Here is a 57,188-nt window from a genome sequence, read left to right as displayed (position 1 = left end):
CCTCCTGGTCGATGACCGGCCGGAGAATCTGTTGGCGCTGGAGGCCATCCTCTCTGCGCTCGATCAGACACTGGTGAGGGCATCGTCAGGGGAGGAAGCGCTCAAAGCACTGCTTACTGATGACTTCGCGGTCATCCTGCTGGATGTTCAGATGCCGGGAATGGATGGCTTCGAAACCGCCGCGCACATCAAGCGGCGGGAGCGGACCCGGGACATCCCGATCATCTTCCTCACCGCGATCAACCACGGGCCGCATCACACCTTCCGGGGGTATGCGGCGGGTGCGGTGGACTACATCTCGAAGCCGTTCGACCCCTGGGTGCTCCGCGCCAAGGTCTCGGTCTTCGTCGAGCTGTACATGAAGAACTGTCAGCTGCGGGAGCAAGCAGCGCTGCTGCGCCTCCAGTTGGAGGGTACGAACCGGGCGGACGCGGGAGCGGTCAAGGAACCCGCGGGTCTCCTTGCCGAGCTGTCCGCCCGGCTCGCGGCGGTCGAGGAGCAGGCGGAGGCGCTGTCCAAGCAGCTCGACGACGACTCGGCGGACGCCGCGGCGGTTGCCACCGCCGCACATCTGGAGCGCAAGCTCACGGGCCTGCGCCGGGCGCTCGACGCGCTCGAACCGGGCACCGGCGGTGGTACGGGAACGCTTCCCTCACAGAACTGACGGCGCGGCAGCCCCGTTCCTGGCGAGGTGTCAGGGGCGGGGCTTCCGCATGCCGACGAGCCGTCAATCCGTGTCCGGCAAAGGACGACACGGACGGGTGAAGCAGTGGCACACGTGTCGAGAGGTGCCCTCCCGGGTAACCTCTTGCCCCATGGCCTCACGTACGTCCGGCAAGGGTTCTCAGGGCACAACGGGCACCGCGAAGCCGCGCGCCGGCCGTACGCCGGGCGCCGCGAAGAAAGCGGCGCCCGCCAAGTCCGCGGCGAAACCCACGGCGAAACCCCCGGTGAAGAAGACCGCCGCCAAGAAGGCGCCGGCGAAGAAGGCTCCCGCCAAGAAGGCGGCGGCCCGGCCCGCGCCCAAGCCTGCGCCGTCCCCGACCGGGGGCATCTACCGGCTGGTGCGCGGTGCCTACCTCGGGCTGGCGCACGGGGTCGGCGCGATGTTCCGCGGCATAGGGCGGGGCGCGAAGGGGCTCGACCCGGCGCACCGCAAGGACGGGCTCGCGCTCCTGCTGCTCGGCCTCGCACTGATCGTCGCCGCCGGGACCTGGGCACAGCTGCGCGGTCCGGTCGGCGACCTGGTGGAACTGCTGGTCACCGGTGCCTTCGGGCGGCTCGACCTGCTGGTGCCGATCCTGCTCGGCGCCATCGGCGTACGGCTGATCCTGCATCCGGAGCGGCCCGAGGCCAACGGGCGGATCGTCATCGGGCTCTCCGCGCTGGTGATCGGCGTGCTGGGGCAGGTGCACATCGCATGCGGTTCGCCCGGGCGGGGCGACGGCAGCGAGGCGATGCAGGACGCGGGCGGGCTGATCGGCTGGGCCGCCTCCGTACCGCTGACCTTCACCATGGGCGCGGTACTGGCCGTACCGCTGCTGCTGCTGCTCACCGTCTTCGGGCTCCTGGTGGTCACGGCGACCCCGGTCAACGCGATTCCGCAGCGGCTGCGGCAGCTCGGTGTGCGGCTGGGCATCCTGGAGCCGAGGCCGGGGGAGCGGACCGGGCGCGGCGAGGGGGCCGACGGCTCCGACGGGTTCGTGGGCGAGGACGACGAGCGGTACGAGGAGCAGTGGCGCGAGGCGCTTCCCGCCGGCGCGGAGCGCCCCTCCGCGCGCCGTGGCGGGCCTCAGGAGTACGACCCCCAGGCGGCGGAGGAAGACGCGCTGGGACGCCGCCGCAGGCCCCGCAGGGCGCCTTCCGTGCAGCCCGCCCAGTACGGCAGGAAGCAGGACGCGGTGGACGTGGCCGCCGCCGCTGCCGCCGCCCTCGACGGGGCGGTGATGAACGGACTGCCGCCGTCGTCGCTGGTGGCCGACCTGACCCAGGGCGTCGCCCCGGAACAGGAGCGGACCTCCTCCGTGCCGCCGGCCCGCGAGGAGACGCCGTCCGCCGCCGGCCCCGCAGCGGCACCCGAGGCGCCGGCTTCGCCGCCGCCCGGCCGGTCCCGGCCGATCGGGGCGCGGCAGACGGACACCCCGCCGCCCAGGGCGGCCGACCTCACCAAGGCGCCGCCGGAGGTGCCCGAGTCGCTGCCGCCGCGCGCCGAGCAGCTCCAGCTGCGCGGCGACATCACGTACTCGCTGCCGTCGCTGGACCTGCTGGAACGCGGCGGTCCCGGCAAGACGCGCAGCGCGGCCAACGACGCGGTCGTGGAGTCGCTGTCCAACGTCTTCATGGAGTTCAAGGTCGACGCGGCCGTCACCGGCTTCACCCGCGGCCCGACGGTCACCCGCTACGAGGTCGAGCTCGGTCCCGCCGTGAAGGTCGAGAAGATCACCGCGCTGACCAAGAACATCGCGTACGCGGTGGCCTCCCCGGACGTACGGATCATCTCGCCGATCCCCGGCAAGTCCGCCGTCGGCATCGAGATCCCCAACAGCGACCGCGAGATGGTCAACCTGGGTGACGTACTGCGCCTCGCGGACGCCGCCGAGGACGACCACCCGATGCTGGTGGCGCTCGGCAAGAACGTCGAGGGCGGCTACGAAATGGCCAACCTGGCGAAGATGCCGCACGTCCTGGTCGCCGGAGCCACCGGTTCCGGAAAGTCGTCCTGCATCAACTGCCTGATCACCTCGATCATGGTCCGGGCGACCCCCGAGGACGTCCGGATGGTCCTCGTCGACCCCAAGCGGGTCGAGCTGACCGCCTACGAGGGCATCCCGCACCTGATCACCCCGATCATCACCAACCCCAAGCGGGCCGCCGAGGCGCTCCAGTGGGTCGTACGGGAAATGGACCTGCGCTACGACGACCTGGCGGCCTTCGGCTACCGGCACATCGACGACTTCAACGCGGCCGTGCGCTCCGGCAAGCTCAAGACGCCCGAGGGCAGTGAGCGCGAGCTCCAGGCGTATCCGTACCTGCTGGTGATCGTCGACGAGCTCGCGGACCTGATGATGGTCGCGCCGCGCGACGTGGAGGACTCGATCGTCCGCATCACCCAGTTGGCCCGAGCGGCCGGAATCCATCTGGTGCTCGCCACCCAGCGGCCCTCGGTGGACGTCGTGACCGGTCTGATCAAGGCGAACGTGCCCTCCCGGCTCGCCTTCGCGACCTCCTCGCTCGCCGACAGCCGGGTCATCCTCGACCAGCCGGGCGCCGAGAAGCTGATCGGCAAGGGCGACGGCCTCTTCCTGCCGATGGGGGCCAACAAGCCGACCCGTATGCAGGGCGCCTTCGTCACCGAGGACGAGGTCGCCGCCGTCGTCCAGCACTGCAAGGACCAGATGGCCCCGGTCTTCCGGGACGACGTGGTGGTCGGCACCAAGCAGAAGAAGGAGATCGACGAGGACATCGGCGACGACCTCGACCTGCTGTGCCAGGCCGCCGAGCTGGTCGTTTCCACCCAGTTCGGCTCGACGTCGATGCTCCAGCGCAAACTGCGCGTGGGATTCGCGAAGGCGGGCAGGCTCATGGACCTGATGGAATCCCGCGGCATCGTGGGACCCAGCGAGGGATCCAAGGCGCGTGACGTGATGGTGAAGCCCGATGAATTGGATGGCGTACTCGACGTGATCCGGGGAGAGTCTCCTGTGTAGGGGCTTCTCCGGTCTTCGCGGGTCCCGTTGGGTTCGGTGGCCCTCGCGGGGCCCTCGTACGGCAGAAGGCCCAACGAGACTCACTCGTAAGAGGACAGAGGCAACCGTTTCCCTTGCGCGTACGTCCAGTTGAGGGGAGGGAGGCATTCATGGTCGGGCAGCGGTGTTCCAGGCTGCGGCGCCGTGGTGTCCGCGGGCCGTCGGGCCGTTCCGATGGCGTACAAAGACCGGCCTCCCGATTGCCCCACCCTTTCGTCACCCCCCTAGACTGAACCTCCAGCAGGTGGCTCACGCTCGAAAGGCGCCCCCGTGTCCATCGGCAACTCCCCAGACTCCCCCGGCAACTCCCCTGAAGACGACCGGCCCACCATCGGTCGTGCCCTCCAGCAGGCCCGGATCGCCGCAGGTCTGACGGTCGATGAAGTCAGTACGTCGACCCGGGTGCGCATCCCCATCGTCCACGCCATCGAGTCGGACGACTTCTCCCGCTGCGGCGGCGATGTGTACGCCCGCGGCCACATCCGTACGCTCGCGGCCGCCGTCGGCCTCGACCCGGCCGCACTCGTCGCGCAGTACGACGGCGAGCACGGCGGGCGGCCCGCGCCGACGCCGGCCGCCCCGCTCTTCGAGGCGGAGCGGATCAGGCCCGAGCCCCGCAGGCCCAACTGGACCGCTGCCATGGTCGCCGCGATCGTCGCGGTGGTCGGCTTCGTCGGCTTCACCATGTTCAGCGGCAACGACAAGCAGGCCGGCTCGCGGAGCGTCGCGGAGGGCGCCACCGCCACCGCGCCCGCCCCCAAGCCCACCCCGACCAAGCCCAAGCCCACCGACGTCAAGCCGCCGGCCCCCTCCGACAGCGCCATCGCGGCCGCCCCGGCGGACCGGGTCACGGTCAAGATGGTGGCGACCGGCGAGAAGAGCTGGGTCTCGGCCCGCGCCCACAACGGGCGGCTGCTCTTCGACGGATTCCTCAAGCAGGGCGAGTCCAAGACCTTCACCGACCCCAAGAAGCTGGACGTCGTGCTCGGCGACGCCGGAGCTGTCCAGCTGTTCGTGAACGGCAAGCAGGTCGCCGACGACTTCCGGCCCGGCCAGGTCGAGCGGCTCACCTACACCAAGGGCGACCCCGAAGCGGGCTGATCCGGCCCTCGCGGCACGATCCCTCGCGGACACGATTCGGACAGGCCGGGTGGCATGCACACGCACCCGGCCTTTCGTGTTCCTTGGGAGCGTCTTCGCAGGTCGGAAGGGGTAGCGTCGGGAGCGGGCGGGGGGCGGCCCCTCGCGGGGTGGGTGCGCGCCGGGACAAAGTAGTCTTGAGTCCATGCCCGAACGCCGCACCGTCGCCCTTGTCACTCTTGGATGCGCCCGTAACGAGGTGGACTCGGAGGAGCTGGCAGGCCGCTTGGCAGCGGACGGCTGGGACCTCGTCGAGAACGCCTCGGACGCGGACGTCGCCGTCGTCAACACCTGCGGATTCGTCGAAGCCGCCAAGAAGGACTCCGTCGACGCCCTGCTCGAAGCCAATGACCTGAAGGACCACGGCCGCACCCAGGCCGTGGTCGCCGTGGGCTGCATGGCCGAGCGGTACGGCAAGGACCTCGCAGAGGCCCTTCCGGAGGCCGACGGAGTGCTCGGGTTCGACGACTACTCCGACATCTCCAACCGCCTCCAGACCATCCTCGCGGGCGGTTCCGTCGAGGCGCACACCCCGCGCGACCGGCGCAAGCTGCTCCCGATCAGCCCGGCCGAGCGGCAGGACGCCAGTGTGGCCCTGCCCGGCCACGCGCAGGAGGAGCCCGCCCCGGCCCCCGCCGACCTGCCGGAGGGCGTCGCCCCGGAGTCCGGGCCGCGTGCGCCGCTCCGTCGCCGCCTGGGCTCCAGCCCGGTCGCCTCGGTGAAGCTGGCCTCCGGCTGCGACCGGCGGTGCTCGTTCTGCGCCATCCCGTCCTTCCGCGGCTCCTTCATTTCGCGGCGCCCCAGCGACGTGCTCCAGGAGACGCGCTGGCTGGCCGGGCAGGGCGTGAAGGAGGTCATGCTCGTCTCCGAGAACAACACCTCGTACGGCAAGGACCTGGGCGACATCCGTCTCCTGGAGACCCTGCTGCCCGAGCTGGCGGACGTCGAGGGCATCGAGCGGGTGCGGGTCAGCTACCTCCAGCCGGCCGAGATGCGGCCCGGCCTGATCGACGTACTGACCTCGACGCCGAACGTCGTGCCGTACTTCGACCTGTCCTTCCAGCACTCGGCGCCCGGTGTGCTGCGCGCGATGCGCCGCTTCGGGTCGACCGAGCAGTTCTGGGAGCTGCTGGAGACCATCCGGAGCAAGGCCCCGAACGCCGGTGTGCGGTCGAACTTCATCGTGGGCTTCCCCGGCGAGACCGAGGAGGACTTCGCCGAGCTGGAGCGCTTCCTCACCGGTGCCCGCCTGGATGCCATCGGCGTCTTCGGCTACTCGGACGAGGACGGCACCGAGGCCGTGACGTACGAGAACAAGCTGGACGACGACGTGATCGCCGCGCGGCTCGCGCACCTGTCGCGGCTCGCCGAGGAGCTCACCGCCCAGCGGGCGGAGGAGCGGCTCGGTGAGACCCTGGAAGTGCTGGTCGAGTCGATCGACGACGAGGACGGCGCGATCGGCCGGGCAGCGCACCAGGCGCCCGAGACGGACGGCCAGGTGGTCTTCACGACCAGTCACGGGTTGACGCCCGGTCGTATGGTCTTGGCAAAGGTGGTCGGTACCGAGGGCGTGGACCTCGTTGCCGAGCCGCTGCCTGGTGGGTCCGACGAGGCCAACGGGTCCAACGAGGTTCCTGAGGTTTCTGAGGAGGCGGCCAGATGAGCGGAATCCCGGCGTCCGCGGCGGGCGGCACCGGCAGGGCGCCGGTGACCGGCGGAAAGCTGGGTGCTGCTGCCGTGGTGGTGAGCCAGGCCAGTCTGTGGAACATCGCGAACATCCTCACGATGGTGCGCCTCGTGCTCGTGCCGGGCTTCGTGCTGCTGCTCCTCGCGGAGGGCGGGCACGACCCGATATGGCGGGCCTGGGCGTGGGCCGCGTTCGCGGTCGCGATGATCACGGATGTGTTCGACGGCCATCTGGCCCGTACGTACAACCTGGTCACGGACTTCGGGAAGATCGCCGATCCGATCGCGGACAAGGCGATCATGGCTGCCGGGCTGATCTCGCTTTCGGCGCTCGGCGACCTGCCGTGGTGGGTGACCGGGGTGATTCTCTTCCGTGAGCTCGGGATCACGCTGATGCGGTTCTGGGTGATCCGGCACGGGGTGATTCCGGCCAGTCGCGGCGGCAAGATGAAGACGCTCGCGCAGGGCACGGCGGTCGGCATGTACGTGCTGATGCTGGTCGGGCCGCTGGCTTCCTTCCGGTGGTGGGTGATGGCGGTGGCCGTGGTGCTGACCGTGGTGACCGGCCTGGATTACGTACGGCAGGCGATCGTGCTGCGGCGGGCGGGGCTGGCGGCGGAGCGGGCGGCTCGGTGAGTTCGGGTTCGGGTTCTGGCGCGGGTTCTGGTTCTGGCTCGGGTTTTGCGGGTGCGGGTGCTGAAGCGGTGCTTGCCGTGCTTGGTGCCCGGGGGCAGACGCTGGCCGTCGCCGAGTCGCTGACCGGCGGTCTGGTGGCCGGGGAGCTGACCGGGGTGCCCGGGGCCTCGAAGGTCTTCCGCGGGTCCGTGACGGCGTACGCGACCGAGCTGAAGCGTGATCTCCTGGGGGTCGCGCCCGGTCTGCTGCGGGAGCGCGGGGCCGTGGACGGCGAGGTCGCGCGGCAGATGGCGGCCGGTGTGCGACGGGTGCTCGGGGCCGACTGGGGGATCTCGACGACCGGTGTCGCGGGGCCCGATCCGCAGGACGGGCAGCCCGTCGGCACCGTTTTCATGGCCGTCGTCGGGCCGGGCGGAGTACAGAAAGTGGCCGCACTGCGGTTGAACGGCAGCCGTTCGGACATTCGTAGAGAGAGTGTGCGGGGCGTTTTCGAGCTGCTTGCCGGCGAGCTGGGCGGCGGACCCGTGGGTGGCGAGAGTGAACCCATCGGAAATGCGCGGGCACAGGATACGGAACAGAACGGGGGGACTTGATGTTTGCAGCCCTGAGTGAACACGACATCGCTCCCCGCACGGCCGCAGCGCGAGGCGGTACGGTGGGGCGTGAAGGATGCGGCTACGCGGTCCGAGGAGGGAGCCACCGATGATTCTGCTCCGTCGCCTGCTGGGTGACGTGCTGCGTCGGCAGCGCCAGCGCCAAGGCCGTACTCTGCGCGAAGTCTCCTCGTCCGCCCGGGTATCGCTCGGCTATCTCTCCGAGGTGGAGCGGGGGCAGAAGGAGGCATCCTCCGAGCTGCTTTCCGCGATCTGCGACGCGCTTGATGTACGGATGTCCGAGCTCATGCGGGAAGTGAGCGACGAACTTTCCCTGGCCGAACTGGCGGCGTCGGCTGCGGCCGGTGAGACGCCGGTGCGCCAGCCGATGCGACCGATGCTCAATGCGGTCTCCGTGACGTCGGTGACCGGCGTGCCCGGTGTACCGACCGAGCGAGTGACGATCAAGGCACCTGCGGAAGCGGTGGACGTCGTCGCTGCCTAGCGAATGTCGCTGCCCAGTGAGCAGCGAACAGCGAATGAAGTAGCGCGTGGGCCCGAGCCCCGGGCGGCCTCTTGGAGGTCGGTCGGGGCTCGGGTCTTTTTTGGCTGAGGGCTGGCGGCTAGGGGCTGAGGGCTGGGGTAGGTGCAGGGTGGGGCCGGGGTGGGGCTTTCCTGTGGTGCGGGAGTGGGTTCCTTCGTAGATGACCCTGGATGACCGAATTGGATCGTTTATGGCAGGGTTGGGGGTGCTGAGCCAGATTGCTGGAAATTTCTTCTGAGGAGGATGCGGATGTCTGCCGTGAAGAGCACGCTGCCCGAGGCCGATCTCAAGGTGGTCGGGGAGGCACTCCAGGGGGCGCTCGTCGACCTGCTGGACCTTTCGCTGGTGGCGAAGCAGGTGCACTGGAACGTGGTGGGTCCCCGGTTCCGGTCCGTACACCTTCAGCTCGACGAGGTCGTGGACACCGCGCGGCTGCACTCCGACACGGTGGCCGAGCGGGCCTCCACGGTCGGTGTCAGCCCGGACGGGCGGGCCGCGACGGTCGCGTCGTCGAGTGCCATCGCGGAGGTTCCGACGGGATGGATCAAGGACTCCGACGCGGTACGGATCCTGGTGGACGCACTCGGTGCGGTGATCGTGCGGATGCGCGAGCGCATCGAGGCGACCGGTGACCCGGACCCGGTCAGCCAGGACATCATCATCGCGCTGACCGCGGACCTGGAGAAGCACGCCTGGATGTTCCAGGCCGAGACCGCCTGACCGTCCCGAGAACGTCGGGCGTGGGACCTACGGGGCTGGGTGTGCGCCGGTGGTGCCTGGAGACCTCCGGGTGCTCCAGGTGCTTCCGGTGCGCCCTCCCGTACGGGAATGACCGCATCTAGCGTCGGCCGGAGGAGGCAGCCATGGTGCGGATGGTGCGGCGCGACTGCTCGATACGTGGGCGTGGAGGTGCGCCGGGTGCGCGTGCTGTGGTCGGTGTGGGCCTGGCTCTGGGGCTCGGGGTGCTGTGGTGGTGGGCGGTGCTGCGGATGGTGCTGGTGCCGGGTGGGGCGGGTGTGGTCGAGGGGGCGGTTGTTGCCGGGGGGTGGGGGCTGAGTCTGCTTCCGGTGCATGTGGTGGCTTGGGGGCCGGGGAAGCGGGCGTTGGGGGAGCGGGGGGTTACCAAGGCATCGAGACGCCGCCGTTGGGGCGGAGGATCTGGCCCGTCGTGAAGCTGGCGGCGTCCGAGGCGAGGTAGAGGACCGCGTGGGCGACCTCTTCGGCTTCGCCGACGCGGCCGAGCGGGGTGATGCGGTTCATGGTGGCTTCGGCGCGGTGCTGGAGCACGTCGTCGTGCCGGGCGGTCATCGGGGTGCGGATCCAGCCGGGGGCAACGGAGTTGACGCGGATGCCTTGCGGGCCCAGTTCGGTGGCGAGGGTTTTGGTGAGCTGGACGACCGCTGCCTTGGTGGCGCTGTAGCAGAAGAGGCCGGCGTTGGAGCTGTCCACTGCTCCGGAGGTGAGGGTGATGATGGTGCCGGGGGTGGTTGAGTTCTCTGTGGCTTGGGCTTGGGCTTGGGCGAGCATGTGGCGGGCTGCTTCCTGGCAGGCGTACAGGACGCCCTTGAAGTTGACTGCCAGGAGGCGGTCGAGGTCTTCGTCGGTGGTCTCCAGGACGGTGCTGGAGTGCATGATTCCGGCGGCGGTGACGAGGATGTCGAGGCGGTCGGCCGTTTCCATCGCCGCTCGGATGCCGTCCCGCGATGTCACGTCGAGGACGTGAGTGGCGGCGGTGCCACCGGCTTTGGTGATCCGGAGGGCGGTCTCGGCCAGGTTCGCCTCGTCGCGGTCCGCGCAGTGCACGGTGGCGCCCGCTTCGGCGAGGAGCAGGGCAGTGGCGCGGCCGATGCCGCTGGCCGCGCCGGTGACGAACGCGGTGCGGCCGGTGAGGTCGTATGCCGGGAGCCGTTCGGGGCGTCGTACGGGGAGAGGCATGGGGTGACCGTACGACTGGATCTGACGGAGCGTCAATTGGTGGGGCCCTGTTGGCAGTTCGGGCACCAGTAGGTGGGGCGTTCGCGGGTTCCGTCGCCCTGGTCGGCCTTGCGGACGGGGGTGCCGCAGCGGAGGCAGGGGCGGGACTCACGGCCGTAGACGAAGAGGCGGTCGGGGGTGGGGGCGGAGGTGGAGGTGGAGGTGCGAGGGGTGGTGGTCGTGCGGCGGTCGGGGTGGTCCTTGTTGAGGTCGAGGAGGCGGTGGGCGGTGGTGACCAGGCGCGGTGGGACGTCGGGGGCGAGGGCGGCGACCGGGAGCCACGGGGTGACTCGGGCGAGGAAGCAGAGCTCGGACTTGTAGACGTTGCCGATGCCCGCGAGATTGCGCTGGTCGAGGAGGGCTTCGCCGAGGGGGCGGTCGGGGGAGGCCAGGAGGTTGCGTACCGCCAGGGCGTGGAGGGCGGGGTCCTGCTGCCAGTCCGGGGCGAGGAGGTCCGGGCCGAGGTGGCCGACGACGGTGGGTTCGTCGGAAGTGCGCAGGAGTTCGAGGACCGGGAGGCGGAAGCCGACGGCGGTGGCCCCGGTGTTTCCGAGTACGGCGCGGATCTGGTGGGAGGGGCCGCCGCGCCAGGGCTCGCCGGGGGCGTAGATGCGCCAGGCGCCGTCCATCCGGAGGTGCGAGTGGAGGGTGAGGCCGCCCTCGATGCGGGTGAGGAGGTGTTTGCCGTACGGGGTGACGTCGAGGACCTCGCGGCCGGTCAGGTCGGCGGTGGCGAAGCGGGGGACGCGGAGGTCGGCGTGCGTGAGGGGACGGTGGGCCAGGGCGGCGTGCAGGCGGTGGGCGGCTTGCCAGACGGTGTCTCCTTCGGGCATGGGTCCATGATGGGGGATTTGGCCGGGAGGGGCGGGGTGAGGTGGGCCGCCCAGGTGCCGGGGGGCGGGCGTCTTCAGGGCTTCAGGGGCGGATGCGGAGTCCCTTCGGGGTGGCGTGGAAGCCCGCCGACTCCAGGGCGCGGCCCAGGGGTGAGGTGAGGGCGGGGGAGTTGTTGATGCGCTCGACGGTGATGGTGCCGAGGTCTCCGGCGCGGGCCGAGGCGGTGAGGGCTTCGGATGCCGCGTGGATGCGGGGGTCGGCGTCGTCCGTAAGGGCTGGGGCGGCCGGGGTGGCGGGGGCGTCCGGGGCCGGAATGCCGGACGGGGCCGGGACGCCGGACGGGGTCGGCACACCGGGCGCGGCGGTGGGCCAGGCGAGGAGGGTCTTGCCGCCGCGCTCCATGTAGAGGGTCAGCTCGCCGTCCACCAGGACGACCAGGGCGCCTGCCTTGCGGCCGGGCTTGTGGGTGACGCCGGCCGGTGGTTCGGGCCAGGGGAGGGCCGCGCCGTACGCGTTGGCGGGGTCGGCGGCGGCCAGGACCACGGCCCGGTTCGGGGCGTCGCCCTCGCTGCGGTCGCGGGCCGTGGCCGCAGCGCGGAGCCGGTCGACCGCCCCGTCCATGGCGAACTGGGCGGCACCCAGGCCCTCGACCACGTACCCCCTGCGGGCCTGCCCGCTGTCCTCGAACGCGGCGAGGATGCGGTAGACGGCCGAGAAGCCGCCCTCCACGCCCTCGGCGGCGACCGCGCCCCTCGTCACCACGCCGTGCCGGTCCAGGAACGTACGCGCGAGGGCGTGTGCGCGGTGGGTCGGATCGGGCTCCGGGGCGGGGAGCAGCGACCAGCGGCCCGCGACGGTGGGCGGTCCCGTACGGGAGACGGGGCGGGCCGAGGCGGTGAGCGAGCCGTAACGGCCGCGCGGCACCGAGCGCTTGGCGCGGTGCGCGGTGGCGCCCGCCGTGCGGCCCGAGCCGAGGAGGGCGCGCAGCGGGGCCAGGGTGTCGTTGGTCAGACGGCCCGACCAGGCCAGGTCCCAGAGGGCGTCGGCCAGTTGGGGGTCGGTGGCGTCGGGGTGCGTGGTGGCGCGCACCTGATCGGCGATCTGGCGGAAGAACAGCCCGTACCCGCCGGTGAGCGTGGTGAGGACGGACTCGTGCAGCGCGGAGAGTTCGAGGGGGTGGGGTGGCGGGAGGAGGAGTGGTGCGGTGTCGGCCAGGTAGAGGGAGACCCAGCCGTCCTTGCCGGGGAGTGCGCCGGCACCGGCCCACAGCACCTCGCCGGTGGTGGTGAGTTCGTCGAGCAGTGCCGGGGTGTAGCCGGTGACCCGGGAGGGGAGGACGAGCTTCTCCAGGGCGGAGGCCGGGACGGCGGCGCCCTGCAACTGCTCGATGGCGCGCACCAGTCCGTCGATGCCGCGCAGTCCGCCGCTCCCGTAGTGCTGCCACTGGGGCAGGAACGTGGCGAGCGCGGCGGGGGCGACCGGCTCCAGTTCCTGGCGCAGGGCCGCGAGCGAGCGGCGGCGCAGGCGGCGAAGGACCGTCGCGTCGCACCACTCCTGGCCGATGCCCGCAGGGTGGAACTCGCCCTGGACGACGCGGCCGCCCGCGGCGAGCCGGTGCAGGGTGCCGTCGGTGACCGCTGTGCCGAGGCCGAAGCGGTGTGCCGCGGTGGTGGACGTGAAGGGCCCGTGGGTGCGGGCGAACCGGGCCAGGAGGTCGCCCAGCGGGTCCTTGACCGGTTCGGTGAAGGCCTCGGGGACGCCGACGGGGAGCGCTGTGCCGAGGGCGTCGCGCAGCCGGCCCGCGTCCTCGATCGCCGCCCAGTGGTCCGTGCCCGCGATGCGCACCCGGATGACGCGGCGGGCGTCGGCGAGCTCCGCCGCCCACTGCGGCTCGGCGCCCCTGGCCTCCAGTTCGGCCCCGGTGAGCGGACCCAGGACCCGCAGGAGGTCGGCGACGCCCTCCGCGTCCTTGATGCGGCGGTCCTCGACGAGCCACTGGAGCTCCTGCTCCAGCTGCGAGAGGACCTCCGCGTCGAGCAGTTCGCGCAGCTCCGCCTGGCCGAGCAGCTCGGCCAGCAGCCGGGAGTCCAGCGAGAGCGCCGCCGCGCGCCGCTCCGCGAGCGGCGAGTCGCCCTCGTACAGGAACTGGGCGACGTAACCGAAGAGGAGGGACCGGGCGAACGGGGACGGTTCCGTGGTGGTGACCTCGACGAGGCGGACCCGGCGGGCCTCGATGTCGCCCATCAGCTCGGTCAGCCCGGGTACGTCGAAGACGTCCTGGAGGCACTCGCGGACCGCCTCCAGCACGATCGGGAACGAGCCGAACTCGGAGGCAACCTGGAGGAGCTGGGAGGCGCGCTGGCGCTGCTGCCACAGCGGGGTGCGCTTGCCGGGGCTGCGGCGCGGCAGCAGCAGCGCACGGGCCGCGCATTCGCGGAAGCGGGCGGCGAACAGGGCGGAGCCGCCGACCTGGTCCGTGACGATCTGTGCGACCTCGCCCTTGTCGAAGAGGGTGTCGGCGGCACCGACCGGGGCCTGCTCGCTGTCGTACTCCGTGCCCAGGGGCTTGGCCGGGGCCGGTGCGGCCGGGGAGCCGTCCAGGGGGTCGAGGCCCATGAGGTCCAGCCCCATCAGGTCCGCGTCAGGCAGCCGCAGCACGATGCCGTCGTCGGCGTGCATCACCTGAGCGTCCATGCCGTACTTCTCGGACAGCCTGGCCCCCAGGGCCAGCGCCCACGGGGCGTGCACCTGCGCGCCGAACGGGGAGTGGACCACCACCCGCCAGTCGCCCAGCTCGTCGCGGAACCGCTCCACGACGATCGTCCGGTCGTCCGGGACGTGACCCGCCGCCCTGCGCTGTTCGTCGAGGTACGACAGGACGTTTCCGGCGGCCCAGTCGTCCAGCCCGGCGGCGCCCAGCCTGGCACGGGCGTCCTCCGGGGCCAGGGCGCCGATCTCGCGCAGGAACGCGCCCAGCGCACGGCCGAGTTCGAGCGGGCGGCCCAGCTGGTCGCCCTTCCAGAACGGCAGCCTGCCCGGTACGCCGGGGGCGGGGGAGACCAGTACACGGTCGCGGGTGATGTCCTCGATGCGCCAGGACGTCGTACCGAGGGTGAAGACGTCGCCCGCGCGGGACTCGTAGACCATCTCCTCGTCGAGCTCGCCGACCCGGCCGCCGCCCTTCTTCGGGTCGGATCCGGCGAGGAACACACCGAACAGGCCCCGGTCGGGGATCGTCCCGCCGGAGGTGACGGCGAGCCGCTGCGCCCCCGGGCGGCCCGTGACCGTACCCGCGATGCGGTCCCAGACCACGCGCGGCCTCAGCTCGGCGAACGCGTCGGACGGGTAGCGCCCGGCGAGCATGTCGAGGACGGAGGTGAAGGCCGACTCCGGCAGCGAGGCGAACGGCGCCGCCCGCCGGGCCAGCGCGAGGAGGTCGTCGGCCTGCCAGGAGTCCAGCGCGACCATCGCGACGAGCTGCTGCGCCAGTACGTCCAGGGGGTTGGCCGGGATGCGCAGGGACTCGATGGAGCCACTGCGCATCCGCTCGGTGACCACGGCGGCCTGCACCAGGTCGCCCCGGTACTTGGGGAAGACGACACCCGTGGACACCGCGCCCACCTGGTGTCCGGCCCGGCCCACGCGCTGGAGGCCGGAGGCGACGGAGGGCGGCGACTCCACCTGGATCACCAGGTCGACCGCCCCCATGTCGATGCCCAGCTCCAGGCTGGAGGTGGCGACCACGGCAGGCAGCCGGCCCGCCTTGAGGTCCTCCTCGACCAGGGCGCGCTGCTCCTTGGAGACCGAGCCGTGGTGCGCGCGGGCGAGCAGCGGCGGGGCGCCCTGGGCGGCGCCCGACTGACCCATGAGCTCGGCGGGGGAGCCGCCCTCGGGGAGTGCCTCGCCGGTGGCCCTCTCGTACGCGATCTCGTTGAGCCGGTTGCACAGGCGCTCGGCCAGGCGGCGGGAGTTGACGAAGACGATCGTCGAGCGGTGCGCCTGGACGAGGTCGGCGATCCGCTCCTCCACCTGTGGCCAGATGGACGGTTTGTCGCCCTGGTCGTCGTCCCTGGCGGGGGAACCGCCCAGTTCGCCCATGTCCTCCACGGGGACCACCACCGACAGGTCGAACACCTTGGTCGACGGCGGCTGGACGATCTCGACCTTGCGCTGCGGGGACAGGAAGCGGGCCACCTCGTCGACCGGTCTGACCGTCGCCGAGAGGCCGATCCGGCGGGCGGGCCGGGGCAGCAGCTCGTCGAGTCGCTCCAGGGACACGGCGAGATGGGCGCCGCGCTTGGTGCCCGCGACCGCGTGCACCTCGTCCAGGATCACCGTCTCGACACCTTCCAGGGCGGTGCGGGCCGAGGAGGTGAGCATCAGGAACAGTGACTCGGGCGTGGTGATCAGGATGTCCGGCGGCCTGGTCGCGATCGACCTGCGTTCGGCGGGCGGGGTGTCGCCCGAGCGGATGCCGACCCGGATGTCCGGCTCGGGCAGCCCGAGCCGCACCGACTCCTGGCGGATGCCGGTCAGCGGGCTGCGCAGATTGCGCTCGACGTCCACCGCGAGGGCCTTCAGCGGGGAGATGTAGAGCACCCGGCAGCGCTTCTTGGCGTCGGCCGGCGGAGGCGTGGACGCCAGGCTGTCGAGCGAGGCGAGGAACGCGGCGAGGGTCTTTCCCGACCCGGTCGGGGCGACGACCAGGACGTCCGAGCCCTCGCCGATGGCCCGCCAGGCACCGTCCTGTGCAGCGGTCGGCGTGACGAAGGCCCCCGTGAACCAGCTCCTGGTCGCGGGGGAGAACGAGTCGAGCGCTGTCCTCACCATGCTCACCATCGTGCACCCCACCACTGACAATGCCCCGGAGATCCTCGGTCCACAGCGTGGACGCCCAGGTCAGCGGCGTGGCGAGGGGCGCACAATGGTCGGATGGAGAAGGGCGCGACGGTCACCCGGCGGCACGGCGAGTGGGCCAGGCACTGGCAGTGCCCTGGCGTGCCGGGCCTCGATCTGCTGCGGGCCCGCTACGTCCGGCACTCCTTCCCGCGCCACAGCCACGAAGGGTTCGTGCTCGGCGCGGTCCGCCGGGGCGTCGAGGACGTGTACACGCCGGACGGCACGGTCAGCGCGGCACCGGGCAGCGTGGTCATGATCAACCCGGAGGTGCCGCACGCGGCCAGGGCCGGAGCCCCCGAAGGCTGGTCGTACGCCACCCTCTACCCCTCGCGGGAGCTCGTCGCCGAGGTGGCGGCGGAGGCGACGACGCTGCGCGGCACTCCTGGCTTCGCCGAGACCATCGTCGACGACCCCGACGCGGCCCGGCTCGTCCGCGAGGTGCACCGGGCCGCCGAGGAGAGCAACGCGCTCGCCGCCGACACCCTGTTCCGCGTGGTGATCGCCCGGCTGCTGCGCCGGTACGGGGCGTCCCTGCCGACGACGGCCCGGGGCCCCGCGCCGGCGTCCGCCCGGACCGCGGCGCTCGCCCAGGAAATACTGGTGGACCGGATGGCCGAGCCGCCCTCCCTGGAGGCACTGGCGCAGGAGGTCGGCACCAGCCCCTTCGCGCTGCTGCGCGCCTTCAAGGCGGCGTACGGGATGCCTCCGCACACCTGGCTCACCGACGCGCGCGTGAGCCGGGCGCGGCGCCTGCTGGACGCGGGGACGCCGCCCGCCGACGCGGCACTCGCGGTGGGCTTCACCGATCAGCCCCACCTCAACCGGCACTTCACCCGGATCGTCGGGGTGCCGCCCGGCGCGTACCGGCGCGAGCGCGCCGGAAGGTGACCGGCGGGTGACCGGAGCGCGCGCAAGAACGTACAAGACCGAGGGCGGGCTGCCCTCGTAGCGTCCGGGACGTGGCAGATCAGACAGCATCCCCCTCGGGAACCCCGTTCCCGCCCTTGCACGTGTCCCCGTCCCCGTCCTCCACCGCACCTGCGTCCCCGGCCGAGCCGAAGGCCGACTCCGCGGTGGTGCGGGACGCGCTCGGCGTGGGCGTCGCCGTCGGGCTCTCCGGCTTCGCCTTCGGGGTGACCTCGGCGGGCGCCGGGCTCACCCTCCCGCAGACCTGTGCGCTCAGCCTGCTGGTGTTCACCGGCGCCTCGCAGTTCGCACTCGTCGGGGCGCTCGCCGCCGGGGGCAACCCGCTCACCGCGGCAGCCGGCGCCTTCTTCCTGGGGGTGCGCAACACCTTCTACGGGCTGCGGCTCTCGGAACTGCTCGCCCTGCCCCGGCTCGTACGCCCCCTCGCCGCGCAGGTGGTCATCGACGAGACGGCGGCCGTCGCACTCGCCCAGCCCACCCGGCGCAGCGCCCGCATCGGCTTCACCGTCACCGCACTCACGCTGTACGTGCTGTGGAACCTCACCACCTTCCTCGGCGCGCTGGGCGCCGAAGCCATCGGGGACACCAACGCCTGGGGCCTGGACGCGGCAGGCCCCGCCGTCTTCCTCGCCCTGCTCGCCCCCATGCTGCGGACGGCCTCGGAGCGGGCGGTCGCCGCGCTCGCGGTCCTGCTCGGGCTCGGACTGCTCCCCGTGGTGCCCGAGGGGGTGCCCGTCCTGGTGGCCGCACTGGCCGCGCCGCTGGTGCTCTTCCTCAAGGGGCGGGGCGACAAGGTGCGCGGTGACCGGCGTGCCGGCCACGCGAAGGGAGAGGTCCGTTGAGCGTCTGGATCGCCATCATCGCCACGGCTGTGGGCTGTTACGCCGTCAAACTTCTCGGACTGCTCGTTCCCGCGAGCGCCCTGGAGCGGCCGCTCGTGCGGAAACTGGCCGCACTGCTGCCCGTCGCCCTGCTCGCGGCACTCACCGCACAGCAGACCTTCGCCACGGGGCAGCAACTGGTGCTGGACGCCCGGGGCGCGGGCCTGGTGGCGGCCGCGGTCGCGCTCGTACTGCGGGCACCGTTCCTGGTCGTGGTCGGGGCGGCCGTCGCCGTGACGGCGGGGGTACGCGCGCTGGGCGGCTGAGGCACGCCCACGCCCACGCGCGCGTGCCTCAGCCGATCGTCCTGCCGTACGCCCGCAGCGTCAGCAGCGCGTCGATCGTGACGAGCGGACGCGACTCCAGCTCGGTCCCCGGCGCCCACACCCGCCACCGGACCGGCCAGCCCCCGTCCTCCTGCTGATCGGCCTCCAGGAAGTCCAGGGAACGTTTCATCTCCTCGTCGGTGAACCAGCCGCGGGCCAGCGACCCGGGCACGCGCGCGTAGTCGTGGGCGAAGTGGTGCTCGCCCGGGGCGTACCCGGGCGCGACCGGGACCTGCGCGCGCCGCGCCGGATCGAGGACCACCAGCCGCTGCTCGCGCACCAGCCGTCCGAGCCGGTCCGCGGCGGCCTCGGCACGCGGGCGGTCGGGGGCGCCGTCCAGGAAGGCGACGGCGGCCTGGACCTCGTACGGGTGGGAGGACTCCAGCGCCTCCACGGCCGCCCAGCAGAAGTCGGTCGCCCGGAACAGCCAGGCGTGCCACACCTCGTTGCGGTGCAGCAGACCGACCACCGGTCCCGTCGCCAGCAGCTCGCTCGGCGGATCGTCCACCACGGGGACGAACGGCGCGGCCGGGTAGCCGCGCTGCGAGGGGTGCACGGCGGGCAGTGCGCCGTCCTTCGCCGACACCTCCGTCAGATAGCGGCACACCCGCTCCACGCGCGTGCCGCCGCAGCGGCCGATCTCCTCCAGCACCCGCAGCGCGTGTGCCGTGTGCAGGGGCTGGCTCACCGGCCCCCGGAAATCGGGCTCCAGCGCGTGTCCGAAACCGCCGTCGGCGCCCAGATACGCGTTGAGGGCGGTCTCGACCGGGTCCGCTTCGCCGTCGAGGAAGTGGTACGCGAACCGCCGCTGCTCCAGGACCCGGGCGGTCAGCCACACGAAGTGCTCGGCACGGGCGAGAGGGGATGCTCCATTTCCAGCCATGTGCCGACGGTAGGGCTCCGTGCGTCCATGGCAAGGGGTGCGGACCGCTCTGCACTCTCAGGGGCGGGATACTGGTGTCATGCGGTTGACGATTTTCTGGGAGCGGATGGCGGCGCACTTCGGCGAGGGGTACGCCGATTCCTTCGCCCGCGACCACGTGATGTCCGAACTCGGCGGCCGTACGGTGCACGAGGCGCTCGACGCGGGATGGGACGCGAAGTCCGTCTGGCAGGCCGTGTGCCGCGCCATGGACGTACCGCAGGACAGTCGCTGACGCCGCCACCGCGCCGACCTGCCCCAACGGGGGCATGCGGGTACGCCGTTGTCGTACTCATGAGTGACACTTGGCTCCGTGGCCCCGACTGATGAGACCGCCCAGGAACGGGCAAAAGCCCAGGACACCGCAGCGCAGGCGGCCGGCCCGCCGAGCACCGCGCCCCCCGCGGCGGCGCCTGCGGGCCCGGCCAGGATGCCCCGGTGGCTGCCGCGCGCGATGGTGCTCGCGCTGGCGCTCTACGCCTGCTTCCAGCTCGGCGACTGGGCGTTCCACCAACTCATCACGCTGCTCCTGAACATCCTGATCGCGTTCTTCCTCGCCCTCGCGGTGGAGCCCGCGGTCGGCCGGATGGCGGGCCGTGGCATGCGCCGGGGCCTGGCCACCTTCCTGGTCTTCTTCGGCGTGATGATCGCGGGCATCGGCTTCGTCGTGCTGCTCGGCTCGATGCTGGCCGGCCAGATCGTGGAGATGGTCGACGACTTCCCCAAGTACCTGGACTCGGTGATCCGCTGGATCAACCAGACCTTCAACACCGAACTGTCCAGGGTCGAGGTGCAGAACAACCTGCTGCGCTCCGACTGGCTCCAGAAGTACGTGCAGAACAGTGCGAGTGGCGTCCTGGATGTCTCCACGACGGTCCTCGGTGGCCTGTTCAAGCTGTTGACGATCTTTCTGTTCTCGTTCTACTTCGCCGCCGACGGGCCACGGCTGCGCCGCGCACTGTGCTCCGTACTGCCGCCCGCCCGGCAGATGGAGGTGCTGCGCGCCTGGGAGATCGCCGTCGACAAGACCGGCGGCTACCTCTACTCGCGCGGTCTGATGGCCCTGATCTCAGGCATCGCGCACTACATCCTGCTGGTGATCCTCGACGTCCCCTACGCCCCGGCGCTCGCCGTGTGGGTCGGCCTGATCTCGCAGTTCATCCCGACCATCGGCACCTATCTGGCGGGCGCGCTGCCGATGCTGATCGCCTTCACGGTCAACCCCTGGTACGCGGTGTGGGTGCTCGGCTTCGTGGTGGTCTACCAGCAGTTCGAAAACTACCTCCTGCAGCCCAAGCTGACCGCCAAGACCGTCGACATCCACCCGGCGGTCGCCTTCGGCTCGGTCGTCGCGGGTACGGCGTTGATGGGCGCGGTCGGCGCACTCATCGCGATCCCCGCAGTGGCCACCCTGCAAGCATTCCTGGGGGCGTACGTGAAGCGCTACGACGTCACCGACGACCCGCGCGTACAGGGCCACCGCAGCAGGCGCGCCTCCGCACTGGCCCGGATGAGGACCGCGCTGCGCCGGGACCGCGACGCAGAGCCGCCGTCCCCTCCGGCACCTCCGGCAGGGGACGGCGACTGAGCGGCTTTGCCGCTGCGCGGACGGGGCGGCCGGGATCAGTGGCGTTCCAGCTCCACCTTCGGGAGCACCCGGAGCAGCGGCTTCGGCAGCCACCACGCGCGGCGGCCCAGCAACTGCATCACGGCCGGCACGATCAGGCAGCGGATGACGACGGCGTCCAGCAGGATCGCCACCGCCAGACCGAGCCCGAACTGCTGGAGCATCCGGTCCGGGCTGAGCACGAACGCCGCGAAGACCACGATCATGATGGCGGCGGCCGCCGTGATCACCTTGCCGGTCGCCGCGAGCCCTTCCCGGACCGCCTTCTGCGGGTCCCGTTCGCGCTGCCATTCCTCGTGGATGCGGGACAGCAGGAACACCTCGTAGTCCATCGAGAGACCGAAGACGATCGCGAAGATCATCACCGGGATGAACGCCTCGACGGGCCCCGCCTGCACTGAGAACCACCCCTCCTGGAAGACCAGCGTGACCACGCCCAGGGCCGCCCCGATCGACACCAGGTTGAGCAGGGCCGCCTTGACGGGGATGAGAAGCGATCGGAAAACGACAAGCAACAGCAGCGAGGACAGGCCAACAACGATCACGACGAAGAGCGGCATCCGGTCGGAAACGGTCGCCGCGAAGTCCTCCGTCGCGGCGGTCGCCCCGCCCACCAGCAGCACTGTGCTGGTCTCCGCCGCCAGCGGCGGCAGCACCTCCGCCCGCAGCCGTGCCACCAGTTGTGACGTCGCCTCGTCCTGGGGTGCGGTCTCGGGGAAGGCGATGACGGTGGAGACGGCGCCGTCCTTCGTGGGGATCGGCCCGGTCGCCGCCGCGATGCCGTCGGCCGCTTCGAGGGCGCTGCGGAGCTTCTGGCCCGCCGCCTCGTCCGCCCCTTCGGCGACCACGATCAACGGGCCGCTGAAGCCGGGGCCGAAGCCGTCCGCCAGCAGGTCGTACGCCTGCCTGCTGGACGAGGTCCTCGGGTCGTTGCCCGCGTCGGCGAAGCCGAGGCGCATGTCGAGCGCGGGGACGGCGAGCGCGCCCAGTGCCACCATCGCGACCAGCAGGGCCGCCACCGGCCTGCGCTGGACACCGGAGGCCCACCGCCGCCAGCCGGCCCCCTCTACCCGCTTCGTCCTCGCCGCCCGCCTGGTGACCTGTCGCTGGATGCGCCGGCCGAACACGCCCAGCAGGGCGGGCAGCAGTGTCAGCGAGGCCGCCATGGTGACCAGCACGGTCAGCGCGACGGCCAGTGCCACCCCCTGGAGCGAGCCCAGGCCGAGCGCGACCAGGCCCATCAGCGCGATGATCACCGTGCAGCCCGCGAAAAAGACCGTGCGCCCGGCCGCGTCCAGAGCGGCCCGGGTGGCCCGTTCCGGTTCGCTCCCCCTGAGCAGTTCGCCGCGGAACCTGGAGAAGATCAGCAGCGCGTAGTCGATGCCGACGCCCAGCCCGACCAGCATCATGACCGGCGGGGTGAAGTCGGCGACGTCCGCCAGGTGCGAGGCGAGCGCGATCAGCCCCACCGAACTGCCCACCGCGAACAGTGCGGTGAGCACCGGCAGGCTCGCCGCGACCAGCGACCCGAAGAGGAACACCAGGATCACCAGCGCGCCCAGGATGCCCGCACCCTCGGCCGCCCCGCCGCCGCCCTCCTCGGCGTTACGGACGGCGCCGCCCCCGACGGCGGCCTGGATCCCGTCGCCGTCGAGGGCGTCCGCCGCCGCGATCACCCGGCGCACGTCCTGGGCCGGTACATCCTGCTCCCGGCCGTCCAGCGTCACGGTGGCGTACCCGACGGTGCCGTCCTCGGACACGGCCGTACGGTCCTCGTACGGACTGCGTACGCCGGCGACGCGGGGCAGCTCCGCGACCTTCCCGAGCATCCCCTCGACCCTGCTGCGGACAGCCGGATCGGCGACGCCCCGGGGCGCCCTGACGACGAGCTGGAGGGAGGCGTCGGCCTGCGCCGAACCGTGCCGCTCCAGCACCGACTGCGCCTGGTGGGAATCGGTGCCGGGCAGTGAGAAGTCGTTGTGGTAGGCGTTGCCGACGGCCGTGGAGGCACCGGTGATTCCGGCGACCAGCACGACCCACAGGACGAGTGGGCGCCAGCGGTGGGCGTACGAGAAGGCCGCGAGACGTTCGAAGACGCTGCCGCGCCTGGTCGGAGGCGGGGGCGGCGTCGGTGGCTGGTGCAGGGTGGTCATGGTGACTCCTCAAGGGGTCGACTGCGTACAAAGGCACCAGCACCCAGGGATTGCGTGAGTACGGACACGGTCACAGCGTCGGCGTACGGGGCGGGGCGGGGCGTCGGCCGCCGGGTGACACCCGTGCTGCCCCGGGGGTTGCGCCGGGGCACGCGCGCGTACCCCAGGAGTTGGCACCGTGGGGGCGCGACCCCGAGGGGCGTCTCGGGGATGACCCCGAGAGGTCAGCCCAGCCAGCCCGGTGTGATCATCCCGGACTCGTAGGCGAGGACGACCAGTTGGGCCCTGTCGCGGGCGTCCAGCTTGGTCATGATGCGGCTGACGTGCGTCTTCGCGGTGGCGGGGGAGAGCACGAGGCGGCGGGCGATCTCGTCGTTGGACAGACCGGCCCCGACCAGGCCCATCACTTCGCGCTCCCGCTCGGTCAGCGCGTTGAGCCGGGGGCTCGGGTCCGGCTGCTTGACCCGGCCCGCGAACTCCGCGATCAGCCGGCGGGTGACGGCGGGCGCGATCAGTGCGTCGCCTCGGGCCACCACCCGTACGCCGTGCAGTAGTTCCATCGGCTCGGTGTCCTTCAGCAGGAATCCCGAGGCGCCCGCGCGCAGCGCGCCGTACACGTAGTCGTCGACGTCGAAAGTGGTCAGGATGACCACTCGGACGTCCGTCAGACGGGGGTCGGTGAGGATGCGGCGGGTGGCCTCCAGGCCGTCCGTGCCGGGCATCCGGATGTCCATCAGGACGACGTCGGGGCGCAGTTCGCGGGCCAGTGCCACCGCCTGCTCGCCGTCGGACGCCTCGCCCACCACCTCGATGTCGTCCTCGCCGGAGAGGATCGAGCGGAACCCGGCCCGCACCAGCGTCTGGTCGTCCGCGAGCACCACCCGGATCGTCCGGTCCGCCGCTCCCGTCGCGGGGGGCGTCGTACGGTCCGTCATGCGTGCTCCTCAAGGGGCAGCCGGGCCTCGACCCGGAAGCCCGCTGCCGCCTCGTCGGCCTGGCACAACACCCCGAGCGTGGCCCGCAGTTCGCGCAGGGCTTCCTTGCTGGTGGCCTTGACGGTGGCCAGTGTCTCCTCGGCGGCGGCCAGTGCGACGGCGGGCTCCGGGCCCTGCCCAGCTTGTGCAGTACGGCACTCGACTGGACGTTGATCAGCGAGATGCTGTGGCCGAGCGCGTCGTGCAGCTCACGGGCGATCCGCAGCCGTTCCTCGGTCGCGCTCTGCCGCGCCCGCGCCTCCTGCTCGCGCTCGGCGGCCAGCGCCCGCTGCTCCACCTCGTGCAGATAGGCGGCGCGGGTGTGCTGGGCGCGGCCTACCGCGATCAGGCTGATCAGCCAGCCGGACAGCATGGCGAGCGAGACGTTGTCCATCTGGCGCATGCTGCCGGGCAGCGCGCTCTCGCCGAAGCCGGACGCGAGCAGTGCCGCAGCGCCCAGGGCGACGGCGGCGGCGAGCCGGCCCTCGGCGGAGGTCGTGTAGAGCGCCAGCGCGAAGGTGATCATCAGCGGGCCGTCGTAGACGCTCAGCGGGTAGTACGCCGCACTGGCGAGCAGGGTGACGACCCCGACGGCCACCGGCCACCTGCGGCGGAAGTAGAGCGCGCCGCAGCCGACGGCGATCAGTGCCCAGCCCGCCAGGGCGAGGTGTGCGGGCTCCCCCTGGTGGAATCGCATCACGAGCAGCGTCGGGACGACCACGATCAGCGCGACGACCACGGTCACGGTGACGTCCCTCGCACCGGTCACGGACCTCGCGTGCCCAGGCGGCCGCCCCGGCGCGTGGAGTCCGCGGATGCGGGAGGGGACGGGCATGCTCGGAGGATAGGCGGGCACCGTGTCGCGGCGAACCCCGTGGGCGCGAGCCCGTCCGCCCCGGTGGGCGGCGCGGGCGTGGCGCGCTTGACAGCAAAATCGAACATCCATTCATATTGGGAGTCCGGCCTTGTGGTCCCAAGGGTTCGCACGGGGTTATCCACAGGTCAGGAGGACGCCGAGGCCGATTGTCAGTGGCAGGCGTTAGCGTCTTTGACGTGAAGCGATCGACTCAAGCAAATCGGGTGGAACCCATGGCAGCAGGCACCGACCGCGAGAAGGCGCTGGACGCCGCTCTCGCACAGATTGAACGGCAATTCGGCAAGGGTGCGGTGATGCGTCTCGGCGACCGGCCGAACGACCCCATCGAGGTCATCCCCACCGGGTCGACCGCCCTGGACATCGCGCTCGGCGTCGGCGGACTGCCGCGCGGCCGTGTGGTGGAGGTGTACGGACCGGAATCCTCCGGTAAGACCACCCTCACGCTGCACGCCGTGGCCAACGCGCAGAAGGCCGGCGGCACCGTCGCCTTCGTGGACGCCGAGCACGCGCTCGACCCCGAGTACGCGAAGGCCCTCGGCGTCGACACCGAGAACCTGATCCTCTCCCAGCCGGACACCGGCGAGCAGGCACTGGAAATCGTGGACATGCTGGTCCGCTCCGGTGCCATCGACCTCATCGTCATCGACTCCGTGGCGGCGCTCGTGCCGCGTGCGGAGATCGAGGGCGAGATGGGCGACTCGCACGTCGGTCTCCAGGCCCGGCTGATGAGCCAGGCGCTCCGGAAGATCACCAGTGCGCTCAACCAGTCCAAGACCACCGCGATCTTCATCAACCAGCTCCGCGAGAAGATCGGTGTGATGTTCGGCTCGCCGGAGACCACGACCGGTGGTCGCGCGTTGAAGTTCTACGCCTCGGTCCGGCTCGACATCCGCCGCATCGAGACCCTCAAGGACGGCACGGACGCGGTCGGCAACCGCACCCGCGTCAAGGTCGTCAAGAACAAGGTCGCGCCCCCCTTCAAGCAGGCCGAGTTCGACATCCTCTACGGCCAGGGCATCAGCCGCGAGGGCGGTCTGATCGACATGGGCGTCGAGCACGGCTTCGTCCGCAAGGCCGGTGCTTGGTACACGTACGAGGGTGACCAGCTCGGCCAGGGCAAGGAGAACGCCCGTAACTTCCTGAAGGACAACCCCGATCTCGCCGACGAGATCGAGCGGAAGATCAAGGAGAAGCTCGGCGTCGGTGTGAAGCCGGCTCCCAAGGAGGAGGCCGAGGCGGGCGCGGACGCGGCGGCCCCCGGTGCCACGGCTGCCGATCCCAAGGCGGTCCCGGCCCCGGCGACCAAGGCGAAGTCGGCCAAGGCCGCGGCAGCCAAGGGCTAGTCCATGACCCGGAGAACGGACTGGCCGGGCAGTACGGACGACGCGTACGACGCGCACGGCGGAGCGGGGGAGGCCGAAGGGCCGCCCCGGCTCCCCTGGTCCTCCCGGGAATCCGGGGAGAGCGGCGTTACCGGGGAGACCGGCGCGGAGCCGGGATCCCGGAAGTCGGGGAGGGTGCGCAGGGGCGGCGGCGGAGCCGTCCAGGAGCCCCCTCAGGATCCGGCGGAGCAGGCGCGGTCGATCTGTCTGCGCCTGCTCACCGGCACCCCCCGCACGCGCAAGCAGCTCGCGGACGCCCTGCGCAAGCGGGAGATCCCCGAGGAGATCTCGGAGCAGGTGCTGTCGCGCTTCGAGGAAGTGGGACTGATCAACGACGCCGCGTTCGCGGACGCCTGGGTCGAGTCGCGCCACCACAGCAAGGGACTGGCCGGGCGTGCCCTGGTCCAGGAACTGCGCACCAAGGGCGTCGACCCGGGGCTGATCGACGAGGCCGTGGGGCAGCTGGACTCCGAGCAGGAGGAGGAGACCGCGCGGGAGCTGGTGGCCCGCAAGCTGAGGTCGACGCGAGGGCTGGAGCGGGACAAGCGGCTGCGGCGGCTGGCGGGGATGCTGGCGCGGAAGGGATATCCGGAGGGGCTTGCCCTCCGGGTGGTGAGACGGGCGTTGGAGGAGGAAGGGGGGGAGCCGGAGGACGGGCTCTACCCCGAGCTGTTCTGAGGGGCGATGCCAGCCGTCTCGTGCGGGGATGCGCGTTCCCTAGGGCGGGGATGCGCGCTCCCTCGGGCGGTGAGGCTCATCACCTCGGGCGGAGATGTCCGCCCCCTTCGCCCCCCTGGACGGCCAAGCGCGCTCCCAGGGGGTCGCCTCGGGCGGCGGGGGCCGCCCTCCCTGGCGGACGGGCGGGCAAGGGGACGGCCCCCGGTGGAGTCGGTCCCCTCGCCCCGGTCCTGTGAGCGTGGTGCGGTTCCGCTACCCCTCCACCGGCAGGCCCGCCGCCTTCCACGCCTGGAAGCCGCCGGTCAGGTCGGTGGCCCGGTGCAGGCCCAGCTGTTGCAGCGAGGCAGCCGCGAGGCTCGACGCGTAGCCCTCGTTGCAGACGACGATGACGGGCAGGTCGTGGCCGGTGGCTTCGGGGGCGCGGTGGCTGCCCCGGGGGTCCAGCCGCCACTCCAGCTCGTTGCGCTCCACCACCAGCGCGCCCGGAATCAGCCCGTCCCGCTCGCGCAGGGCCGCGTACCGGATGTCCACCAGCAGCGCCCCCGAGCCGGCCGCCTCGTACGCCTCGCGCGGTCCGACCCGCACGAGTCCCTCCCGTACCCGCTCCAGCAACTCGTCGATTCCCACCGGTTCGTTCGTCACTGCCACTCCTCCGGACGTTCCACCTGCTCCAGGCGCAGCACCGCGCCCGTTCGGCTGTAGCGCCGCATCAGCGGAAGCGGCGGGTAGTAGGCGTGCACCGAGATCGCGTGCGCCGTGTCCGACTCGTTGAGCACCTGGTGCACGTGGTGTTCCCCGAAGGCCCGCCCCTGACCGGGCGTCAACTGCCGTTCCCTGTCGACCCCGTCGGCGAGTTCCAGGGTCTTCCAGCCCTCGGTGGGCAGCCGCGCCGCGAGCGACTGCTCGGTCAGTCCGCCCGCCGCCGTCGCGAACGCGCCGTGCGAACCGCCGTGGTCGTGCCACCCCGTTCCGGTTCCGGGCGGCCAGCCGATCAGCCATGCCTCGCTCCCGCCGGGACCGTCGAGCCGTACCCAGGTACGCCCTTCCGGATCGAGCGGCAGCGAGGCCACGAGTTCGGCGTCGGCCGCGGTCCGCCTGACGAAGTCGAGGAGTTGGGCATGGGTGGGCGCCGCCGGGCCGGCAGGCGCGGAGGGACGTACGGATACGGGTGCGGAAGGGGAAAGAGACACGGGAAGGCCGTCCTGAGAGGTTCGCGGAACACGCACGGGCCGCCTCACCGGCTCCGGCCGGAGAGCCGGGGAGCGGGAGGCAGCACACCGCGCGTGAAAGGAAAGAGGCGAATCAGCAGGACGGGCGACAGACACAGCCCGCGTAGCGGACCAGGTCCATATGGACCCTCCGCCACAGGCACACTCGGGTGTCGCTCACGTTCCGGAGTACACCATGTGTGCCTGTGGCGGTCAATTGATGTCCGCAGTCCGGTCGGTCCGGCCACTGGGGTCGGGGAGCACCAGTGCGCCGGAAGTGCCGGACGCGTCGCCCGGGGCACCCGAGGCCGCACCCGCACCCGCGCTTGCGGCCTCGCTCTCCGGCGCACCCCCGCGCGCCGCGTCCGCCGCCGCGTACAGCTCCGCCGGGTGCACCCCGTCGAAGGCGGCCACGAGATGACCGTCCGGGCGTACGAGCAGGACGGTGTGCGCCGTCGCCCCGGGATAGCCCTCCGCGACGAGCAGTTCCGCCGGTACGGGAAGGGCGGTGACCGCCGAGACCAGCCGGGGCATCACCCCCGCCGTCATCCAGTGCCGCCGGTCCCACACCCCGGTGCCCGGCGCGATCAGCACCACCAGGAGGTGCCCCTGGCCCAGCCGGTCCCACAGCGGTACGGCAGTACCGTCCGGCGCGGTCACCCGTACGTCCTCGACGAGCGCACCCGGAACAGTGGCCACATCGGCCTCCGCCTCCCGGTCCCCGGCCGGACCGGCCGCGAGCGGCGAGTGCGCGTACTGGGGCAGGGCGCCCAGCGCGCCGCCGCCCAGATGCCCGTCCGTCAGCAGACTGTCGTGCCCCCGCGCGGCACCGGGCAGGACCGCCCGCAGCCCGCCGCCGCCCCGCAGTATCGGCAGCACCTGGTCGGCGGCGCGCAGCCGTGCGGCGACCGCGGTGCGCCGCTCGTCCTGGTAGCTGTCGAGCAGGGCGGGCGAGGCGTCGTGGTGCAGGGCGTGCGTCAGCTTCCACGCCAGGTTCGCCACGTCCCGCAGTCCCTCGTCGACGCCCTGGGTGCCGAGCGCGCCGAGCAGGTGCGCCGCGTCCCCGGCGAGGAAGGAACGCCCCTCGCGCCAGCGCTGGGCGAGCCGGTGGTGCAGCGTGTACACGCCCGTGTCGATCAGTTCGTACGCGGGTGTCTCCCCGCACCACCCGGCCAGGGTGTCGCGGATCCGGGTGACCAGCGCATCGGGTGTGACCAGGTCCCCGCGTGGCGGCAGCAGCCAGTCCAGCCGCCACACGTCGTCGGGCAGCGGGCGGGCCGTCACCTCGGGACCGCCGCCGCGCCAGGGCGGCTGGCGGTGCATCAACGCGGTGTCCGGCCAGGGGAGTTCGGTGCGCAGGGCGGCGACGGCGTGGCGTTCGACGGCGGTGCGGCCGGCGAAGCGGATGCCGAGCAGCTTGCGGACGGTGGAGCGGGCGCCGTCGCAGCCGACCAGGTAACTGCCGCGCCAGTACAGATAACCCGGCTCGCGGGTGTGCACGGTGACGCCCTTGCCGTCCTGCTCGATGGTGTCCACGCGCGCGTGGGTCGCGAGCTCGATCAGCGGGTGCGCGGTGGCGGCGTCGTACAGGCCCTGGGTGAGGGCGTGCTGGGGAACGTGAAGGGGGGCCGGGAACTCACAGTCGTCACCGAGCGTTAGTTCGGTGACGACCTGCTTGCGCCGCATCGACCGCCATCCGGACCAGAGTGCCCCCTCGTCCCAGACGGTGGTGCAGCCGAGCCGCTCGACGAGGGCCGCGGTGTCCGCCCGCAGCACCACGGTCCGTGCCGTGCGCGGCTCCTGCGTGCCGTCGCCCTCGTCCAGGACGACGGAGGGGACGTGCTGCGCGGCGAGGGACAGGGCGAGCGCGAGCCCGACGGGTCCGGCGCCGACGACGATCACCGGGTCCACGACGCGCGACCTCCGCCCCGTACGGACAAGCGGAAAGCTGCACAGGCGGCAGTGGACACAAGGTGCTCGATCACAGAACGTATGCAACCCACTGCGGGTGCTTGCGTCAAGTGACGGAGGCAGCGGCGCGGGGCCGCTGCCTCATTAATCGTCAGTTTGCTCTGCGCGGGGGCTCATTGGCGCGTCCCCGGCGCGCGGCGCCCGTAACGCGCCTCGGACGGACCGTCAGACGGCCGAGCCCGCGTCGACGGGCGGCGTCGCCTTGGCGGGTGCGATGCCGGTCTTCGCCCGGCGGCCCCGCTTCTCGATCCAGGTGGCGAGCGCGGACAGGAGCAGACACAGCACGATGTACAGCAGACCGATCACGACGATCGTCGAGACGTACGGGTACATGCCGTTGACCATGGTGTTGCTCGCGATCAGGCGGGCGGTGTTCAGCAGCTCCGGGTAGAGGATCATGAAGCCCAGTGAGGTGTCCTTGAGAGTCACCACCAGCTGGCTGATGATCGTCGGGAGCATGGCACGGACCGCCTGCGGGATCAGCACGCTGACCATGACCTGCGTCTTGCTCATGCCGAGCGCGTACGCGGCCTCGCTCTGACCGCGCGGCACCGAGTTGATGCCGGCGCGCAGCACCTCGGCCTGGACACAGCCGTTGTAGACCGACAGGCCGATGGCCAGTGCCCACAGCGACGCGTCGGAGAGGAAACCGGCCCACACCGCGTAGATGGTGATCAGCAGTGGGATGGAGCGGAAGAGCTCGATGAACGCGGTGGCCAGCCAGCTGATCGGCTTGTGGTCGGAGAGCCGTGCGACGGCCAGGATCACCCCGAGCACCAGCGAGCCGACCGCGGCGAGGCCGAAGGCCTTGAGGGTGGCGATCAGGCTCTCGGCGATGTTCTGCCGGATGCCCGCGTAGTTGAAGATGTCCCACATCTCCGGGGCCAGATGGCCCTTGTTGCCCAGGCGGACGACGGCAACGGCGACCAGCGCCAGGATCGCGGCCGAACCGACGACCGTGTAGATCCGGTTGCGGACCTGGGCCTTGGGGCCGGGGGCATCGTAGAGAACGCTGGCACTCATCGTGCGACCTCCATGCGGCGCTCGAAGAGACGGAACAGGCCGCTGATGGCGAAGGTGACGATCAGGTACCCGAGGGCGACGAAGACGAAGATCGGCAGGATCGCGTAACCCTGCTCACTCAGCAGTTTCTGCACCCCGAAGAGTTCCGCGACACCGAAGGCGCCCGCGATCGCCGAGTTCTTCGTCAGTGCGATGAAGATGCTGCTCAGCGGGGGCAGCACCGTCCGGGTGGCCTGCGGCAGGATGATGATGCGCAGTGTCTGCCCGAAGGTCATGCCCAGCGAACGGGCGGCCTCCGCCTGACCGAGGGGCACCGTGTTGATGCCGGAGCGGACCGCCTCGCAGACGAATGCCGAGGTGTAGAAACCCAGCGCGAGGGCGCCGAGGAAGAAGGGGCTCATTCCCGGGAAGAAGATCTCCGGGACGACGAAGGTCGAGACCAGGAACAGCAGGGTGAGCGGGGTGTTGCGCAGAATCGTGACCCACACGGTGCCGAAGGCGCGCAACGGTGGTACGGGCGAGACCCGGCATCCGGCTATGAGCAGTCCCAGGACCATCGCGATCACGCCGCTGACCGCGGTGATGAACACGGTGCCAATGAAGCCGTCGCGGAATTCAGGAAGATAGTCGGTCAGTACGTTCATGAGGTCTCCGCGTCGGCGGGCAGCGGCTTGGGGGCAATCGGGCAGGAGGAGGAGCGCCCCGTACGGGCCCAACAGGCGTACGGGGCGCGGGAACCGGCCTCAAGCAGAGCAGGGGCCGGTGGCTCCGGTCAGTAGTTCTCGACGGCCGGCGGCTCGGCGTACGTGGAGCCCGAGAGACCCAGCGTCGAGTCGTAGATCTTCTTGTACGTGCCGTCCTTGACGTGCTTCGTGATCGACTCGTTGATCGCGGTGCGCAGCGCCTTGTCGTCCTTGCTCACGCCGATGCCGTACAGCTCCGTGGTGAACGGCTTGCCGACGACCTTGAGGTTGGTCGGGTTCTGTGCGGCGTAGCCCTTGAGGATCGAGTCGTCGGTGGTGACCGCGTCGACCTGCTTGGACAGGAGCTGCTGGACGCAGTCCGAGTACTTGCCGAGCTCGACGACCTGGGCGCCGTACTCCGGCTTCTTGATCTCCTGCAGCGGGGTCGAGCCCTTGATGGAGCAGACCTTCTTGCCCTTGACGGTTTCCTTGCCGGTGATGGCGGACTCGTCCTTGCGGACCAGGAGGTCGGCGCCGGCCTTGTAGTACGGGCCGGCGAAGCCGATCTGCTTCTTGCGCTTGTCGTTGATCGAGTACGTACCGACGTAGTAGTCGACCTGGCCCTGCGCGATGGTCGTCTCGCGGAGGTCGGAGTTGACCGTCTTCCACTCGATCTGGTCGGGGGAGAAGCCCAGGTCGGCGGCGATCATCGTGGCGATCTCGATGTCGAAGCCGGAGCGCTTCTTGGTCGCCTGGTCCTCGAAGCCGAGGTACGGCTGGTCGGCCTTGGCACCGATGATGATCTTGCCGCGGGCCTTGGCGGCCTTGAAGGCCGGCGAACCGTCGACCTTGGCGTCCTTGACGACGGCGTACTTCGGGGCGGCCGGCGCTTCCTTGCCACCGGGGGCCTTCGCGGCGTCGCCGGCCGAGCCCTCCTTGCCACCGCAGGCGGTCGCGGTCAGGGCGAGTGCGGCAGCCATGGCCGCCACGGATGCTGTCTTGCGGAGCTTCATGGGGAACATCCCTTACGTCGGTAGGTCGTTGGCCGGGAACTGCCGGCGGACGGTACGGCGGCGGGGGAGCCGACGGACCGTCAGTGGTGAAGGATCTTCGACAGGAAGTCCTTGGCCCGGTCGCTACGAGGGTTACTGAAGAACTGGTCCGGCGTGGCCTCTTCGACGATCTTCCCGTCCGCCATGAAGACGACCCGGTTCGCCGCCGAGCGCGCGAAGCCCATTTCGTGAGTGACGACCACCATGGTCATTCCGTCGCGGGCCAGCTGTTGCATGACCTCCAGGACCTCGTTGATCATCTCCGGGTCGAGCGCCGATGTGGGCTCGTCGAAGAGCATGACCTTCGGTTCCATGGCCAACGCCCGTGCGATGGCGACGCGTTGCTGCTGACCGCCGGAGAGCTGCGCCGGGTACTTGTCCGCCTGTGCGCCCACGCCCACCCGGTCGAGCAGGGCGCGGGCCTTCTGCTCCGCGGCCTTCTTGTCCGTCCCGCGGACCTTGATCTGGCCCAGCGTGACGTTCTCCAGGATCGTCTTGTGGGCGAAGAGGTTGAACGACTGGAACACCATGCCGACGTCGGCGCGCAGCCGCGCCAACTCCTTGCCCTCCTGGGGCAGCGGCTTTCCGTCGATGCGGATGGCGCCCGAGTCGATCGTCTCCAGGCGGTTGATCGTGCGGCACAGCGTGGACTTACCGGACCCGGAGGGTCCGATGACGACGACGACCTCGCCACGGGCGATGGTCATGTCGATGTCCTGGAGCACATGCAGCGCGCCGAAGTGCTTGTTGACGTTGCTCAGGACCACCAGGTCCGTCGACGCGGGTACCGCGTCCTCGGCGCCCTTGGTCACTGAAACTCCGCTCATCGGCTTTTGCTCCGTCCTCCTCGGTTGGGGAGGACCCTAGTCACCCAGTGCGACCAGCGTCATTACATCTGAGCGGAAATTGAGCATAACGATCCGGCCTCAACCGGACACTCTGCGTGAAGGGGGCGCAGTGTGGGGATACCGGCTCCATAACGGAACAACCCCGTGATGAGAAGGGTCTTGACGGGGACCGTGCGGATCGGCGTGGATGCCTGAGGTAAGAACCACATCAAGAGTGCGGACCGGAGACCGGAGGGGGTGCCATGAGACTGCTGCTCGTCGAGGACGACAACCACGTCGCCGCCGCCCTGTCCGCGGTCCTCACCCGGCACGGCTTCCACGTCGTCCACGCGCGCAACGGCGAGGAGGCCCTCCAGGCATTCCTCCCCGACGACCGCGCCCCCGACGGCCAGGAGCCCTTCGGTGTCGTGCTGCTCGACCTCGGGCTGCCCGACCAGGACGGGTACGAGGTCTGCGGCAAGATCCGCAAGCGCACCAGCACTCCGGTGATCATGGTGACCGCGCGGGCCGACGTCCGTTCCCGCATCCACGGCCTCAACCTGGGCGCCGACGACTACGTCACCAAGCCGTACGACACCGGCGAACTCCTCGCCCGTATCCACGCGGTGAGCCGGCGCACCACAACGGGGGAGACCCCCGCCGTCCCCGGCGACACCACCGTCGACCTCGGCCCCGTGCACATCGAGCTGCCCACCCGCCGCGTCAGCGTCGGAGGCGCGGACGTCCAGCTGACCCGCAAGGAGTTCGACCTGCTCGCGCTCCTCGCCCAGCGCCCCGGGGTCGTCTTCCGGCGGGAGCAGATCATCAGCGAGGTGTGGCGCACCAGTTGGGAAGGGACCGGGCGCACCCTGGAGGTCCACGTGGCCTCGCTGCGCTCGAAGCTGCGGATGCCCGCGCTGATAGAGACGGTGCGCGGCGTCGGCTACCGACTGGTCGCACCGAACACGTCGGGAGCACCCGGAGCCCTGGGTGCACCTGGCACCCCGGGCGCACCTGGTACCCCGGGCGCGCCGGGCACCTCCGGCGCATCAGGTGCCCCCGGCGCGCCCAGGGCCACGTAACACCCCGTGCGCACCCGCCTCCTCCCGCTCCTCATCATCCTGCTCGCGGGCATGCTGATCGCCTTCGGCTTCCCGCTCGCCGTGCGCGAGGCCGCCGCCCAGCAGCAACAGGTGGTGGTCGACCGGATCGACGACACCGCCCGCTTCGCCGCCCTCGCCCAGTTCGTCACCGAGCGCACCACCGCCAGGAACGAACGGCGCGACACCCTGGAGTCCGAACTCTCCCGCTACCACGGGGTGTACGGGATCAGGGTCGGCGTCTTCTACCGGGACGGCGGCGCCATGGCGGCGGCCCCCGAGGACTGGACCGTGCAGGCCGCAGGAGACCTGGGGAAGGAAGCGTTCCAGGAAGCCCTGGCCGGACGCCGCAGCCACGATCCGCCCCAGGTCTGGCCCTGGCAGGACCACACCCTGGTGGTGGCCTCGCCGGTGGTGCGCGACGGCGACGTGGTCGCGGTGGTGGTCACCGACTCGCCCACCGGACAGCTGCGTTCACGCGTCCTGCACGACTGGCTGCTGATCGCGGCGGGCGAGTTCGCCGCCCTGTTCGTGGCGATCGGCGCGGCCTTCCGGCTGACCGGGTGGGTGCTCAGGCCGGTACGGGTGCTGGACGCGGCGACCCACGACATAGCGACCGGCCGGATGAACTCCCGGGTCGCCCCCGCGGGCGGCCCCCCGGAACTCCGCCGTCTGGCCCGCTCGTTCAACGAGATGGCTGACAACGTCGAGGACGTACTGGAGCAGCAGCGCGCCTTCGTCGCCGACGCGTCCCACCAGCTCCGCAATCCGCTGTCCGCGCTGCTGCTGCGCATCGAACTGCTCGCCCTCGAACTGCCCGAAGGCAACGAGGAGATCGCCTCAGTCCGCACCGAGGGAAAGCGCCTCGCCCGGGTCCTCGACGACCTCCTCGACCTCGCCCAGGCCGAACACGCCCCGGCCGACCTGCGGCTGATCGACCTGGGTGAACTCGCCACCGAACGGATCGCGGCCTGGTCCCCGCTCGCCGACGACAAGGGCGTACGCCTGCTGCGCGGCGGCCCCGAGGCCGTCACCGCCTGGGCCGACCCCGTCGCGCTCTCCAGCGCGCTGGACGCGGTGATCGACAACGCCCTCAAGTTCACGCCCGCCGACGAGGAGGTCACCGTCGAGGTCGCCTCCGACGGCGACGTCTGCACCGTGGTCGTCGCGGACGGCGGCCCCGGCCTCACCGAGGACGAACTCGCCCGCGTCGGAGACCGGTTCTGGCGCAGCAACCGCCACCAGAACATCAAGGGCTCCGGACTCGGTCTGTCCATCTCCCGCGCCCTGCTCCTCGCGGGCCGGGGCACGATCGACTACGAGGCCAACGAACCCCACGGGCTGCGCGTGACGGTCACCGTCCCGCGCACCGAACCGTGAGTGCCCGTCCCGCGCACCGAACCGTGCCCGCGCCTTCCCGGCGCCGCTACGGCTTTGCCGACCGGTAGTAGAGCGCCGCACCCTCGTGCAGCGGCAGCGGATCCGTGTAGATCGCGGTCCGCAGGTCCACCAGCTGCGCCGCGTGCACCTGCCGCCCGATCCGGTCCCGGCTGGCGATCACCGTCTCGGTGAACCGCTTCGTCAGCTCCGGGTCCGTGCGGTCCGTGGTGACCAGCAGATTGGCCACCGCCACGGTCGGTACGGCGGCCCGGTTGCTCACCTTGGCGTAGGCGTCGGCCGGCATCACCGCTGACCGGTAGTAACGGGTGATGTCACCGGGCTCCTGCAACGCCTCCACCAGGTCGGGGCTGAGCGGAACCAGTCGTACCGCCATCCGCTCGGACAGGTCGCGCACCGCGCTGGTGGGCAGCCCGCCCGACCAGAAGAAGGCGTCGATCGTGCCCTCCTCCAGCCGCCCCGGCATGGTGTCGATCCCGATCGACACCGGCTTCACGTCCCGCTCGGGGTCCAGCCCGGCGGCCGCCAGCAGCCGGTTCGACACCAGCCGCACCCCCGACCCCTCCTGCCCCACAGCGACCTGCCGGCCCCGCAGGTCGGCGACGGACCGGATCCGGGAATCCTTCGGCACCACCAGCTGTACGTAGTCGTCGTACAGCCGCGCACAGCCGCGCAGCCGGTCCGCGCCCTTGCGGTGGTCCCGCTGGTACTTCGCCACGGCGTCGGCCGTCGCGACCGTGAAGTCCGCCTCCCCGGAGGCCACCCGGGCCAGATTCTCCTGGGACCCCTGACTGGTGCGCAGCCTGACGTCCAGCTCCGGCATGTCCCGCCGCAGAGCCTCCTCCAGCAGCACCCCGTACCGCTGGTAGACCCCGGTGCGCACCCCCGTGCTGAAGGTGACCTCCCCCTTCGGCGACGGGGTGCCGGACGGCAGCAGCCCCCACAGCAGCAGCCCGCACAGCGCGAGCGCGGCCACCGCCCCCTGGAGGGCACGACGGCGTCCGATACGGGAGAGCGCGGGGAACATGCCGCGATCCTGCCAGCTCACCGCCCCTGCGGACCAGGGGTGAGCCCCGGCGGAGACCGCAGGGCGCCTCCGGCGCGGCGGGCCCCGTACCCTGGTGGACGAGATGAGCGAGAAGACATACGAGGTGCGCACTTACGGGTGCCAGATGAACGTCCACGACTCCGAGCGCCTGTCGGGCCTCCTGGAGGGCGCGGGATACGTCCGCGCGCCCGAAGGGTGCGACGGTGACGCCGACGTCGTCGTCTTCAACACCTGCGCGGTCCGTGAGAACGCCGACAACAAGCTGTACGGCAATCTCGGACGGCTCGCGCCGATGAAGACGAAGCGGCCCGGCATGCAGATCGCCGTCGGCGGCTGCCTGGCCCAGAAGGACCGCGACACCATCACCAAGCGGGCTCCCTGGGTCGACGTCGTCTTCGGCACGCACAACATCGGCAAGCTGCCGGTGCTGCTGGAGCGCGCCCGCATCCAGGAAGAGGCGCAGGTCGAGATCGCCGAGTCGCTGGAGGCGTTCCCCTCAACGCTGCCCACGCGCCGCGAGAGCGCCTACGCCGCCTGGGTCTCCATCTCGGTCGGCTGCAACAACACCTGCACCTTCTGCATCGTGCCCGCCCTGCGCGGCAAGGAGAAGGACCGCAGGACCGGCGACATCCTCGCGGAGATCGAGGCACTGGTCGCCGAGGGCGTCTCCGAGATCACCCTGCTCGGCCAGAACGTCAACGCCTACGGCTCCGACATCGGCGACCGCGAGGCCTTCAGCAAGCTACTGCGCGCCTGCGGCAGGATCGACGGCCTGGAGCGGGTCCGCTTCACCTCGCCGCACCCGCGCGACTTCACCGACGACGTGATCGCCGCCATGGCCGAGACGCCGAACGTGATGCCGCAGCTGCACATGCCGCTCCAGTCCGGTTCGGACACCATCCTCAAGGCGATGCGCCGCTCGTACCGCCAGGACCGCTTCCTCGGCATCATCGAGCGGGTGCGCGCCGCGATGCCGGACGCAGCCATCTCCACCGACATCATCGTGGGCTTCCCCGGCGAGACCGAGGAGGACTTCGAGCAGACGATGCACACGGTCCGCGAGGCCCGCTTCACCAACGCCTTCACCTTCCAGTACTCCATCCGGCCCGGCACCCCCGCCGCCACCATGGAGAACCAGATCCCCAAGGAGATTGTCCAGGAGCGCTACATGCGGCTGGTCGCCCTCCAGGAGGAGATCTCCTGGGAGGAGAACAAGAAGCAGGTCGGCCGCACCCTGGACGTCATGGTCGCCGAGGGCGAGGGCCGCAAGGACGGCGCCACCCTCCGGCTCTCCGGACGGGCCCCCGACAACCGCCTGGTGCACTTCACCAAGCCCGAGCAGGACGTGCGCCCCGGTGACGTGGTGACCGTCGAGATCACCTACGCCGCCCCGCACCACCTGCTCGCCGAGGGTGACGCCCTGGCGGTACGCCGCACCCGGGCGGGCGACGCCTGGGAGAAGCGCAACGCCGAACCGCAGCAGGGCCCGGGCGTCATGCTGGGCCTGCCGAAGATCGGCGTACCGGAGCCGCTGCCGGCCGCCACGGGCGGGTGCAGCGTCAACTGACCGCCGGGGCGGACGAGTTCGCAGGGGCGGGGGTGCACGGCCCGCTGGGGACGGCCGGCGCCCCCGGCCCCGCGTTAGGCTGCCGGACATGCTCGTAGCCGCCGCAGTGTGCCCCTGTCCGCCGTTGCTCGTTCCGGAGGTCGCCGCCGGTGCCGCGGCCGAACTCGATGCCGCACGGGACGCCTGCGCCGACGCACTGGGTGTGCTCGCCGCCTCCTGGCCGGACCTGCTGGTCGTGCTCGGACCTGCGGGGCCGGACGGCCGGGGAGCCCACCCGCAGGGCACGAAGGGCAGCTTCGCGGGCTTCGGCGTGGACCTGGAGGTCGCACTCGGCGCCGGAGCACCCGGAGCCGGAGCCGGAGGGGATACAGGGACCGCGGGCGCCGTCGCGGACCGCGTGCTGCCGCCGTCCCTCTCGGTGGCCGCCTGGCTCCTCGGCCGGACGGGCTGGGGGCACACGCCCGTCGAGGGACTCGGCGTCGGCGAGGAGCTGCCCACCGACCGCTGCGCGGCGGCGGGACGGGAACTAGCGGCCCGGGCCGACAGGGTCGCCCTCCTGGTGATGGGAGACGGCAGCGCCTGCCGCACCCTGAAGGCACCGGGCTACCTGGACGAGCGCGCCGAGGGCTTCGACGCCGACGCCGCCCGGGCGCTGGGCGCCGCCGACACCGCCGCCCTGCTCGCGACGGACGAGGAGCTCGCCCACACGCTCAAGGCCTCGGGGCGCGCTCCCTGGCAGGTGCTCGCGGGCGCCGCGGACGGGGCGGGCCTGGGCGGTCAGCTGCTGTACGAGGACGCACCGTACGGCGTGGGGTACTTCGTGGCGGCCTGGTCCTGACGCCGTTTCCATTGCCTTGTTGAGTTTCCAAGGTGCGTGTCCTGATACGGGAACGGCCGCGGAACCGAAATGGTTCCGCGGCCGTTCCCGTTGTTCTTCACTCGTGCCCGGCGGCCTCAGGGGGCCGGCGGGGGAGTCGGCGGAGTTCCGCCGGTCGGCGGAGTCCCGCCGTCGTCCTTGCTGGAGAGGCGATCGAGGGCGTCCTTGGCCTTGCCCGTGCCCGACTGGATCTGGTTGCTGTACTTCCCCTTGGTCTTGGAGTCGACAGCTTGAGCGGCCTTGTCGAGGCCCTGCTCGATCTTGCCCCCGTGCTGTTGCGCGAGGTCCGCGGCCTTGTCCTTCGCCGGGGCCAGCTTGGCCTTCAAATTGTCCAGGAAGCCCATGGGACACCTTCCCTCGTGGGGACTGTTCGGTTCCACCCGGTAGGGGCGGAACTATCTATTTGCGGGCGGTTTCGCCGACCTGATTGTCCGCTGCCGCCTCGGCGGACTGCTGCTTGGGGATCTCAAGCCCTTCCGCGGCGGCCGGCTCGGCCTCGTCGGAAGCCTCGGCAACCACGTCCGGGGTCTCCGAAGCGGCCTCCGCCGCGACCTCCTCGGTGGACTCGGAGCCGCTCTCGGCGGTCTCCGTCTCCTCGGCGGTCACGGCCTCCCCGGCGGCCTCGACCGTCGGAGTGGCAGCCTGTTCCTGCTCGGTTGACACCTCTGCGGCGTCCTTGGACTTCCGGCGAAACAGTGCAAAAACGCCCATATCTACTCCATACCGTACTCGTGAGGGCGAAATCCCGCGCTGCCCGGTGCGTCCCATTGCGCCGCCCGGAGGAACCGGTCCGTGAACCGGCGTGCGGAACCTCGCAACAGGCAACGACCCCGATCGCGCGTCGTCACGTAGCTCGTTCGGGGACGGGCCCGGGGGTTTGCGAGACTGGGGAAGTGAGAACTGCAGCTCCCGCACCGCGGGTCATCGCCGTCGTCGGTCCCACCGCGGCCGGAAAGTCCGATCTGGGCGTCGCCCTCGCCCAGCATTTCGGCGGCGAGGTCGTCAACGCCGACTCCATGCAGCTCTACCGGGGGATGGACATCGGGACCGCCAAACTGACGCCCGCGGAACGCGGCGGCATCCCGCACCACCTCCTCGACATCTGGGACGTCACCGTCACGGCGAACGTCGCCGAGTACCAGCGGCTCGCCCGCAAGGAGATCGACCGGCTGCTCGGCGAGGGCCGCACCCCCGTGCTCGTCGGCGGCTCGGGCCTGTACGTCAAGGCGGTCATCGACGTCATGGAGTTCCCCGGCACGGACCCCGAGGTGCGCGCCCGCCTGGAGGCCGAGCTGGCCGAGCAGGGCCCCGGCGCCCTCCATCTGAGACTCGCCGCAGCCGACCCCGCGGCAGGCCAGGCGATCCTCCCCAGCAACGGCCGCCGCATCGTCCGCGCCCTCGAAGTGATCGAGATCACCGGGCGCCCCTTCACCGCGAATCTGCCCGGCCACGAGTCGGTGTACGACACCGTGCAGATCGGTGTCGACGTCGCCCGCCCGGAACTCGACGAACGCATCACCGCGCGCGTGGACCGGATGTGGGAGGCGGGCCTGGTGGAGGAGGTGCGCACGCTGGAGGAGCAAGGGCTCCGCGAGGGCCTCACCGCCTCCAGGGCCCTGGGATACCAGCAGGTACTGGACGCACTCGCCGGTGACCGCACCGACGACGAGGCGCGCGCCGAGACCGTGCGCGCCACCAAGCGCTTCGCCCGGCGCCAGGACTCCTGGTTCCGCAGGGACCCCCGCGTCCACTGGCTGAGCGGCGCGGCCGAGCACCGTGCGGAACTCCCGCACCAGGCGCTGGCGTTGGTCGAACGGGCGGTCACAGCCTGATCACGTGATGGCATCGGGACGCTCCGCCCGTCATTCCGGTGTCCGCGCGCGTGCCATCATCGAGCTTCGATCGACTGTTGGAGTCCGAGTGGGGAGGGCGCGTGGCGATGGAGGCCGGCCCTCGCGACAGAGCACAGGAAGAACCGGAGCGGTTGAGTCCTGACGGGCCCGGAGAGCAGCCCATGACACCGGGGGACATCCCTTCGGGCGAGATTCCCGACGGCCCGGGCGGAGCCGAGGTCCCCGGACTTCCGGAGCCCGAGGCCGAGGTCGAGGTGGAGCTGCGCCCGCAGCGCCGGCTGCGGATCTGGCAGCTCGCCCCGATCGTGTCGCTCGCCGCCGTCGGCTCGCTGATGTTCGCCTTCCCGCTCGCCTTCGAGATCGGCGACGGCGGAGCGGTCGTGGCCATGCTCGGTCTGCTGATCAGCTGCTGCGCCGCGGGCTGGGGCATGATGGCCGCCCGCCGGGTCGGCTACACCTGGCCGGGACTGCCCGCCCGGGGCTCCGGCGGACGCGCCGACTGGCGGGTCGCCGCCCTGTACGCGGTGGTGTGCCTGACACTCGTCGCCCTGGCGGTCTGGCGCGTCGCCCGGCTGCGCTGAGCCACCGCACCGGCCCGGAGATCCGTTGTCGGACCGGACCTCTACGATGGATCGCGTGACCACCGCACCCGCTGCCTCCGCACCGATCGCCTTCCTCAAGGGCCACGGCACCGAGAACGACTTCGTGATCGTTCCCGACCCGGACAACGCCATCGACCTGCCCGCCCCCCTCGTCGCCCGGCTGTGCGACCGCCGGGCCGGCATCGGCGGCGACGGCCTGCTGCACGTGGTGCGGTCCGCCGCGCACCCCGAGGCCCGCGAGATGGCCGACCGGGCCGAGTGGTTCATGGACTACCGCAACGCGGACGGCTCCGTCGCGGAGATGTGCGGCAACGGCGTACGCGTCTTCGCCCGCTACCTGCAGCACGCGGGCCTGACCACGGCCGGTGACCTCGACGTCGCCACCCGGGGCGGCGTCAAGCGCGTCCACCTCGACAAGGACGGCGGCGTCACCGTCTCGATGGGGCGTGCCGTGCTCCCCGAGGGCGAGGTGACCGTCTCCGTGGGCGAGCGCTCCTGGCCCGCCCGCAACGTCAACATGGGCAACCCGCACGCGGTCGCCTTCGTCGAGGACCTGGCACACGCCGGGAACCTCTACAGCGCGCCGCCGTTCAGCCCTGCCTCCGCCTACCCGGACGGGGTGAACGTCGAGTTCGTCGTCGACCGGGGCCCCCGGCACGTCGCGATGCGCGTGCACGAGCGCGGTGCCGCCGAGACCCGCTCCTGCGGGACCGGCGCGTGCGCCGTGGCCGTGGCCGCCGCCCGGCGGGACGGGCAGGACCCCACCGTCACCGGCAGCCCGGTCACGTACACCGTGGACGTCCTCGGCGGACGGCTCCTGATCACCGAACTGCCGGACGGCGCGATCGAGATGACCGGCCCCGCAGTGATCGTGGCCGAGGGGCGTTTCGACCCGGTCTGGCTGGAAAACCTCGAAATCACCGGCGCATAGTGCTTCGCTCGAACGAGTGATCCGGTTCACGCCGGGCGGGACCCGGTCAGCACCGCATGATGGGCTCGGTAGCATCAAGCACCGGCCCGGACGGGACACTCCCGACGAAGGCAGCGGGAGCCACCACCCGCCCACCGCCGGTCGAGGCTGCCGGAGGTGCCCATGAGTGCAGAGGCCACCAACCCCAACGGTGTGTCCCCGGAGATCCGCCCGCTGACCCAGCCGGCGGCACTCCCGAGGGCCGACCGGAGCCGCAGGCGCGGCCGACCCAGGATCGACCTGCGCAGGCTCGGCAGGGCCGCCCTGCTCGGTCCCGCCGGCCGGGGCCGGACCCCCGACGCGATCGCCCATGTGGCCGAGGCCCACCGCGCGCACCATCCGGACGCCGACCTCACGATCCTCAGCCGGGCGTACGTACTGGCCGAGTCGTCGCACCGGGGCCAGATGCGCAAGAGCGGCGAGCCGTACATCACCCACCCGCTCGCCGTCACACTGATCCTCGCCGAACTGGGCGCCGAGACCACCACCCTGACCGCGTCACTGCTCCACGACACCGTCGAGGACACCGACGTGACCCTCGATCAGGTGCGGGAGCAGTTCGGCGAGGAGGTCTGCTTCCTCGTCGACGGCGTCACCAAGCTGGAGAAGGTCGACTACGGCGCCGCCGCCGAGCCCGAGACCTTCCGCAAGATGCTCGTCGCCACCGGCAACGACGTACGCGTGATGTCGATCAAGCTCGCCGACCGGCTGCACAACATGCGCACCCTCGGCGTGATGCGCCCCGAGAAACAGGTCCGCATCGCCAAGGTCACCCACGACGTGCTCATCCCGCTCGCCGAGCGCCTCGGCGTACAGGCGCTCAAGACCGAGCTGGAGGACCTGGTCTTCGCGATCCTCCAGCCCGAGGAGAACGCGGCCACGCGCGCGTTGATCGACTCCAACGCGGCCCACGGCGACCCGCTCTCCCCGATCGCCGAGAACGTCCGGGGCGTCCTCAAGGAGGCCGGCATCACCGCCGAGGTCGTCATCCGGCCCCGGCACTCGGTCTCCGTGCACCGGATCTCGCGCAAGCGCGGCGAGCTGCGCGGCACCGACTTCGGGCGACTGCTCGTCCTGGTGGCCGAGGACGCCGACTGCTACGCGGTCCTGGGCGAGCTGCACACCTGCTTCACCCCGGTGATCTCCGAGTTCAAGGACTTCATCGCCTCGCCGAAGTTCAACCTCTACCAGTCGCTGCACACCGCGGTGGCCGGCGGCGACGGGGCGGTCGCCGAGATCCTCATCCGTACGCACCAGATGCACAAGGTCGCCGAGGCGGGCGTCGTCGCGCTGGGCAACCCGTACGCCCAGCCCGACACCACCGAGCCCACCGTCGACGGCGAACGCGCCGACCCCACCCGGCCCGGCTGGCTCTCGCGCCTCCTCCAGTGGCAGGAAGCGACGCCCGACCCGGACGCCTTCTGGTCCTCGCTGCGGGCCGACCTCGCGCAGGACCGCGAGATCACCGTCTTCCGCTCCGACGGCGGCACCCTGGGACTGCCCGCGGGCGCGAGCTGTGTGGACGCCGCGTACGCGCAGTACGGCGAGGCCGCCCACGCCTGCATCGGCGCGCGCGTCAACGGACGGCTGGCGACGCTCAGTACGGTGCTGCGCGACGGCGACAGCGTGCAGCTGCTGCTGGCCCACGACGCGGCCTCGGGGCCCTCCCCGGACTGGCTCGACCACGCCCGCACCCCCGCTGCCCGCATCGCCATCGCGGGCTGGCTCGCCGACCAGGACACCGCACACGACCAGGGGCCGCCGAAGGGCGACAGCGCGGACCGGGGGCCCGCCGGGTCCCCGGCGGCCGTGCCGGGCGCCCCGGGCGCTCACACGGCCACCGAGGGGGCCCCACGGCATCCCGCAGAGAGCGCGGGGAGCGCGGGGACCGCCGCGAGCACCGCGAGCACCGGGATCGCGGCCGGCGCGGAGAACGCCGTGACCGACCTGCCCGACGTCAGCATCCGGATGGCCGGCTGCTGTACGCCCGTCCCGCCCGACCAGGTACTGGGCTTCGCCGTCCGGGGCGGAGTCGTCACCGTCCACCGCGAGGGCTGCGCCGCCGTGGCCCGGATGCGGGCGCTCGGGCGCGAGCCCGTCGAGGTGCGCTGGCAGGACACGGCGGACTGCCGGGTGACCCTGATCGCCGAATCGTTCGGCCGCCCCCACCTGCTCGCCGACCTCACCGAAGCCATCGCGACAGCCGGCGTCGAAGTCGTCTCCGCCACCGTCGAACCGCCCTCGGAACAGCGCGTCCGGCACACGTACACCCTCCAACTCCCGGACGCCACCGGCCTGCCCGCGCTCATGCGCGCGATGCGGGAAGTGGCCGGGGTGTACGACGTCAGCCGCGCACAGCACACGGCGACCGGCTGACCGCCGGCGGGCGGCCACCGCCGCTCGTTCGGGTGGCGCGCGCGTGCCGTCCCCCGGTACGGACACGCGCGCTGATAGCGGTAGTTCATGCTGCTCACCTCACGGCGCCTGCGTGCCGCCCTGCTGGCCGCCGCCTCCGTCACCCTCGTCGGAGCCGGCCTGCCCGCGTCCGGCCCCCTCGGCATCGGCGACCCGCTCTTCCCGCACCTGGGGAACCCCGGGTACGACGTCCTCTCGTACGACATCGACCTCGCCTACGGCGGCGACAACAGCAAGCCGATGGACGCCACCACCACCATCGAAGCGCGCGCCACCCAACGGCTGGAGCACCTCAACCTCGACTTCGCGCACGGCACCGTCCGGTCGGTCGACGTGAACGGCACGCGCGCGGGGTTCACCGCGACCGGCGAGGACCTGGTGATCACGCCGGGGAAGGCGGTCCGCGAAGGCCGCCGCACCGTCATCACCGTCCGGCACACCAGCGACCCGGGCGGGAACATCACCGACGGCGGCTGGGTGCGCACCGGCGACGGGCTCGCCATGGCCAACCAGGCGGACGCCGCACACCGCGTCTTCCCCTGCAACGACCACCCCTCCGACAAGGCGTACTTCACCTTCCGGGTCACCGCCCCCAAGGGGCAGACGGTCGTCGCCAACGGACTCCCCGCCGCCGCACCGCGCACCGTGAAGGGCCTCAAGGGCGCCAAAGCCGCGGTCTCCTGGACGTACCGCACCCGCCACCCCATGGCGACCGAACTCGCCCAGGTGTCCATCGGCCGCTCCGCCGTGCTGCACAGGACCGGACCGCACGGGCTGCCCGTACGGGACGTGGTGCCGGCCGCCGACGCCGAACGGCTGGAGCCCTGGCTGAAGAAGACCCCCGGCCACCTCCGGTGGATGGAGGAGCGCGTCGGGCGCTACCCGTTCGAGACGTACGGACTGCTGGTCGCGGAGGCCACCACCGGGTTCGAGCTGGAGACCCAGACGCTGTCGCTCTTCGAACGGTCGCTGTTCAACGGCAACGACTACCCCGAGTGGTACGTCGACTCGATCATGGTGCACGAACTGGCCCACCACTGGTTCGGCAACAGCGTCTCGCCGCGCTCCTGGTCCGACCTGTGGCTCAACGAGGGACACGCCACCTGGTACGAGGCGCTGCACGCACAGAAGCACCGCCCCCTGAAGGAGCGGATGAAGGAGGCCTACGGCCGGTCCGACGAATGGCGGCGCGCGGGCGGCCCGCCGGCCGCGCCCAAGCCCTCCGAGCCCGGACAGAAGATCAGCATCTTCCGTCCCGTGGTCTACGAGGGAAGCGCCCTGGTGCTCTACGCGCTGCGCCAGGAGATCGGCGAGGCGGCCTTCGCGCGGATCGAGCGACGCTGGGTGAGCGAGAACCGCGACTCGGTGGCCACCACCCAGGATTTCGTGGACCTCGCCTCGGACGTCGCGGGGCGCGACCTCTCCGGCTTCCTGAAGCCGTGGCTGTACGGGGAGAAGACGCCGCCGATGCCGGGCCACCCGGACTGGCGGAGCGTGCCCGCGCAAGGCCCCGACAGGGCGGCGAAGCGCTGACGCAACGGGCCCTGGACCGTACGCGGAGGGCCGATAAACCCGTGTGACGACCGGACCGTGCCGTGCGACCATCGACGGGTCGACGGCGCGGCCGGACGGGAATTTTTTTACCGGAACCTTCGGGAATCATCCGGGACCGTCACGCGTTGTGACTGTCGACGGAGGCTTTCCCGGCTTCCTCGCCCCGACACGACGACGTAAGGATCCAATGACCCCCTCCACTTCTTCCCCTTCCACGAACGACAACATCACAGACAGCCTGCGGGCCGATGCCCTGATGGAAGAGGACGTCGCCTGGAGCCACGAGATCGACGGAGAGCGGGACGGCGACCAGTTCGACCGCTCCGAGCGTGCCGCGCTGCGCCGTGTGGCCGGACTCTCCACCGAGCTTGAGGACGTCACCGAAGTCGAGTACCGGCAGCTGCGCCTGGAGCGCGTCGTGCTGGTCGGTGTGTGGACCTCGGGGACCGCGCAGGACGCGGACAACTCCCTCGCGGAGCTGGCGGCGCTCGCGGAGACCGCCGGAGCCCTGGTGCTCGACGGCGTGGTCCAGCGGCGCGACAAGCCGGACCCGGCGACGTACATCGGCTCGGGCAAGGCACTGGAACTGCGGGACATCGTCCTGGAGACCGGCGCCGACACCGTGGTCTGTGACGGTGAGCTCAGCCCCGGCCAGCTCATCCACCTGGAAGACGTCGTCAAGGTCAAGGTGGTCGACCGGACCGCCCTGATCCTCGACATCTTCGCCCAGCACGCCAAGTCCCGTGAGGGCAAGGCGCAGGTCGCGCTCGCGCAGATGCAGTACATGCTGCCGCGACTGCGCGGCTGGGGTCAGTCGCTCTCCCGGCAGATGGGTGGCGGCGGCGGTGGCGGCATGGCCACGCGTGGTCCCGGTGAGACCAAGATCGAGACCGACCGGCGACGGATCCGCGAGAAGATGGCGAAGATGCGCCGGGAGATCGCGGAGATGAAGACCGGCCGCGAGCTCAAGCGCCAGGAGCGCAGGCGCAACAAGGTGCCCTCGGTCGCCATCGCCGGGTACACCAACGCGGGCAAGTCCTCGCTGCTCAACCGCCTCACCGGCGCGGGCGTGCTGGTGGAGAACTCCCTGTTCGCCACCCTCGACCCGACCGTGCGCCGTGCCGAGACGCCCAGCGGGCGGCTCTACACGCTGGCGGACACCGTCGGCTTCGTCCGGCACCTGCCGCACCACATCGTCGAGGCGTTCCGCTCCACCATGGAGGAGGTCGGCGACTCCGACCTCATCCTGCACGTGGTGGACGGCTCGCACCCGGCGCCGGAGGAGCAGCTGGCCGCCGTGCGCGAGGTGTTCCGGGACGTCGGCGCCGTCGACGTACCGGAGATCGTGGTGATCAACAAGGCGGACGCGGCCGACCCGGTCGTCCTCCAGCGGCTGCTGCGCATCGAGCCGCGCGCCATCGCGGTCTCGGCCCGTTCGGGCCAGGGCATCCAGGAGCTGCTGGAGCTCATCGACCGTGAACTGCCGCGCCCCTCGGTCGAGATCGACGCGCTCGTGCCGTACACGCAGGGCGGGCTGATCTCGCGGGTGCACGCCGAGGGCGAGGTGCTCTCCGAGGAGCACACCGGCGAGGGCACGCTGCTCAAGGCCCGGGTGCACCCGGACCTGGCGGCGGAGTTCTCGACGTTCGTCCCGGCCGCGCACTGACGGCTCGTACGACCGCAGGACCAAGGCCGAAGGCCCGTACCCCTTTCGCAGGGGTACGGGCCTTCGGGCGTGCGGGGGCGGCCGAGCGCTGCCGCTACTTGGCGGTTACTTGCTGCCGTACTTCTTGCTCATCATCGTGTAGATCTGCTGGGCGCCCTGACCGAGCCTCGGTCCTGCCAGCCAGCCGTGGGTGACCGGGCCGATCGAGGTGTTGGAGACCAGCGCCAGCTTGCCGTTCGGCTTGGCCATGAACCAGCCGCCGCCGGAGGAACCGCCGGTCATGGAGCAGCCGATGCGGTGCATGGTGGGCGTGTTCGGGCTGATCGACAGACGGCCAGGACGGTCGATGCACTTGTGCATGATCACGCCGTTGTAGGGCGGGCCCTGCGGGTAGCCCCAGGCGCCCATCGAGCCGATCCGCCGGGTGTCGGGGGCCTGGAAGTCGACGTCGATGGCCGCGCCGACGGTCTCCTCCAGGGACTTGCCGCTGCCGTTCTCGGGCTTCACGTGCAGCACGGCGTAGTCGTACGGTGCGCCGGTGCCGCCCGTCGGACCGCCGTTGCGGATCCACTCGCCGGAGGTCGCGGCCCAGTCGGCCCAGAAGACGCCGTACGGCGCGTGCTCCTCGAAGGGGGCCTTCTGCAGCGCGGCGGGGGACTTGCCGTTGTTGTTGTACGCGGGCACGAAGGTGAGGTTGCGGTACCAGCCACCGCCACCGCCGGCGTGCACACAGTGCCCGGCGGTCCACACGAGGTTCGACCTGCCCGGGTTGTTCACGTCCTTGATGACCGTGCCGGAGCAGACCATCGAGCCCTTGGGGCTGTCGAAGAACAGCTTGCCTACCGGGGCGCCGTGCTTCGTGTACGGAGTCTTCTCGCGCGCCGCCCGCACCGGGCGCGGCTCCGGGTCGGAGACGCCCTGGCCGCCGGAGAGGTCACCGGCCGCCATGGTCTTCGCCGGGTCCGACGCGGTGCGCATCCGCTCCGGCTTCCAGAGACCGGCGATGACAGGGTTGACGAAGTCCTTGGCCTCGCGCAGCCACTTGTCCTTGTCCCAGTTCTTCCACTCGCCGTTCTTCCACTTCTCGGGGTCGACGCCGTGCTCCTTGAGCTTGTCGGCGATGTCCTTGGGAAGTGCGAGGTCTCCGCCGCTCTGGTCGCCCGCGGGCGCCGGGGTGGCGGGCGCGGGGGCCGACGGCTTGTCGGTCGCCTTGTCCTCGGTGGGGCCGCAGGCCGTGGCCGTCAGCGCGAGGGCCGCGGCGAGGCCGGTTGCGGCCAGCAGCGGACGTATGGGTCGCATGGAAGGTTTCCCCCTGTGTGCTTTCTGAGCGCTTTCACATCTGATGTGTCATGAGCGTGTCATGCCAATAGCCGGCATGACACGCGAGGAAGTGCAGTGCGGAAGGTAGCAGAGGGGGCCTCCGGGCTCGTGCCGAAGGCCCCCGCAGGGCTGCCGGGGCTGCTCGTTACTTCGAGCCGGCCTTGTCGTAGATGGCCTTCGCCTCGGGGCCGAGCCTCGGTCCGGCCAGCCAGCCGGCCGTGACCGGGCCGATCGAGGTGTTGGAGACCAGCGCGGGCTTGCCGTCCTGGCCCTGCGCCACCCAGCCGCCGCCGGAGGAACCGCCGGTCATGGTGCAGCCGATGCGGTACATGGTCGGCTGCGCGGGCTTCACCGAGAGCCGCCCCGGCTTGTCCGCGCACTGGAACATGCGCTCACCGTCGAACGGCGGCGCCGCCGGGTACCCGGTCGCCCGCATGTTCGCGATCTTCGGCACGGCCGGTGCGTCGAACTCGACCGGCAGCGCGGAACCGACCGTCTCCTCCAGGGACTTGCCGGTGTTGGTCTCCGGCGTGACGCTCAGCACCGCGAAGTCGTACGGCGCGCCCTCGCCGCCGGTCGGACCGCCCTGGGCGATCCACTGCGCCGAGGTGTGCGCGCTCTTGGCCCACCACAGGCCGTACGGCGCGAGGTCCTCGCGGGTGGGCTTGGAGGCGGGCGACTTCGCCTGGTTGTTGTAGGAGGGGACGAAGGTGATGTTGCGGTACCAGCCGCCCTTCTTCCCCGCGTGCACGCAGTGGCCCGCGGTCCACACCAGGTTGGACTTGCCCGGGTGGGCCGGGTCCTTGACCACGGTGGCGGAACAGGCCATCGATCCCTCGGGGGAGTCGAACAGCAGACGGCCCGCCTCGGGGGCACTGGCGTGGTACGGAGCCTGGGCGGCCCGCGCCGGAAGCCGGGCGGGGGTCGGGTCCGTGACGCCCTTGTCGCCCGAGATGTCATTGTCGACGGGCTGCTGGGGCTGCTTGTCCGCGTCCTTCATGCGGTCCGGGTCCCACAGGCCCGCGATGATCGGGTTGACGAAGTCCTCGGCCTCGCGCAGCCAGTCGTCCTTGTTCCAGTTCTTCCACTCGCCGTTCTTCCACTTGTCCAGGTCGATCCCGTGCTCCTTGAGCCGGTCCTTGAGATCGTCCGGAATCGTGATCTTGCCGTCGTCGGTGCCGCCGGTGGCACCGGCCGAACCGGCGGCCGACGCGGACGGAGAGCCGCCCGCACCGTTCTCGGTGGGCCCGCAGGCGGACACGGTCAGGGCGAGCGCGGCGGTGAGACCGACCACGGACAGCAGGGGTGCGCTTCTGCGACGTGCGCTCCTCCTACGGGTTGCGTTGCAGGTCGGGCGTATGGGTCGCATGTCTTGATCCCCCTGGGACTTCGAACGTGACGGGTCGGACGGGCCGGGCCGTGGCGGCGGTCGTCGCGCTTGTCGCGACTGTCGCGGAGCGCGACCCCGCTGCCGCCGGCGCGCGGCCCCCACTATGCCGGTGCCGATGGGGACGGCCAACGGCAGGGCCGCGGTTCCGCCGCCGGAAGGATCTTCCGATTGCCCGTGATCCTTCGGGGTCACTGTCGTTGGTACGTACGAGGGATGTCGGTACGCCGTTCAGTCCTCCGGGGGCAATGCGCACATACGTACCTGCAACAGGGGGAGGACCAGCAGTCGTGGCCGTGACCGAACCTGCTCCGGCGATGGCACCGGGAGCACAGCCGACCGTCGCGCACGAAGGCATTCTGCGCCGCCAGTCGCTGCGCGAGTCCGCGGCGAGAACGTACGCGCGGTCGCTGCCGATCGTGCCCGTACGCGCGCGTGGACTGACGATCGAGGGCGCCGACGGGCGGCGCTACCTCGACTGCCTGTCCGGCGCGGGGACGCTGGCGCTCGGCCACAACCACCCGGTGGTCCTCGAAGCGATCAAGAAGGTCCTCGACTCGGGGGCGCCGCTGCACGTCCTGGACCTCGCCACCCCGGTCAAGGACGCCTTCACCACCGAACTGTTCGAGACCCTGCCGCGCGAACTCGCCGACAACGCCCGGATCCAGTTCTGCGGTCCGGCCGGGACCGACGCCGTCGAGGCCGCGCTGAAACTGGTCCGCACCGCCACCGGCCGCAGCGGACTGCTCGCCTTCACCGGGGCGTACCACGGGATGACCACGGGAGCGCTCGACGCCTCGGGCGGTGCGCCGGACGTACGGGTGACCCGGCTGCCCTACCCGTACGGCTACCGCTGCCCGTTCGGGACCGGCGGGGAGCAGGGGGCCGAGCTCTCCGCCCGGTGGACGGCGAACCTGCTCGACGACCCCAAGGGCGGAGTGCCGCAGCCCGCCGGAATGATCCTCGAACCCGTCCAGGGCGAGGGCGGGGTGATCCCGGCGCCCGACGGCTGGCTGCGGCGGATGCGGGAGATCACCGCCGCCCGCTCGATCCCGCTGATCGTGGACGAGGTGCAGACCGGGGTCGGCAGGACCGGGACCTTCTGGGCGGTCGAGCACAGCGGGACCGTGCCCGACGTGATGGTCATGTCCAAGGCGATCGGCGGCAGCCTGCCGCTGGCCGTGATCGTCTACCGGGCCGACCTGGACGCCTGGCGGCCGGGCGCCCACGCCGGGACCTTCCGGGGCAACCAGCTGGCCATGGCGGCGGGCGCGGCGACCATGGCGTACGTACGGGAGAACGGGCTCGCGGCGCGGGCCGGCGCGCTCGGGGCGCGGATGCTCGGGAAGCTGCGGCAACTGGCCGCCGCACACCCGGTCATCGGGGACGTACGGGGCCGAGGGCTCATGATCGGCATCGAACTCGTGGACCCGGAACGGGGCGCGGACACCTCGGCCGACGGCCTCGCCACCGGATTCCCCGCGCGCGTGTCCCCCGCTCCCGCATGCCCCGCGCTCGCCGCGGCGGTCCAGCAGGAGTGCCTGCGGCGGGGGCTCATCGTCGAGGTCGGCGGACGGCACTCCGCCGTCGTCCGGCTGCTGCCGCCGCTGACCCTCACCGACGAACAGGCGGACGCCGTACTGGACCGGCTCGCGGACGCGCTCGCGGCCGCCGAGCGATCGCCGTACCGCGACGAACAGCGTCGCCCGGGGCCGCCCCGCCAGGAGCTGTACCGCAAGGAACCGACCGGTACGCCGTGCTGATCCAGGCAGGCACCGGAACAACCTCACAAGGAAGCCCTCCGTGAACCCCACACCCGCACCCGACACGTACGAGGACAGCACAGTCGAGACGGCCGTGGAGACAGCCGTCGTCGAGACAGACGTAGAGGCAGACGTCGAGGCAGATGTCGAGGCGGCGGCCGAGACAGTCGGCTCCGGGGAGCCGGTGACCGTCCCCCGGCAGAAGTCCAAGGCCCACGGAGGGCAACGGGCCCCGGAGATCGGCTCGTTCCGCGCCCTGCCCGACCCCCTCGACCATCCCGACCCGTTGACCGCCGCGGACGCGGCCGGGGTCGAGAACCTGCTGCGCTGCTGGGTGCGCGAGACCGGCCTGCCCCGCCCCGCCGGACCCACCCTGCGCATCCCGCTCGAAAACAGCGGCACCTCCCTCCTCGTACCGGTCCGCTACTGGTCGGCCTGCGGCTGGCACCGCTTCGGGATGCCGGTGCTGGCGAGCGGCCCCCGGCTGGCCCCGACCGTCGACGCGGTCACCCTCGCCTCCCTCCTCGGCAGGGAGAGCGGCGGCCCCACCGTCGCCGCCCCTTCCGCGAGTGCGGGTGGGGAGCAGGTGCGGACGACACCCGGCGTGCCGACGGGCCGCGGAGACGGCGCCGACCTGGTCGGCAGGGTGGCCGACTCGGTGCGCCGTACGGCTGACTTCATCGCCGAGCGCCGCCGGAGTCCGGAGCCAGCCGCCGGGGCAGACCTCTTCCTCACGGCCGAGCAGTCCCTCCTGCTAGGGCACCCCACGCACCCCACCCCCAAGAGCAGGGAAGGCCTCTCCGAAGCCGAAGCACGCCGCTACTCACCCGAGTTGCGCGGCAGCTTCCCGCTGCACTGGATGGCCGTCGACCGGTCCGTGCTCGCGCAGGAGTCCGCCTGGACCGAGAGGGGCCGCACCCTCAAGGCCGAACAGATCGTCTCGCGGCTGGCCGGTGACCTCCGGCTCCCCGAAGGCACCGCCGCACTTCCCCTCCACCCCTGGCAGGCACGCGAGGCGGCCCTGCGGCCCGGCGTCGCCTCGCTCCTCGACGCCGGGCTCCTGCACGACCTCGGCCCGTCCGGCGACCGCTGGTTCCCCACCTCCTCCGTGCGCACCGTCCACCGGCCGGGCGCCGCCGCGATGCTCAAGCTGTCCCTCGGCGTACGCATCACCAACTCCCGCCGGGAGAACCTCCGCAAGGAACTCCACCGGGGCGTCGAGGTGCACCGTCTGCTGCGCGGCGGACTCGCCGAGGAATGGCACGCGGTCCACCCGGAGTTCGACATCGTGCGCGACCCGGCCTGGCTCGCCGTGGACGACCCGGACGGGGGACCGGTCCCCGGCCTCGACGTGATCCTGCGGCACAACCCCTTCGGTCCCGACGACGACGCCGTCTGCATCGCGGGCCTCACCGCGCCCCGCCCCTGGCCGGGAAGGACCGGCATGCACTCCCGGCTCGCCGACCTGGTGGCCCGGCTCGCCGCCCGTACCGGAAGGCCCGCCGGAGCCGTCTCGGCGGAGTGGTTCCTGCGCTACCTGGACCAGGTCGTACGGCCCGTGCTCTGGCTCGACGGCCGTGCGGGCATCGCGCTGGAGGCCCACCAGCAGAACACCCTGGTCCTGCTCGACCACGACGGCTGGCCCGTCGGCGGCCGCTACCGCGACAACCAGGGCTACTACTTCCGAGAGTCCCACCGCGAGGCACTCGAAGCGAGGCTGCCCGGCATCGGCACCCGCAGCGACACCTTCGTCGCCGACGACGTCACCGACGAGCGCTTCGCCTACTACCTCGGCATCAACAACATCCTCGGTCTGATCGGAGCGTTCGGCGCCCAGCGTCTCGCCGACGAACGCGTCCTGATCGCGGCACTGCGCCAGTTCCTCGGCAAGGCCACCGGCCTCGGATCGCCCCTGCCCGGCCACCTGTTGGACACCCCGGAACTCCGCTGCAAGGCCAACCTGCTGACCCGGCTGCACGGCCTGGACGAACTGGTGGGCCCGGTCGACACCCAGTCCGTCTACGTCACCATCGCCAACCCCCTCCGCAAGTGACTCCTCGTCCCACCGAGCTGAACTGCATCGAACCGAACTGCATCGAACCGAACTGCATTGAACCGAACTGCGCCGAACTGCATGAGAGGAGAGCGCCCGCGTGCCTCCCACCGATGCGAGCACCCGAGCCGGGGTCGAGACGACCCCCGGTGACACCCGCCCCTGTGACACCCGTACGGCCGTGACGACGCCGGCCAACGAGGAAACGCTGGAACTCCTGCTGCCCGACGAGTTCCTGGCCCGGTTCCGGACCACAGGGGACGGGCCGCCGGGCCGCGCCGAACTCCTGGACTCCCTCGCGGACTGGGCCCCCGCCACCACCCCCGCGGGCGAGTTCCGGCTCGTCCCCGTGCGCCCCGCCCACGACCTGGCGCTCATCAGCCGGTGGATGAACGACCCCGCCGTCGCCGCCTTCTGGGAACTGCCCGGCGGCGAGGAGGTCACCGCCGCCCATCTGCGCCCCCAACTGGAGGGCGACGGCCGCAGCATGCCCTGCATGGGCGTCCTCGACGGCAAGCCGATGAGCTACTGGGAGATCTACCGCGCCGACCTCGACCCGCTGGCCAGGCACTACCCGGCCCGCCCGCACGACACCGGCATCCACCTCCTCATCGGCGGCTCCGCCGACCGGGGCCGCGGCCTCGGCAGCACGCTCCTGCGCGCCGTCGCGGACCTCGTCCTCGACCACCGGCCGTCCTGCACCCGGGTCGTCGCCGAACCGGACCTGCGCAACACCCCGTCCGTCGCGGCCTTCCGGCGAGCGGGGTTCAGCCTCCGTACCGAGCTGGAACTCCCCACCAAGCGTGCCGCGCTGATGGTGCGCGACCGCGACCGCGCGCACCTTCCCCTGCGGTAACCACACCGGAACCGCCGCTCCCCGCACCTGCTCGCTGCTCCTGCTCCCCACTGCTGCTTCAACAACACCGCTCGTTCCGCATCGGTCCCAGCCCGAGGAGTCACCGTGTCGAAGCCGGCCCCCGCATCCGTCCCTGCTCCCACCTCCTCCACCGCCGCCACCGCTCCCATTCCCGTACCGGCACAGGCGCCCGCCAACGCCACCGACCGGCAGCCCGCACCGACCGCACCGGCCGACCCGGCCGCACCGGCCGACCCGCCGCCCCTGGCCGACCCGCCCGAACTCACCGCGGAGGCCTGGGACCTTGCGGGCAGCCGCCTGCTCGCCAAGACCCTCGCCGAGTTCGCGTACGAGGAGATCGTCGAGCCGGTACCGGACGCCGTCCGGCAGCCCGCCGCCTCCGGCAGTGACGACGCCCCGTACACCCTCCGCCTGGACAACGGCGAAATAGTGTCCTTCCGTGCCCGCCGAGGCTCCTACGGCAGCTGGCAGGTGGACCCCGGCACCATCGAGATCCAGGACCAGGACGGCGCCGGCCGCGCCTTCCACGACCCCGTACGGTTCCTGGTGCTGGCCCGCCGACTGCTCGAACTCGACGGCGCCACCCTCGGCCACCTGGTCCGCGAGCTCACCGCCACCCTCGCCGCCGACGCCCGCCTCGACCGCAGCGCCCTCACCGCCGACCGGCTCGCCGACCTCGGCTACGCGGAACTCGAAGGCCACCAGACCGGACACCCCTGGCTCGTCCTCAACAAGGGCCGCGTCGGCTTCTCCGCCCAGGACGCCGCCACCTGGGCCCCCGAGGCCCGTACTCCTGCCGGACTTCCCTGGATCGCGGTCAGCACCACCCTCGCCCGCTACCAGGGAGTGCCCTCCCTGGCGACACCGGAACAGCTCTACGCGCGCGAGCTCGACAGCACCACGCGCGCGTGCTTCGACTCCGCCCTGCGCGAGCGGGGCCTGAACCCCGCCTCGTACCTCTATCTGCCCGTGCACCCCTGGCAGTGGGACGAGTCGATCCTGCCGCTCTTCGCACCGGCCGTCGCGCGGGGCGAGATCGTGCCGCTGCCCTCCGACGGTGACCTGCGGCTGCCCCAGCAGTCCATCCGTACGTTCCTCAATCTCAGCCGCCCCGACCGGCACACCGTCAAGCTCCCGCTGTCCGTACTGAACACCCTCGTCTGGCGCGGCCTGCC

General features: G+C 71.5%; 48 protein-coding genes and 2 pseudogenes (2 of these 50 cut by a window edge). 30 read left to right on the top strand and 20 right to left on the bottom strand.

What is annotated here, in order from left to right; genetic code table 11:
• The 8 genes from ACZ5PB_RS06260 to ACZ5PB_RS06225 form a co-directional block, all read left to right on the top strand.
• On the top strand, positions 1–664 hold the 3' portion of the coding sequence (locus ACZ5PB_RS06260; protein WP_399442913.1) for a two-component system response regulator. It extends 20 nt beyond the left edge of the window; 664 of the gene's 684 nt are visible here — the last part of the coding sequence; the start codon falls outside the window, past its left edge; the stop codon is at positions 662–664.
• Between the two features lie 151 nt (positions 665–815).
• On the top strand, positions 816–3,707 hold the full coding sequence (locus ACZ5PB_RS06255; protein ID WP_468688179.1) for a DNA translocase FtsK: 2,892 nt from the start codon (positions 816–818) through the stop codon (positions 3,705–3,707).
• A gap of 309 nt (positions 3,708–4,016) precedes the next feature.
• Complete coding sequence (locus tag ACZ5PB_RS06250; RefSeq protein WP_468688177.1) at positions 4,017–4,847, top strand: helix-turn-helix domain-containing protein; 831 nt, start codon at positions 4,017–4,019, stop codon at positions 4,845–4,847.
• A 184-nt stretch (positions 4,848–5,031) separates the two neighbouring features.
• Positions 5,032–6,549, top strand: coding sequence for a 30S ribosomal protein S12 methylthiotransferase RimO (gene rimO / locus ACZ5PB_RS06245; RefSeq protein WP_468688176.1), 1,518 nt, complete (start codon positions 5,032–5,034; stop codon positions 6,547–6,549).
• Positions 6,546–7,208 carry a CDP-diacylglycerol--glycerol-3-phosphate 3-phosphatidyltransferase gene (gene pgsA / locus ACZ5PB_RS06240; RefSeq protein ID WP_468688175.1) on the top strand — a complete coding sequence of 221 codons (663 nt, stop codon included), beginning with the start codon at positions 6,546–6,548 and terminating at the stop codon, positions 7,206–7,208. The genes rimO and pgsA overlap by 4 nt, the downstream gene beginning before the upstream one ends.
• 68 nt (positions 7,209–7,276) lie before the next feature.
• Positions 7,277–7,801 (top strand): CinA family protein, encoded by a 525-nt coding sequence (locus ACZ5PB_RS06235; protein ID WP_468688174.1) that lies wholly within the window; start codon positions 7,277–7,279, stop codon positions 7,799–7,801.
• Between the two features lie 109 nt (positions 7,802–7,910).
• Positions 7,911–8,306, top strand: coding sequence for a helix-turn-helix domain-containing protein (locus ACZ5PB_RS06230; protein WP_399442919.1), 396 nt, complete (start codon positions 7,911–7,913; stop codon positions 8,304–8,306).
• Between the two features lie 288 nt (positions 8,307–8,594).
• A complete protein-coding gene (locus tag ACZ5PB_RS06225) occupies positions 8,595–9,065 on the top strand; it encodes a Dps family protein (RefSeq protein WP_468688172.1) in 471 nt (156 codons plus the stop codon).
• 399 nt (positions 9,066–9,464) lie between these two features.
• On the opposite strand, the gene ACZ5PB_RS06220 is transcribed toward ACZ5PB_RS06225, so the two are convergent.
• The 3 genes from ACZ5PB_RS06220 to ACZ5PB_RS06210 form a co-directional block, all read right to left on the bottom strand.
• Positions 9,465–10,280, bottom strand: a complete 816-nt coding sequence (locus ACZ5PB_RS06220) for an SDR family NAD(P)-dependent oxidoreductase (protein ID WP_468688171.1) — start codon at positions 10,278–10,280, stop codon at positions 9,465–9,467.
• A 32-nt stretch (positions 10,281–10,312) separates the two neighbouring features.
• Positions 10,313–11,152, bottom strand: coding sequence for a DNA-formamidopyrimidine glycosylase family protein (locus ACZ5PB_RS06215; protein ID WP_468688170.1), 840 nt, complete (start codon positions 11,150–11,152; stop codon positions 10,313–10,315).
• A gap of 82 nt (positions 11,153–11,234) precedes the next feature.
• Positions 11,235–15,983 (bottom strand): Lhr family ATP-dependent helicase, encoded by a 4,749-nt coding sequence (locus ACZ5PB_RS06210; RefSeq protein WP_468688168.1) that lies wholly within the window; start codon positions 15,981–15,983, stop codon positions 11,235–11,237.
• A 102-nt stretch (positions 15,984–16,085) separates the two neighbouring features.
• On the opposite strand from ACZ5PB_RS06210, the gene ACZ5PB_RS06205 reads away from it, so the two are divergent.
• The 3 genes from ACZ5PB_RS06205 to ACZ5PB_RS06195 all read left to right on the top strand — a co-directional run bounded on the left by ACZ5PB_RS06205 (position 16,086) and on the right by ACZ5PB_RS06195 (position 18,126).
• A complete protein-coding gene (locus ACZ5PB_RS06205; RefSeq protein ID WP_468688167.1) occupies positions 16,086–16,940 on the top strand; it encodes an AraC family transcriptional regulator in 855 nt (284 codons plus the stop codon).
• Positions 16,941–17,062: 122 nt separating this feature from the next.
• Positions 17,063–17,821 (top strand): AzlC family ABC transporter permease, encoded by a 759-nt coding sequence (locus tag ACZ5PB_RS06200; protein WP_468688314.1) that lies wholly within the window; start codon positions 17,063–17,065, stop codon positions 17,819–17,821.
• Positions 17,818–18,126: an AzlD domain-containing protein gene (locus tag ACZ5PB_RS06195; protein WP_468688165.1), complete on the top strand. Its 309-nt coding sequence runs from the start codon at positions 17,818–17,820 to the stop codon at positions 18,124–18,126. Before ACZ5PB_RS06200 ends, ACZ5PB_RS06195 begins: the two co-directional genes overlap by 4 nt.
• A 28-nt stretch (positions 18,127–18,154) precedes the next feature.
• On the opposite strand, the gene ACZ5PB_RS06190 is transcribed toward ACZ5PB_RS06195, so the two are convergent.
• Entirely contained in the window at positions 18,155–19,069 is a 915-nt protein-coding gene (locus ACZ5PB_RS06190) for a hypothetical protein (protein ID WP_468688163.1), read from the bottom strand.
• Positions 19,070–19,148: 79 nt separating this feature from the next.
• On the opposite strand from ACZ5PB_RS06190, the gene ACZ5PB_RS06185 reads away from it, so the two are divergent.
• Together ACZ5PB_RS06185 and ACZ5PB_RS06180 are read left to right on the top strand one after the other, a co-directional pair.
• Entirely contained in the window at positions 19,149–19,343 is a 195-nt protein-coding gene (locus ACZ5PB_RS06185) for a DUF3046 domain-containing protein (RefSeq protein WP_468688162.1), read from the top strand.
• A gap of 195 nt (positions 19,344–19,538) precedes the next feature.
• Positions 19,539–20,696, top strand: a complete 1,158-nt coding sequence (locus ACZ5PB_RS06180) for an AI-2E family transporter (protein ID WP_468688312.1) — start codon at positions 19,539–19,541, stop codon at positions 20,694–20,696.
• A 35-nt stretch (positions 20,697–20,731) separates the two neighbouring features.
• Here ACZ5PB_RS06180 and ACZ5PB_RS06175 read toward each other — a convergent pair whose 3' ends face one another.
• From ACZ5PB_RS06175 to ACZ5PB_RS06165, 3 genes and pseudogenes are all read right to left on the bottom strand, one after another.
• The gene (locus ACZ5PB_RS06175; protein WP_468688160.1) at positions 20,732–22,888 is read right to left on the bottom strand and encodes an MMPL family transporter; all 2,157 of its coding nucleotides are present in this window, start codon (positions 22,886–22,888) and stop codon (positions 20,732–20,734) included.
• A 224-nt stretch (positions 22,889–23,112) separates the two neighbouring features.
• Positions 23,113–23,823, bottom strand: a complete 711-nt coding sequence (locus ACZ5PB_RS06170) for a response regulator (RefSeq protein WP_468688158.1) — start codon at positions 23,821–23,823, stop codon at positions 23,113–23,115.
• A gap of 217 nt (positions 23,824–24,040) precedes the next feature.
• Positions 24,041–24,235: pseudogene (locus ACZ5PB_RS06165) on the bottom strand (histidine kinase); the annotation flags it as partial.
• Here ACZ5PB_RS06165 and ACZ5PB_RS06160 point away from each other — a divergent pair.
• The 3 genes from ACZ5PB_RS06160 (at position 24,234) to recX (ending at position 26,799) form a co-directional block, all read left to right on the top strand.
• Entirely contained in the window at positions 24,234–24,365 is a 132-nt protein-coding gene (locus tag ACZ5PB_RS06160) for a hypothetical protein (RefSeq protein WP_468688156.1), read from the top strand. The pseudogene ACZ5PB_RS06165 and the gene ACZ5PB_RS06160 sit on opposite strands and share 2 nt — an antisense overlap.
• A 586-nt stretch (positions 24,366–24,951) precedes the next feature.
• Positions 24,952–26,082 (top strand): recombinase RecA, encoded by a 1,131-nt coding sequence (gene recA / locus ACZ5PB_RS06155; protein ID WP_468688154.1) that lies wholly within the window; start codon positions 24,952–24,954, stop codon positions 26,080–26,082.
• A gap of 3 nt (positions 26,083–26,085) precedes the next feature.
• A complete protein-coding gene (gene recX, locus ACZ5PB_RS06150) occupies positions 26,086–26,799 on the top strand; it encodes a recombination regulator RecX (protein WP_468688152.1) in 714 nt (237 codons plus the stop codon).
• A 252-nt stretch (positions 26,800–27,051) separates the two neighbouring features.
• On the opposite strand, the gene ACZ5PB_RS06145 is transcribed toward recX, so the two are convergent.
• The 8 genes from ACZ5PB_RS06145 to ACZ5PB_RS06110 all read right to left on the bottom strand — a co-directional run bounded on the left by ACZ5PB_RS06145 (position 27,052) and on the right by ACZ5PB_RS06110 (position 33,563).
• Complete coding sequence (locus ACZ5PB_RS06145; RefSeq protein ID WP_468688150.1) at positions 27,052–27,447, bottom strand: rhodanese-like domain-containing protein; 396 nt, start codon at positions 27,445–27,447, stop codon at positions 27,052–27,054.
• On the bottom strand, positions 27,438–27,989 hold the full coding sequence (locus ACZ5PB_RS06140; protein ID WP_468688149.1) for a cupin domain-containing protein: 552 nt from the start codon (positions 27,987–27,989) through the stop codon (positions 27,438–27,440). The genes ACZ5PB_RS06145 and ACZ5PB_RS06140 overlap by 10 nt, the downstream gene beginning before the upstream one ends.
• 112 nt (positions 27,990–28,101) lie before the next feature.
• The gene (locus tag ACZ5PB_RS06135) at positions 28,102–28,173 is read right to left on the bottom strand and encodes a putative leader peptide (protein WP_316247164.1); all 72 of its coding nucleotides are present in this window, start codon (positions 28,171–28,173) and stop codon (positions 28,102–28,104) included.
• Positions 28,174–28,220: 47 nt separating this feature from the next.
• On the bottom strand, positions 28,221–29,918 hold the full coding sequence (locus tag ACZ5PB_RS06130; protein ID WP_468688147.1) for an FAD-dependent monooxygenase: 1,698 nt from the start codon (positions 29,916–29,918) through the stop codon (positions 28,221–28,223).
• Between the two features lie 225 nt (positions 29,919–30,143).
• Positions 30,144–31,001 carry an amino acid ABC transporter permease gene (locus ACZ5PB_RS06125; RefSeq protein WP_468688146.1) on the bottom strand — a complete coding sequence of 286 codons (858 nt, stop codon included), beginning with the start codon at positions 30,999–31,001 and terminating at the stop codon, positions 30,144–30,146.
• Positions 30,998–31,645: an amino acid ABC transporter permease gene (locus tag ACZ5PB_RS06120; RefSeq protein WP_468688144.1), complete on the bottom strand. Its 648-nt coding sequence runs from the start codon at positions 31,643–31,645 to the stop codon at positions 30,998–31,000. The genes ACZ5PB_RS06125 and ACZ5PB_RS06120 overlap by 4 nt, the downstream gene beginning before the upstream one ends.
• A gap of 128 nt (positions 31,646–31,773) precedes the next feature.
• Positions 31,774–32,697, bottom strand: a complete 924-nt coding sequence (locus ACZ5PB_RS06115) for a glutamate ABC transporter substrate-binding protein (protein WP_468688143.1) — start codon at positions 32,695–32,697, stop codon at positions 31,774–31,776.
• An 80-nt stretch (positions 32,698–32,777) separates the two neighbouring features.
• Entirely contained in the window at positions 32,778–33,563 is a 786-nt protein-coding gene (locus ACZ5PB_RS06110) for an amino acid ABC transporter ATP-binding protein (protein WP_468688142.1), read from the bottom strand.
• 263 nt (positions 33,564–33,826) lie between these two features.
• Between ACZ5PB_RS06110 and ACZ5PB_RS06105 the strand changes: the two are divergent.
• Positions 33,827–34,528: pseudogene (locus ACZ5PB_RS06105) on the top strand (response regulator transcription factor); the annotation flags it as partial.
• Between the two features lie 123 nt (positions 34,529–34,651).
• Positions 34,652–36,043 carry a sensor histidine kinase gene (locus tag ACZ5PB_RS06100; protein WP_468688140.1) on the top strand — a complete coding sequence of 464 codons (1,392 nt, stop codon included), beginning with the start codon at positions 34,652–34,654 and terminating at the stop codon, positions 36,041–36,043.
• 46 nt (positions 36,044–36,089) lie between these two features.
• Here the strand turns inward: ACZ5PB_RS06100 and ACZ5PB_RS06095 are convergent, their stop codons facing one another.
• Positions 36,090–37,088: a TAXI family TRAP transporter solute-binding subunit gene (locus ACZ5PB_RS06095; protein WP_468688310.1), complete on the bottom strand. Its 999-nt coding sequence runs from the start codon at positions 37,086–37,088 to the stop codon at positions 36,090–36,092.
• Positions 37,089–37,191: 103 nt separating this feature from the next.
• Between ACZ5PB_RS06095 and miaB the strand changes: the two genes are divergently transcribed.
• Entirely contained in the window at positions 37,192–38,676 is a 1,485-nt protein-coding gene (gene miaB / locus ACZ5PB_RS06090) for a tRNA (N6-isopentenyl adenosine(37)-C2)-methylthiotransferase MiaB (RefSeq protein WP_468688138.1), read from the top strand.
• Between the two features lie 88 nt (positions 38,677–38,764).
• Entirely contained in the window at positions 38,765–39,514 is a 750-nt protein-coding gene (locus ACZ5PB_RS06085) for a class III extradiol ring-cleavage dioxygenase family protein (protein ID WP_468688136.1), read from the top strand.
• Between the two features lie 116 nt (positions 39,515–39,630).
• Here the strand turns inward: ACZ5PB_RS06085 and ACZ5PB_RS06080 are convergent, their stop codons facing one another.
• Together ACZ5PB_RS06080 and ACZ5PB_RS06075 are read right to left on the bottom strand one after the other, a co-directional pair.
• Positions 39,631–39,897: an antitoxin gene (locus ACZ5PB_RS06080; RefSeq protein ID WP_468688135.1), complete on the bottom strand. Its 267-nt coding sequence runs from the start codon at positions 39,895–39,897 to the stop codon at positions 39,631–39,633.
• A gap of 55 nt (positions 39,898–39,952) precedes the next feature.
• A complete protein-coding gene (locus tag ACZ5PB_RS06075) occupies positions 39,953–40,216 on the bottom strand; it encodes a gliding motility protein (RefSeq protein ID WP_468688133.1) in 264 nt (87 codons plus the stop codon).
• A 230-nt stretch (positions 40,217–40,446) separates the two neighbouring features.
• On the opposite strand from ACZ5PB_RS06075, the gene miaA reads away from it, so the two are divergent.
• The 6 genes from miaA (at position 40,447) to hflX (ending at position 48,613) form a co-directional block, all read left to right on the top strand.
• Positions 40,447–41,385: a tRNA (adenosine(37)-N6)-dimethylallyltransferase MiaA gene (gene miaA / locus ACZ5PB_RS06070; protein ID WP_468688131.1), complete on the top strand. Its 939-nt coding sequence runs from the start codon at positions 40,447–40,449 to the stop codon at positions 41,383–41,385.
• A gap of 107 nt (positions 41,386–41,492) precedes the next feature.
• Positions 41,493–41,987 (top strand): hypothetical protein, encoded by a 495-nt coding sequence (locus ACZ5PB_RS06065; RefSeq protein WP_468688308.1) that lies wholly within the window; start codon positions 41,493–41,495, stop codon positions 41,985–41,987.
• A gap of 55 nt (positions 41,988–42,042) precedes the next feature.
• Positions 42,043–42,939, top strand: a complete 897-nt coding sequence (gene dapF / locus ACZ5PB_RS06060) for a diaminopimelate epimerase (protein ID WP_468688129.1) — start codon at positions 42,043–42,045, stop codon at positions 42,937–42,939.
• Positions 42,940–43,101: 162 nt separating this feature from the next.
• Positions 43,102–45,354 (top strand): RelA/SpoT family protein, encoded by a 2,253-nt coding sequence (locus ACZ5PB_RS06055; RefSeq protein WP_468688127.1) that lies wholly within the window; start codon positions 43,102–43,104, stop codon positions 45,352–45,354.
• A gap of 87 nt (positions 45,355–45,441) precedes the next feature.
• Positions 45,442–46,926 carry a M1 family metallopeptidase gene (locus ACZ5PB_RS06050; protein ID WP_468688126.1) on the top strand — a complete coding sequence of 495 codons (1,485 nt, stop codon included), beginning with the start codon at positions 45,442–45,444 and terminating at the stop codon, positions 46,924–46,926.
• A 208-nt stretch (positions 46,927–47,134) separates the two neighbouring features.
• Positions 47,135–48,613: a GTPase HflX gene (gene hflX, locus ACZ5PB_RS06045; RefSeq protein ID WP_468688125.1), complete on the top strand. Its 1,479-nt coding sequence runs from the start codon at positions 47,135–47,137 to the stop codon at positions 48,611–48,613.
• A 105-nt stretch (positions 48,614–48,718) separates the two neighbouring features.
• Here the strand turns inward: hflX and ACZ5PB_RS06040 are convergent, their stop codons facing one another.
• On the bottom strand, positions 48,719–49,912 hold the full coding sequence (locus ACZ5PB_RS06040; protein ID WP_468688124.1) for a trypsin-like serine peptidase: 1,194 nt from the start codon (positions 49,910–49,912) through the stop codon (positions 48,719–48,721).
• 166 nt (positions 49,913–50,078) lie between these two features.
• The gene (locus ACZ5PB_RS06035; protein WP_468688123.1) at positions 50,079–51,302 is read right to left on the bottom strand and encodes a trypsin-like serine peptidase; all 1,224 of its coding nucleotides are present in this window, start codon (positions 51,300–51,302) and stop codon (positions 50,079–50,081) included.
• 308 nt (positions 51,303–51,610) lie between these two features.
• Between ACZ5PB_RS06035 and ACZ5PB_RS06030 the strand changes: the two genes are divergently transcribed.
• The 4 genes from ACZ5PB_RS06030 to ACZ5PB_RS06015 all read left to right on the top strand — a co-directional run.
• Complete coding sequence (locus ACZ5PB_RS06030) at positions 51,611–53,083, top strand: diaminobutyrate--2-oxoglutarate transaminase family protein (RefSeq protein WP_468688122.1); 1,473 nt, start codon at positions 51,611–51,613, stop codon at positions 53,081–53,083.
• A gap of 40 nt (positions 53,084–53,123) precedes the next feature.
• Positions 53,124–55,136, top strand: coding sequence for an IucA/IucC family protein (locus tag ACZ5PB_RS06025; protein ID WP_468688121.1), 2,013 nt, complete (start codon positions 53,124–53,126; stop codon positions 55,134–55,136).
• Between the two features lie 100 nt (positions 55,137–55,236).
• On the top strand, positions 55,237–55,992 hold the full coding sequence (locus ACZ5PB_RS06020; protein WP_468688119.1) for a GNAT family N-acetyltransferase: 756 nt from the start codon (positions 55,237–55,239) through the stop codon (positions 55,990–55,992).
• 168 nt (positions 55,993–56,160) lie between these two features.
• Positions 56,161–57,188: the 5' portion of an IucA/IucC family protein gene (locus tag ACZ5PB_RS06015; protein WP_468688307.1), read on the top strand. Its footprint extends 874 nt past the window's final position; 1,028 of the gene's 1,902 nt are visible here — the first part of the coding sequence; the start codon lies at positions 56,161–56,163; its stop codon lies beyond the right edge, outside the window.

The sequence above is a fragment of the Streptomyces sp. NPDC032721 genome, from assembly GCF_055579625.1.
This window is presented reverse-complemented; position numbering and strand designations above follow the sequence as displayed.

What these genes read in the sequence shown, in the direction of transcription:
- ACZ5PB_RS06255 (WP_468688179.1), top strand. Translation starts at nt 816, where the DNA reads ATGGCCTCACGTACGTCCGGCAAGGGTTCTCAGGGCACAACGGGCACC.
- rimO (WP_468688176.1), top strand. Translation starts at nt 5,032, where the DNA reads ATGCCCGAACGCCGCACCGTCGCCCTTGTCACTCTTGGATGCGCCCGT.
- pgsA (WP_468688175.1), top strand. Translation starts at nt 6,546, where the DNA reads ATGAGCGGAATCCCGGCGTCCGCGGCGGGCGGCACCGGCAGGGCGCCG.
- ACZ5PB_RS06230 (WP_399442919.1), top strand. Translation starts at nt 7,911, where the DNA reads ATGATTCTGCTCCGTCGCCTGCTGGGTGACGTGCTGCGTCGGCAGCGC.
- ACZ5PB_RS06225 (WP_468688172.1), top strand. Translation starts at nt 8,595, where the DNA reads ATGTCTGCCGTGAAGAGCACGCTGCCCGAGGCCGATCTCAAGGTGGTC.
- ACZ5PB_RS06220 (WP_468688171.1), bottom strand. Translation starts at nt 10,280, where the DNA reads ATGCCTCTCCCCGTACGACGCCCCGAACGGCTCCCGGCATACGACCTC.
- ACZ5PB_RS06215 (WP_468688170.1), bottom strand. Translation starts at nt 11,152, where the DNA reads ATGCCCGAAGGAGACACCGTCTGGCAAGCCGCCCACCGCCTGCACGCC.
- ACZ5PB_RS06210 (WP_468688168.1), bottom strand. Translation starts at nt 15,983, where the DNA reads ATGGTGAGGACAGCGCTCGACTCGTTCTCCCCCGCGACCAGGAGCTGG.
- ACZ5PB_RS06205 (WP_468688167.1), top strand. Translation starts at nt 16,086, where the DNA reads ATGGAGAAGGGCGCGACGGTCACCCGGCGGCACGGCGAGTGGGCCAGG.
- ACZ5PB_RS06190 (WP_468688163.1), bottom strand. Translation starts at nt 19,069, where the DNA reads ATGGCTGGAAATGGAGCATCCCCTCTCGCCCGTGCCGAGCACTTCGTG.
- ACZ5PB_RS06185 (WP_468688162.1), top strand. Translation starts at nt 19,149, where the DNA reads ATGCGGTTGACGATTTTCTGGGAGCGGATGGCGGCGCACTTCGGCGAG.
- ACZ5PB_RS06180 (WP_468688312.1), top strand. Translation starts at nt 19,539, where the DNA reads ATGCCCCGGTGGCTGCCGCGCGCGATGGTGCTCGCGCTGGCGCTCTAC.
- ACZ5PB_RS06175 (WP_468688160.1), bottom strand. Translation starts at nt 22,888, where the DNA reads ATGACCACCCTGCACCAGCCACCGACGCCGCCCCCGCCTCCGACCAGG.
- ACZ5PB_RS06170 (WP_468688158.1), bottom strand. Translation starts at nt 23,823, where the DNA reads ATGACGGACCGTACGACGCCCCCCGCGACGGGAGCGGCGGACCGGACG.
- ACZ5PB_RS06160 (WP_468688156.1), top strand. Translation starts at nt 24,234, where the DNA reads ATGGCGAGCGAGACGTTGTCCATCTGGCGCATGCTGCCGGGCAGCGCG.
- recA (WP_468688154.1), top strand. Translation starts at nt 24,952, where the DNA reads ATGGCAGCAGGCACCGACCGCGAGAAGGCGCTGGACGCCGCTCTCGCA.
- recX (WP_468688152.1), top strand. Translation starts at nt 26,086, where the DNA reads ATGACCCGGAGAACGGACTGGCCGGGCAGTACGGACGACGCGTACGAC.
- ACZ5PB_RS06125 (WP_468688146.1), bottom strand. Translation starts at nt 31,001, where the DNA reads ATGAGTGCCAGCGTTCTCTACGATGCCCCCGGCCCCAAGGCCCAGGTC.
- ACZ5PB_RS06120 (WP_468688144.1), bottom strand. Translation starts at nt 31,645, where the DNA reads ATGAACGTACTGACCGACTATCTTCCTGAATTCCGCGACGGCTTCATT.
- ACZ5PB_RS06115 (WP_468688143.1), bottom strand. Translation starts at nt 32,697, where the DNA reads ATGAAGCTCCGCAAGACAGCATCCGTGGCGGCCATGGCTGCCGCACTC.
- ACZ5PB_RS06110 (WP_468688142.1), bottom strand. Translation starts at nt 33,563, where the DNA reads ATGAGCGGAGTTTCAGTGACCAAGGGCGCCGAGGACGCGGTACCCGCG.
- ACZ5PB_RS06095 (WP_468688310.1), bottom strand. Translation starts at nt 37,088, where the DNA reads ATGTTCCCCGCGCTCTCCCGTATCGGACGCCGTCGTGCCCTCCAGGGG.
- miaB (WP_468688138.1), top strand. Translation starts at nt 37,192, where the DNA reads ATGAGCGAGAAGACATACGAGGTGCGCACTTACGGGTGCCAGATGAAC.
- ACZ5PB_RS06085 (WP_468688136.1), top strand. Translation starts at nt 38,765, where the DNA reads ATGCTCGTAGCCGCCGCAGTGTGCCCCTGTCCGCCGTTGCTCGTTCCG.
- ACZ5PB_RS06080 (WP_468688135.1), bottom strand. Translation starts at nt 39,897, where the DNA reads ATGGGCTTCCTGGACAATTTGAAGGCCAAGCTGGCCCCGGCGAAGGAC.
- ACZ5PB_RS06065 (WP_468688308.1), top strand. Translation starts at nt 41,493, where the DNA reads ATGGAGGCCGGCCCTCGCGACAGAGCACAGGAAGAACCGGAGCGGTTG.
- ACZ5PB_RS06055 (WP_468688127.1), top strand. Translation starts at nt 43,102, where the DNA reads ATGAGTGCAGAGGCCACCAACCCCAACGGTGTGTCCCCGGAGATCCGC.
- ACZ5PB_RS06050 (WP_468688126.1), top strand. Translation starts at nt 45,442, where the DNA reads ATGCTGCTCACCTCACGGCGCCTGCGTGCCGCCCTGCTGGCCGCCGCC.
- hflX (WP_468688125.1), top strand. Translation starts at nt 47,135, where the DNA reads ATGACCCCCTCCACTTCTTCCCCTTCCACGAACGACAACATCACAGAC.
- ACZ5PB_RS06040 (WP_468688124.1), bottom strand. Translation starts at nt 49,912, where the DNA reads ATGCGACCCATACGTCCGCTGCTGGCCGCAACCGGCCTCGCCGCGGCC.
- ACZ5PB_RS06035 (WP_468688123.1), bottom strand. Translation starts at nt 51,302, where the DNA reads ATGCGACCCATACGCCCGACCTGCAACGCAACCCGTAGGAGGAGCGCA.